The sequence below is a fragment of the Mycobacterium sp. 1164985.4 genome (assembly GCF_001668575.1).
GTDB lineage: Bacteria > Actinomycetota > Actinomycetes > Mycobacteriales > Mycobacteriaceae > Mycobacterium.
On sequence record NZ_LZMD01000046.1, the window covers coordinates 168,308 to 224,268 of the forward strand.

The 55,961-nt window shown below is 66.5% G+C and carries 60 protein-coding genes, 1 tRNA gene and 1 pseudogene (2 of these 62 running past the window's edge); 35 read left to right on the plus strand and 27 right to left on the minus strand.

All coding sequences use genetic code 11. From position 1 onward, the window contains the following. Together A5650_RS07165 and A5650_RS07170 are read left to right on the plus strand one after the other, a co-directional pair. Positions 1–392, plus strand: the 3' portion of a protein-coding gene (locus A5650_RS07165; RefSeq protein ID WP_067288161.1) for a hypothetical protein. 157 nt of this gene lie to the left of the window's left edge; the window shows 392 of its 549 coding nt (coding positions 158–549); its start codon lies beyond the left edge, outside the window; it ends in the stop codon at positions 390–392. Positions 393–508: 116 nt separating this feature from the next. After that, a complete protein-coding gene (locus tag A5650_RS07170) occupies positions 509–1,906 on the plus strand; it encodes a PepSY-associated TM helix domain-containing protein (protein WP_067288164.1) in 1,398 nt (465 codons plus the stop codon). Here the strand turns inward: A5650_RS07170 and A5650_RS07175 are convergent. Beyond that, positions 1,903–2,319 carry a DUF5313 domain-containing protein gene (locus A5650_RS07175; protein WP_067288167.1) on the minus strand — a complete coding sequence of 139 codons (417 nt, stop codon included), beginning with the start codon at positions 2,317–2,319 and terminating at the stop codon, positions 1,903–1,905. The two genes, A5650_RS07170 and A5650_RS07175, sit on opposite strands and share 4 nt — an antisense overlap. Positions 2,320–2,336: 17 nt before the next feature. Then, positions 2,337–2,837, minus strand: coding sequence for a MarR family winged helix-turn-helix transcriptional regulator (locus A5650_RS07180; protein WP_067288170.1), 501 nt, complete (start codon positions 2,835–2,837; stop codon positions 2,337–2,339). Positions 2,838–2,928: 91 nt separating this feature from the next. Here A5650_RS07180 and A5650_RS27090 point away from each other — a divergent pair, with 91 nt between their 5' ends. Further along, entirely contained in the window at positions 2,929–3,084 is a 156-nt protein-coding gene (locus A5650_RS27090; protein WP_197501806.1) for a hypothetical protein, read from the plus strand. Here A5650_RS27090 and A5650_RS07185 read toward each other — a convergent pair whose 3' ends face one another. Both A5650_RS07185 and A5650_RS07190 read right to left on the minus strand, forming a co-directional pair. Next, entirely contained in the window at positions 3,085–4,245 is a 1,161-nt protein-coding gene (locus A5650_RS07185; protein ID WP_067288488.1) for a SpoIIE family protein phosphatase, read from the minus strand. After that, the gene (locus A5650_RS07190; RefSeq protein WP_067288173.1) at positions 4,242–5,042 is read right to left on the minus strand and encodes an alpha/beta fold hydrolase; all 801 of its coding nucleotides are present in this window, start codon (positions 5,040–5,042) and stop codon (positions 4,242–4,244) included. The genes A5650_RS07185 and A5650_RS07190 overlap by 4 nt, the downstream gene beginning before the upstream one ends. A gap of 158 nt (positions 5,043–5,200) precedes the next feature. Between A5650_RS07190 and A5650_RS07195 the strand changes: the two genes are divergently transcribed. Then, entirely contained in the window at positions 5,201–5,986 is a 786-nt protein-coding gene (locus A5650_RS07195; RefSeq protein WP_156744033.1) for a SigB/SigF/SigG family RNA polymerase sigma factor, read from the plus strand. A gap of 15 nt (positions 5,987–6,001) precedes the next feature. On the opposite strand, the gene A5650_RS07200 is transcribed toward A5650_RS07195, so the two are convergent. After that, entirely contained in the window at positions 6,002–7,957 is a 1,956-nt protein-coding gene (locus A5650_RS07200; RefSeq protein WP_067288494.1) for a serine/threonine-protein kinase, read from the minus strand. A gap of 221 nt (positions 7,958–8,178) precedes the next feature. Here A5650_RS07200 and A5650_RS07205 point away from each other — a divergent pair. From A5650_RS07205 to A5650_RS07210, 3 genes and pseudogenes are all read left to right on the plus strand, one after another. Then, positions 8,179–8,251, plus strand: a tRNA-Thr gene (locus A5650_RS07205). Between the two features lie 122 nt (positions 8,252–8,373). Continuing rightward, positions 8,374–8,548: pseudogene (locus A5650_RS27295) on the plus strand (HNH endonuclease); the annotation flags it as partial. A 51-nt stretch (positions 8,549–8,599) separates the two neighbouring features. Next, entirely contained in the window at positions 8,600–8,926 is a 327-nt protein-coding gene (locus tag A5650_RS07210; protein ID WP_067288177.1) for a hypothetical protein, read from the plus strand. A 2-nt stretch (positions 8,927–8,928) separates the two neighbouring features. Here A5650_RS07210 and A5650_RS07215 read toward each other — a convergent pair whose 3' ends face one another. After that, positions 8,929–9,750, minus strand: a complete 822-nt coding sequence (locus tag A5650_RS07215; protein ID WP_067288180.1) for a hypothetical protein — start codon at positions 9,748–9,750, stop codon at positions 8,929–8,931. Between the two features lie 101 nt (positions 9,751–9,851). Between A5650_RS07215 and A5650_RS07220 the strand changes: the two genes are divergently transcribed. Both A5650_RS07220 and A5650_RS07225 read left to right on the plus strand, forming a co-directional pair. Then, positions 9,852–10,565, plus strand: a complete 714-nt coding sequence (locus tag A5650_RS07220; protein WP_197500513.1) for a response regulator transcription factor — start codon at positions 9,852–9,854, stop codon at positions 10,563–10,565. Positions 10,566–10,588: 23 nt separating this feature from the next. Continuing rightward, positions 10,589–12,007 (plus strand): sensor histidine kinase, encoded by a 1,419-nt coding sequence (locus A5650_RS07225; protein WP_067288182.1) that lies wholly within the window; start codon positions 10,589–10,591, stop codon positions 12,005–12,007. Here the strand turns inward: A5650_RS07225 and A5650_RS07230 are convergent. The 10 genes from A5650_RS07230 to A5650_RS07275 all read right to left on the minus strand — a co-directional run bounded on the left by A5650_RS07230 (position 11,995) and on the right by A5650_RS07275 (position 19,771). Next, positions 11,995–12,399, minus strand: a complete 405-nt coding sequence (locus A5650_RS07230) for an HIT family protein (RefSeq protein ID WP_067288498.1) — start codon at positions 12,397–12,399, stop codon at positions 11,995–11,997. The genes A5650_RS07225 and A5650_RS07230 overlap by 13 nt on opposite strands. Before the next feature lie 76 nt (positions 12,400–12,475). After that, positions 12,476–13,366 (minus strand): SDR family NAD(P)-dependent oxidoreductase, encoded by an 891-nt coding sequence (locus A5650_RS07235; RefSeq protein ID WP_082950641.1) that lies wholly within the window; start codon positions 13,364–13,366, stop codon positions 12,476–12,478. After that, positions 13,356–13,802 carry a nuclear transport factor 2 family protein gene (locus tag A5650_RS07240; RefSeq protein ID WP_067288185.1) on the minus strand — a complete coding sequence of 149 codons (447 nt, stop codon included), beginning with the start codon at positions 13,800–13,802 and terminating at the stop codon, positions 13,356–13,358. The genes A5650_RS07235 and A5650_RS07240 overlap by 11 nt, the downstream gene beginning before the upstream one ends. 4 nt (positions 13,803–13,806) lie before the next feature. Further along, positions 13,807–14,934, minus strand: coding sequence for an NDMA-dependent alcohol dehydrogenase (locus A5650_RS07245; protein WP_064414351.1), 1,128 nt, complete (start codon positions 14,932–14,934; stop codon positions 13,807–13,809). A 91-nt stretch (positions 14,935–15,025) separates the two neighbouring features. After that, positions 15,026–15,571, minus strand: coding sequence for a nuclear transport factor 2-like protein (locus tag A5650_RS07250; RefSeq protein WP_067288189.1), 546 nt, complete (start codon positions 15,569–15,571; stop codon positions 15,026–15,028). A gap of 2 nt (positions 15,572–15,573) precedes the next feature. Further along, positions 15,574–15,783, minus strand: coding sequence for a ferredoxin Fdx (fdx, locus tag A5650_RS07255; protein WP_067080699.1), 210 nt, complete (start codon positions 15,781–15,783; stop codon positions 15,574–15,576). An 8-nt stretch (positions 15,784–15,791) separates the two neighbouring features. Continuing rightward, on the minus strand, positions 15,792–17,144 hold the full coding sequence (cyp51, locus tag A5650_RS07260) for a lanosterol 14-alpha demethylase (protein WP_067288192.1): 1,353 nt from the start codon (positions 17,142–17,144) through the stop codon (positions 15,792–15,794). Then, a complete protein-coding gene (locus A5650_RS07265; protein ID WP_067288195.1) occupies positions 17,141–17,968 on the minus strand; it encodes an SDR family oxidoreductase in 828 nt (275 codons plus the stop codon). Before A5650_RS07265 ends, cyp51 begins: the two co-directional genes overlap by 4 nt. Next, positions 17,968–19,176, minus strand: coding sequence for a cytochrome P450 (locus A5650_RS07270; protein WP_067288198.1), 1,209 nt, complete (start codon positions 19,174–19,176; stop codon positions 17,968–17,970). The genes A5650_RS07265 and A5650_RS07270 overlap by 1 nt, the downstream gene beginning before the upstream one ends. 22 nt (positions 19,177–19,198) lie before the next feature. Continuing rightward, positions 19,199–19,771, minus strand: coding sequence for a TetR family transcriptional regulator (locus A5650_RS07275; protein WP_197501813.1), 573 nt, complete (start codon positions 19,769–19,771; stop codon positions 19,199–19,201). A gap of 175 nt (positions 19,772–19,946) precedes the next feature. Here A5650_RS07275 and A5650_RS07280 point away from each other — a divergent pair, with 175 nt between their 5' ends. From A5650_RS07280 to A5650_RS07300, 5 genes are all read left to right on the plus strand, one after another. Then, a complete protein-coding gene (locus A5650_RS07280) occupies positions 19,947–21,413 on the plus strand; it encodes an aldehyde dehydrogenase (RefSeq protein WP_067288508.1) in 1,467 nt (488 codons plus the stop codon). 84 nt (positions 21,414–21,497) lie between these two features. Further along, on the plus strand, positions 21,498–22,250 hold the full coding sequence (locus A5650_RS07285) for an SDR family oxidoreductase (protein ID WP_067288204.1): 753 nt from the start codon (positions 21,498–21,500) through the stop codon (positions 22,248–22,250). Next, positions 22,247–23,098, plus strand: coding sequence for an NAD(P)-dependent oxidoreductase (locus tag A5650_RS07290; RefSeq protein ID WP_067288207.1), 852 nt, complete (start codon positions 22,247–22,249; stop codon positions 23,096–23,098). The genes A5650_RS07285 and A5650_RS07290 overlap by 4 nt, the downstream gene beginning before the upstream one ends. Positions 23,099–23,103: 5 nt before the next feature. After that, entirely contained in the window at positions 23,104–23,556 is a 453-nt protein-coding gene (locus A5650_RS07295; protein WP_067288210.1) for a carboxymuconolactone decarboxylase family protein, read from the plus strand. Beyond that, a complete protein-coding gene (locus A5650_RS07300) occupies positions 23,546–24,772 on the plus strand; it encodes a hypothetical protein (RefSeq protein WP_067288212.1) in 1,227 nt (408 codons plus the stop codon). Before A5650_RS07295 ends, A5650_RS07300 begins: the two co-directional genes overlap by 11 nt. A gap of 11 nt (positions 24,773–24,783) precedes the next feature. Here A5650_RS07300 and A5650_RS07305 read toward each other — a convergent pair whose 3' ends face one another. The 3 genes from A5650_RS07305 to A5650_RS07315 are packed head-to-tail and all read right to left on the minus strand — an operon-like array spanning position 24,784 to position 27,239. Next, positions 24,784–25,284: an EspA/EspE family type VII secretion system effector gene (locus A5650_RS07305; RefSeq protein WP_067288214.1), complete on the minus strand. Its 501-nt coding sequence runs from the start codon at positions 25,282–25,284 to the stop codon at positions 24,784–24,786. Between the two features lie 51 nt (positions 25,285–25,335). Continuing rightward, the gene (locus A5650_RS07310) at positions 25,336–25,944 is read right to left on the minus strand and encodes a TetR/AcrR family transcriptional regulator (protein ID WP_067288215.1); all 609 of its coding nucleotides are present in this window, start codon (positions 25,942–25,944) and stop codon (positions 25,336–25,338) included. A 26-nt stretch (positions 25,945–25,970) separates the two neighbouring features. After that, entirely contained in the window at positions 25,971–27,239 is a 1,269-nt protein-coding gene (locus A5650_RS07315; RefSeq protein ID WP_067288510.1) for a cytochrome P450, read from the minus strand. Positions 27,240–27,354: 115 nt separating this feature from the next. Between A5650_RS07315 and purD the strand changes: the two genes are divergently transcribed. After that, complete coding sequence (gene purD, locus A5650_RS07320; protein WP_067288218.1) at positions 27,355–28,623, plus strand: phosphoribosylamine--glycine ligase; 1,269 nt, start codon at positions 27,355–27,357, stop codon at positions 28,621–28,623. Here purD and A5650_RS07325 read toward each other — a convergent pair. Next, positions 28,620–29,444, minus strand: a complete 825-nt coding sequence (locus A5650_RS07325) for an alpha/beta hydrolase (protein WP_197501814.1) — start codon at positions 29,442–29,444, stop codon at positions 28,620–28,622. The two genes, purD and A5650_RS07325, sit on opposite strands and share 4 nt — an antisense overlap. Positions 29,445–29,569: 125 nt before the next feature. On the opposite strand from A5650_RS07325, the gene A5650_RS07330 reads away from it, so the two are divergent. Continuing rightward, positions 29,570–30,199, plus strand: coding sequence for a TetR/AcrR family transcriptional regulator (locus A5650_RS07330; RefSeq protein WP_067288222.1), 630 nt, complete (start codon positions 29,570–29,572; stop codon positions 30,197–30,199). A 113-nt stretch (positions 30,200–30,312) separates the two neighbouring features. Beyond that, positions 30,313–31,731 (plus strand): APC family permease, encoded by a 1,419-nt coding sequence (locus A5650_RS07335; RefSeq protein ID WP_067288515.1) that lies wholly within the window; start codon positions 30,313–30,315, stop codon positions 31,729–31,731. On the opposite strand, the gene A5650_RS07340 is transcribed toward A5650_RS07335, so the two are convergent. Further along, complete coding sequence (locus tag A5650_RS07340; RefSeq protein ID WP_067288225.1) at positions 31,732–32,595, minus strand: DUF429 domain-containing protein; 864 nt, start codon at positions 32,593–32,595, stop codon at positions 31,732–31,734. A 40-nt stretch (positions 32,596–32,635) separates the two neighbouring features. On the opposite strand from A5650_RS07340, the gene purB reads away from it, so the two are divergent. Genes purB through A5650_RS07360 form a run of 4 tightly spaced genes read left to right on the plus strand, consistent with a single transcriptional unit; the run spans position 32,636 to position 36,836 of the window. Continuing rightward, the gene (purB, locus tag A5650_RS07345; RefSeq protein WP_067288227.1) at positions 32,636–34,054 is read left to right on the plus strand and encodes an adenylosuccinate lyase; all 1,419 of its coding nucleotides are present in this window, start codon (positions 32,636–32,638) and stop codon (positions 34,052–34,054) included. Beyond that, positions 34,051–35,295, plus strand: coding sequence for a cytochrome P450 (locus tag A5650_RS07350; RefSeq protein WP_067288230.1), 1,245 nt, complete (start codon positions 34,051–34,053; stop codon positions 35,293–35,295). The genes purB and A5650_RS07350 overlap by 4 nt, the downstream gene beginning before the upstream one ends. Positions 35,296–35,305: 10 nt before the next feature. Next, positions 35,306–36,271: a tellurite resistance/C4-dicarboxylate transporter family protein gene (locus A5650_RS07355; protein ID WP_231992558.1), complete on the plus strand. Its 966-nt coding sequence runs from the start codon at positions 35,306–35,308 to the stop codon at positions 36,269–36,271. Next, a complete protein-coding gene (locus A5650_RS07360) occupies positions 36,258–36,836 on the plus strand; it encodes a DUF1707 SHOCT-like domain-containing protein (protein ID WP_067288232.1) in 579 nt (192 codons plus the stop codon). The genes A5650_RS07355 and A5650_RS07360 overlap by 14 nt, the downstream gene beginning before the upstream one ends. On the opposite strand, the gene A5650_RS07365 is transcribed toward A5650_RS07360, so the two are convergent. Then, positions 36,747–37,697, minus strand: coding sequence for a type IV toxin-antitoxin system AbiEi family antitoxin domain-containing protein (locus A5650_RS07365; RefSeq protein ID WP_082950643.1), 951 nt, complete (start codon positions 37,695–37,697; stop codon positions 36,747–36,749). The two genes, A5650_RS07360 and A5650_RS07365, sit on opposite strands and share 90 nt — an antisense overlap. Before the next feature lie 101 nt (positions 37,698–37,798). Next, positions 37,799–38,416 (minus strand): hypothetical protein, encoded by a 618-nt coding sequence (locus A5650_RS07370; RefSeq protein ID WP_067288235.1) that lies wholly within the window; start codon positions 38,414–38,416, stop codon positions 37,799–37,801. Positions 38,417–38,447: 31 nt separating this feature from the next. Between A5650_RS07370 and A5650_RS07375 the strand changes: the two genes are divergently transcribed. Together A5650_RS07375 and A5650_RS07380 are read left to right on the plus strand one after the other, a co-directional pair. Continuing rightward, complete coding sequence (locus tag A5650_RS07375; RefSeq protein ID WP_067288240.1) at positions 38,448–39,347, plus strand: phosphoribosylaminoimidazolesuccinocarboxamide synthase; 900 nt, start codon at positions 38,448–38,450, stop codon at positions 39,345–39,347. Continuing rightward, positions 39,344–41,449, plus strand: a complete 2,106-nt coding sequence (locus A5650_RS07380) for a S9 family peptidase (RefSeq protein ID WP_067288242.1) — start codon at positions 39,344–39,346, stop codon at positions 41,447–41,449. Before A5650_RS07375 ends, A5650_RS07380 begins: the two co-directional genes overlap by 4 nt. On the opposite strand, the gene A5650_RS07385 is transcribed toward A5650_RS07380, so the two are convergent. Beyond that, on the minus strand, positions 41,408–41,857 hold the full coding sequence (locus tag A5650_RS07385) for a DoxX family protein (protein WP_067288245.1): 450 nt from the start codon (positions 41,855–41,857) through the stop codon (positions 41,408–41,410). The two genes, A5650_RS07380 and A5650_RS07385, sit on opposite strands and share 42 nt — an antisense overlap. Positions 41,858–41,940: 83 nt before the next feature. Here A5650_RS07385 and A5650_RS07390 point away from each other — a divergent pair, with 83 nt between their 5' ends. The 3 genes from A5650_RS07390 to A5650_RS07400 all read left to right on the plus strand — a co-directional run bounded on the left by A5650_RS07390 (position 41,941) and on the right by A5650_RS07400 (position 44,707). After that, positions 41,941–42,498: a TetR/AcrR family transcriptional regulator gene (locus tag A5650_RS07390; protein WP_067288247.1), complete on the plus strand. Its 558-nt coding sequence runs from the start codon at positions 41,941–41,943 to the stop codon at positions 42,496–42,498. A 9-nt stretch (positions 42,499–42,507) separates the two neighbouring features. After that, positions 42,508–43,005, plus strand: coding sequence for a glutathione peroxidase (locus A5650_RS07395; RefSeq protein ID WP_067288250.1), 498 nt, complete (start codon positions 42,508–42,510; stop codon positions 43,003–43,005). A 64-nt stretch (positions 43,006–43,069) separates the two neighbouring features. Next, the gene (locus A5650_RS07400; protein WP_067288520.1) at positions 43,070–44,707 is read left to right on the plus strand and encodes an FAD-binding dehydrogenase; all 1,638 of its coding nucleotides are present in this window, start codon (positions 43,070–43,072) and stop codon (positions 44,705–44,707) included. Between the two features lies 1 nt (position 44,708). On the opposite strand, the gene A5650_RS07405 is transcribed toward A5650_RS07400, so the two are convergent. Next, complete coding sequence (locus tag A5650_RS07405; RefSeq protein WP_067288252.1) at positions 44,709–45,362, minus strand: MBL fold metallo-hydrolase; 654 nt, start codon at positions 45,360–45,362, stop codon at positions 44,709–44,711. Positions 45,363–45,408: 46 nt separating this feature from the next. On the opposite strand from A5650_RS07405, the gene A5650_RS07410 reads away from it, so the two are divergent. Genes A5650_RS07410 through purQ form a run of 3 tightly spaced genes read left to right on the plus strand, consistent with a single transcriptional unit; the run spans position 45,409 to position 47,035 of the window. Then, positions 45,409–46,086, plus strand: a complete 678-nt coding sequence (locus tag A5650_RS07410) for an ATPase (protein ID WP_067288254.1) — start codon at positions 45,409–45,411, stop codon at positions 46,084–46,086. Between the two features lie 35 nt (positions 46,087–46,121). Further along, on the plus strand, positions 46,122–46,361 hold the full coding sequence (gene purS, locus A5650_RS07415; RefSeq protein WP_067288256.1) for a phosphoribosylformylglycinamidine synthase subunit PurS: 240 nt from the start codon (positions 46,122–46,124) through the stop codon (positions 46,359–46,361). Beyond that, the gene (purQ, locus tag A5650_RS07420; RefSeq protein WP_067288258.1) at positions 46,358–47,035 is read left to right on the plus strand and encodes a phosphoribosylformylglycinamidine synthase subunit PurQ; all 678 of its coding nucleotides are present in this window, start codon (positions 46,358–46,360) and stop codon (positions 47,033–47,035) included. Before purS ends, purQ begins: the two co-directional genes overlap by 4 nt. Before the next feature lie 97 nt (positions 47,036–47,132). On the opposite strand, the gene A5650_RS07425 is transcribed toward purQ, so the two are convergent. Next, on the minus strand, positions 47,133–47,930 hold the full coding sequence (locus A5650_RS07425) for a family 1 encapsulin nanocompartment shell protein (protein WP_067288261.1): 798 nt from the start codon (positions 47,928–47,930) through the stop codon (positions 47,133–47,135). Then, positions 47,930–48,964 carry a Dyp-type peroxidase gene (locus A5650_RS07430; protein WP_067288264.1) on the minus strand — a complete coding sequence of 345 codons (1,035 nt, stop codon included), beginning with the start codon at positions 48,962–48,964 and terminating at the stop codon, positions 47,930–47,932. The genes A5650_RS07425 and A5650_RS07430 overlap by 1 nt, the downstream gene beginning before the upstream one ends. 50 nt (positions 48,965–49,014) lie before the next feature. Here A5650_RS07430 and A5650_RS07435 point away from each other — a divergent pair, with 50 nt between their 5' ends. The 6 genes in view from A5650_RS07435 to A5650_RS07460 are tightly spaced (at most 54 nt apart) and all read left to right on the plus strand, a layout consistent with a single transcriptional unit that may run on beyond the window. Beyond that, positions 49,015–50,274, plus strand: coding sequence for a M18 family aminopeptidase (locus A5650_RS07435; protein WP_067288267.1), 1,260 nt, complete (start codon positions 49,015–49,017; stop codon positions 50,272–50,274). A 15-nt stretch (positions 50,275–50,289) separates the two neighbouring features. Beyond that, positions 50,290–50,646 (plus strand): VOC family protein, encoded by a 357-nt coding sequence (locus A5650_RS07440; protein ID WP_067288271.1) that lies wholly within the window; start codon positions 50,290–50,292, stop codon positions 50,644–50,646. Positions 50,647–50,700: 54 nt separating this feature from the next. Beyond that, positions 50,701–51,909 (plus strand): cation:proton antiporter domain-containing protein, encoded by a 1,209-nt coding sequence (locus A5650_RS07445; RefSeq protein ID WP_067288277.1) that lies wholly within the window; start codon positions 50,701–50,703, stop codon positions 51,907–51,909. Beyond that, on the plus strand, positions 51,906–54,203 hold the full coding sequence (purL, locus tag A5650_RS07450) for a phosphoribosylformylglycinamidine synthase subunit PurL (protein ID WP_067288286.1): 2,298 nt from the start codon (positions 51,906–51,908) through the stop codon (positions 54,201–54,203). The genes A5650_RS07445 and purL overlap by 4 nt, the downstream gene beginning before the upstream one ends. After that, on the plus strand, positions 54,200–55,924 hold the full coding sequence (locus tag A5650_RS07455) for an alpha/beta hydrolase (RefSeq protein ID WP_067288289.1): 1,725 nt from the start codon (positions 54,200–54,202) through the stop codon (positions 55,922–55,924). The genes purL and A5650_RS07455 overlap by 4 nt, the downstream gene beginning before the upstream one ends. Further along, positions 55,924–55,961: the beginning of an Rv0804 family intramembrane glutamic endopeptidase gene (locus A5650_RS07460; protein ID WP_067288292.1), read on the plus strand. The gene runs 586 nt beyond the window's last position; the window shows 38 of its 624 coding nt (coding positions 1–38); its start codon is at positions 55,924–55,926; its stop codon lies off the right edge, out of view. Before A5650_RS07455 ends, A5650_RS07460 begins: the two co-directional genes overlap by 1 nt.

Sequence of the window (55,961 nt, forward strand, 5' to 3'; positions counted from 1 at the left end):
CCGGTGCCGCAAGGCCGGTGCTCGACGGGCGTCGCGCGCGGGTGATCGGCGTCGCCGGGGCGCTGAGTGTCGCGCAGGTCCTCGGCCACTTGGCGTTCGTCGTCGCGGGGGGACACGTCCACACAGCAATTGCGCTCGGGTTCACGCCCGCCATGGTGGCGGCCCACGTCGGGGCCGCGATCGTGCTCGGAGCGGTGATCGCCGCCGTGGAGTACCTGTACGTCGTCTGCGTATCCGTAGTGCGGTGGCTGCGCATCTTCGCCACGCTCGCCGTGCCTCCCCGTGCGCGCAGGCTGGACCGAGATGTCAAAACCGTTGTCGCCGAGTCAGTTCTAGGTAATTACGGGCTCGGCATGCGCGCTCCGCCGCGCCTGTGCACGACCGCGGGTTAGCCCGCCGCCGATCGATCGGCCGCGACCGTCGTCGCGGCGTTATTGAACACTCCGTCACCTCGAATTCGATCCGTCGAGCGTGCTCGGCGGGTCATTGGCTGAAGGCTCGCACACTCATGACAACGACCCCTACCCTCGGCATGCCCGCGCGTCAGCGACCGCGGGGCCTACGTCAACTTCTCCTCCGATTGCATTTCTACGCCGGCGTTTTCGTCGGCCCGTTCCTACTGATCGCCGCGATAACCGGACTGTTGTACGCCGTCATTCCGCAGATCGACGAGGCGGTCTACCGGCACCACCTCACCGTCGACCAGGTCGGTGAGCAACGGCTCCCACTGGCCGAGCAGATTCGTGCCGCGCGTGCCGCGCACCCCGAAGGGGTGGTGCAGCGCATCGGACCACCCGCTTCGCCCGACGAGACGACGCGTGTCGTTCTCGCCGTCGACGATGTGCCGCCCGACTATGCGCGGACGGTGTTCGTCGACCCGTACAGCGGTGAGGTCCGGGGCGCGCTGACCACCTACGGTCAGTGGCTGCCCGTTCGCGCCTGGTTCGACGAATTGCATCGCAACCTGCACCTCGGTGCACTGGGCCGCAACTACAGTGAGCTCGCGGCCAGCTGGTTGACAGTGATCGCGCTGGCAGGTCTGGCGCTGTGGTACATCCACCGTCGCGACACCGGAAAGCTGCGTCGCATCGCGCTACCCGACCGCGACAAGAAGGGCCGCCGGCGCACCCTGTCCTGGCATGGCGCCGTTGGCGTTTGGATCATCGTGGCGCTGCTCGGGCTGTCGGTCACCGGCATAACCTGGTCCCGGTACGGCGGTGAGACGGTCAATCTGTTGCAGGAGAGGCTGAACACCGCAGCGCCGTCGGTCGACACCGCGCTGACACGACCCCACACCGGGGCCCCGGCCGGGCATCAGCACGACCTGTCGCCCACGGCGGGCGGCGACGCAATGTTGCGCGGTGCGGACACCGCACTGCACGCCGCCGTCGGTGCGGGCTTGCGTGCGCCGATGTGGATGTATCCGCCCGCGCACGAGGGCCAGGGCTGGCAGGTCGCCGAGAACAAGCGTGACTGGCCCACCCGCCACGACGCGGTCTCGGTCGACCCTGCCACGGGCGTCGTGACCGATCGTGTCGACTTCTCCGACTGGCCCTTTCTGGCCCAGCTCACCGACTGGGCGATCGACGCCCACATGGGTGTGCTGTTCGGAGTGGTGAACCAGATCCTGTTGGCGCTCACGGCAATTGGGTTGATCGCGATCATCGTCCGCGGCTACCTCATGTGGTGGCAACGCAGGCCGACGAGGGGATCGTCCTGGGCGGCCGGACCCCCGCCCGTCCGTGGCGCGCTGCGCGGCCTGCACCCGGCCGCAGTCACCGCGCTTGTCGCCGGCGTGGCCGCGCTGGGCTGGGCGCTACCGCTGTTCGGCCTCAGCCTGCTGGTGTTCGTGCTCACCGATGTCGTCGTCGCAAAGGTCAAGAGACGCGGCGCGCCCGTGCGCTAGAACGGACTGCTGTTCTGCTGCCAGCGTGCTTCTTCGGGGCGCGGGCCGAAGCGGCGGACGTAGTCCTCGTGCATCCGCGCGTCCTTCTTGCGCCTGATCTCGTCGACCAGGTTCTGGTCGAGCCCGTGTTGGGCGAGGCGATGGCGGCGCCAGATCTTGTTGAGTGCCAGCGCCATCAGGATCGCCCAGATGTAGATCGGCGCCGTCATCTCCAGGTGTACGTAGAACGACGCCGGCAGCAGCCAGAAGGGAGCCAGAACCAGGAAGGGCGGTATCGCCATCCGGATCATGTGACGGCGGAGCGCGCCCGGTCCGGCCAGGTCGCGTGCGACCCACTCGCGCATGGAATCCGGCAGTCGGCGCCCGTACGAATAGGCGATGTACTGAATGATATTGGGGCGGGCCGCAGCCACGGATCCTCCTCGGGTAGTCAGGTGTCGAGTGCGCCCGCCGCGAGCGCAGCGGTGTTCACGCGGTTCAACACATTGCGGAGATTTTCGAGTTCGGAAAGGTCGACACCCAGGCGTTCGACGACGGCAAGCGGAATGTCGAGCGCACGTTTGCGTAAGTGCTCGCCCTCCTCGGTGAGGCGCACATCGGTGGCGCGCTCGTCGACGGCGCTGCGGGCCCGGGTGATCAAGCCGAGCGACTCGAGGCGTTTGAGCATCGGCGACAGCGTCGCCGAGTCGAGTTGCAAGGTGCGTGCGATGTCTTTGACCGAAAGCGGCTTCGTGGGCGGCTCGCCCGTGCCCGCGGTCTTGTAGTGGTCCCACAACGTCAGCATGACCAGATACTGCGGGTGGGTGAGGCCGAGTGGTTCGAGCAGCGGGCGGTAGATCGCCAGCACGGCCCTGTGGGTAACCGCGAGCGCGAAGCACACCTGCTGTTCGAGCGCCAGCGGGTCGACGCGGGACGGCGTGGAAGTGGTCACCTTTCCATCGTGGGCTAATAGTTAGCCCCCTAGCAATGTACTTCCCATCACACCGGGTTTCGTCGTGCGGCAAGTGGTCGATCCTGCTCGAATGTCAACGCAGAACGATCCGCCGGCCACGCCGAAGGACGCCACCAGGGTGACCGAGGAACAGCGCGCACTGCAGGACGATCTGGACCACCGGGACGACGATCCCGAGGCCCCGGGCGGCCATCAGGATCGCCACGACGTCGCCGACGAGACCTGATCAGGCGTTCGCGGGAACCCCAAAGGCGAGCACCGCTGCATCGTCTTTGACTCCGGGCCCGAAGCTGGTGAGTAATTCCTTCAAAGCGTTGACGATGGTGTCGGCCGTGGCGGGGGCGCGCTCGTCGACGAACGCAAGCAGGGCCCCTTCGTCGTCATAGCGCTCGTGCCCGATTCCCGTGTTCGCCTCGGTCAAGCCGTCGGTGTAGAGCACCATGGTGTCGCCCGGCGACAGATGGAATTTGTGGGCGACGAATCGCGCCTTGTCGGTGATCCCGGTGGCGTGGCCGCCGACGGTGTCGGCGTAGTACGCCGAACCGTCCGCGTTGAGGAGCAGTGGCGGCGGGTGGCCGCCGCTGGCGAGTTCCACGTCGAAACCGTTGCCGCACATGGTGAGGTTGCCGTCGATCACGGTGCACAGGCGGTTACCGCCGACCTCGACGTCCTGCATGAGCACCGAGTTGAGCACGCGCAGCGCCTTCACCGGGTCATGGTCGGCCACCGCGGCCGACCGCAGCACGTACCGCGCCAGGCCCGCGACGACAGCGGCGTCTACCCCCTTGCCGGCGACATCGCCGAGGAAGAATCCCCACGTCGTTCGCGAGAGCGGGAACAGGTCGTAGAAGTCGCCGCCGACGTCGTCCTCCGAGGCGGTGTGGTAGTAGGCGGCGGCATCCAATCCCGGCGGCGGCGCCAGGAGCGGCGGAAGCAGTGAGCGGCGCAGGGTTTCGGCGAATGCCTGCACGCGGCTGCGTTCGGTCTCGGCGCGCTCGCGTTGCGCGAGTAGTTCGCGTTCGTACGATCGCCGGTCCTTGGCGTCGACCGCCGTGAGGCGCAGCAGCTCCGGCTTGCCGTCGGCGTCGTACTTCACGTTGGCAGTCAGGAAGATGGGGATCCGGGTGCCGTCGGCGGTCAGGAAGTCCAGCGTGACTCCGTCGAGTTTGCCGCTCATCCGCAGGATCGCCCGGAAGTGGGTGTCGTAGTGCAGGCGTCCACCCACGGTCAGTAGGTCGGTGATCAGCTTGCCCTGCAGACCGTTTCGCTCGTAACCGAGCCAGTCGGCCAACGTTGCGTTGGCGCGGATGATGCGTCCGTTCGGATGTGCGATCGCGTTTCCGGACGGCGCGTTCTCCCAATGATCGCCGAGGTCCGACTCGGTCATGTCGAACATGCGAATTCGGCGATCGCTTCGGCCGTTTCGTCTGGGGCGCTGACGTGAGGACAGTGCCCGGTCGCATCGAGTGTGATCAGCCGACTGCCGGAAATGTGTTGATGCACATAGGCTCCGACGGTCGCCGGGGCGATCGCGTCTTCGGCACACTCCAGTATCAGGGTGGGCACCGAAACCTTCGGGAGGTCGGTGCGGTTGTCGGATAGAAACGTCGCACGCGCGAACACGCGTGCGCAGTCGGGGTTGGTTCGGCAGAACGACGCCTCCAGTTCCGCGGCCAGCTCCGGTCGGTCCGCGTTGCCCATGATCACCGGGGCCATGGCTTCCGACCAGCCGAGGTAGTTGAGTTCCAGTGACTCCAGCAGTTCGTCGATGTCCGCCCTCGAGAATCCGCCCCGGTATCCGTCGTCGTCGATGTAGCGAGGCGATGGTGTGATCATGACAAGTTTGGCGATCCGTTCGGGCTCGCTGATCACTGCGAGAACACCGATCATCGCCGCCACCGAGTGCCCGACGAACACCACATCGCGCAGGTCGAGGTCGCGCAGTATCTCGGCGATGTCGTCGGCGTAGCCGTCCAACGATGCGTACTTGGTCTCGTCCCACGCCTTCGGGTCCGATGCGCCGGAACCGACGTGGTCCATCAACACGATCCGGAAGTCGGCCTGCAACCGGCCGACGATGAGGCGCCACAAGTTCTGGTCGCAGCCGAACCCGTGGACTAGGAACAGAGTCGGACCGCTCTGGCGACCAACGATCTTGATGTTGTTCCGGGTCCAGACGTTCATGTCCAGCAGCTTAGAAGTCGCCGACCAGGCTCTGTGCGGCACCGCTGCAACCTCGGGCGAGGTGGAGGGTCGTTTCGGCTGGTCAACATGTGGGTATACGTGCTCGATCAGGTTCAGATCCGAGCCCGCCATTCCACTTCCTAGGGACGGATGTACCCGTGGCTGGACCCAATTCCGACTACTCAGACGTGACGGAGATGTTCCGTCACCTCAAGACCCTCGATGAGGGGTCGAACGCCTACCGACGGCAGCGCGACCTGATCTGTCAGCGCTGCCTTCCGCTGGCCGATCACATCGCGCGGCGCTATCGCAACCGTGGCGAGGCACATGAAGACCTGGTGCAGGCCGCTCGCGTCGGCCTGGTCAATGCGCTCAACCGGTTCGACATCGACAACGGGACGGAATTCCTGTCCTTTGCCGTGCCGACGATGATGGGCGAGGTCCGCAGGCACTTCCGGGACCACGCGTGGGCGGTGAAGGTGCCGCGCACCGTCAAGGACCTCCAGATGAGGGTCAATAAGGCGACTGCCACGCTGGCGCAGGGTCTGAACCGCGCGCCGACCGCGACGGAGATCGCCGAGCATCTCGGTGTCGACCGCGAGCAGGTGGTGCAGGCGGCGATTGCCGGCTCCAACTATTCGACGTTGTCGACCGATATCCCGGCGATGCGTGACGACGAATCGGCATCCATCGGCGACGGATTCGGCAGCGACGACGCCGGTTACGAGAAGGTGCTCGACGTCGAGACCGTGCGGCCATTGATCGCCGCCCTGCCCGACAAACAACGTGAGGTGCTGACGTTGCGCTTCTTCGATGACATGACGCAGAGCCAGATCGCCGCGCAGATCGGCTGTTCGCAGATGCATGTCTCGCGGCTGCTCGCGAAAGCACTGGAGGCCTTGCGAAGTGAGGTCAAGGAATCTGTCCTCGCTGCTGCGAGCTGAGCCTAGAGGCGCAGGCTAATGTGGTGCTCGTCTGCGTATCACTCTCTCGAGTGCTCGGATGTCCGATTCGATCTGCCGTGACAGCCAATATGCGAGCACGAAACCGGCGATTCCTCCGACGCACAGAACGCGGATCGCCACGATGACCTTCGCGATCTCGGCAGGAGTCAGGAAGGTCACGGCGACGACGCCGAACAACGGTACAGAGGCCGCAACCGCCAGATAGCGGGGTAGTCGGCGGTTGAGTGCTCTTAGCTCTTCGGCTTCTCCCGGGTTCGTCTGTCCGTGTGCGACCAGCTCCGGATAGACGCTGCGCACTATGTAAAAGGTGAACAGAAAGAACGGGTAGGCGATCGCGATAGCGCCACACATCGTGAGGGACCCGAAGAAGTGAATCGCAGACCTACCAGGTATCCCGCCCGCGGCGAACTGCATGGTCAACGGGAATGTCAAACCTGACAGCAACCACAAACCGAACACGATGAACACTGCCCGATCGCCTGCGACAAGACAGTCGTGGCGTGCGCGGGCCAAGGTTTCTGCGGGCGGCGCCAGCCCGTGTCGCAGGCGGCGCGGGACCAGGATGATGTAGCGATACCAATAGAGCAGCACCGCAGCGCCGAGCGGGAAGAACACCGCGTTGACAACCGTGGTGACCAACATGAACCGGCCCTGCGCCTGCTCGGAAAGCTGACTGACGATGAGCAGCTGATTGTGCTGGATGTTGTACGCGCTGGCCAACAGGTTGGGAATCATGATGGCCAGGAAGGCGATTGGCACAAAGAACGGTCGTAGTCGCAGCCGCCAGCTTCGGGCAAGCGGATCCACCAGGTCACGAGCTTGCGGATCAAGACAGAGTTGGAGCTGCTCGGCGAGTTCGGCGCCCGACGCCCAACGCTGATCACGATTGGCGCTCAACGCCTTCATCAGAACTCTCTGCAAAGCGGAAGGACAGTTCGCAGGCAGAGCTGCGAGTGCTGGTGGAGACACCCCCTGTGAGCGGGCTTTCAGCATGAGATCGAGGGCGGTGGTGTCGCCGATCGCTCCGTCCGCGCCTGCCCGCGCGGCTTGTGCTTCAGAATCGTCGAACGGCTTCTGACCGGTGAGTAACTCCCACAGCACGACAGCGAGGGAGTAAATGTCGCTGCGGGCGTCGAGGGCCGCCATTTCGGGGGTGTGTCCGGGCTGGCAAGCCAGGAGTTGCTCCGGGGACATGTACGACAGTGAGCCGCCGAAGTATTCGAAGGGGCTTGCGCCCGTTACGTTCCGAGCGAAGCTGATGTTGAAGTCCGCGAGTTTTGGCGTGCCGTCGGATGCGAGGAGGACGTTCGCCAGCTTGATATCGCGGTGAAGCACGCCTCGTGAATTCGCATAGTCCAACGCCTGAGCGAGCCGTTTCCCGATCCACGCGACGGTGTCGGGCCAGGGGAGCGAGGCGAGCTCGGCGCGGGTGGATGACTCCGTGGGACGGATTCCCCCTCGCGCCTCCAGTGCGTTGTCGACCGCGTCGAGCAGCGTCTGACCGGTTTCCGGGGGCTCAGTTCTCCGATGAATCGTCTCGACGACGTCGAGCAGTGTCCCGCCGGGCAGATACTGCATGTACAGCAGCCGCCAGTTCTGGTCGCGCAGGATGCGCTGGTCGAAAACTCGGACGATGTAGTCGTGATCCAGTTGCGCCAGCGCCTGCGGCTCATGGCCTTCATTCGCCGAGATCTTCACCGCCACCAGCCGTTGCATGGACCGTTGACGGGCGAGAAAGACTCGCGCGAATGCGCCGCTGCCCAGTTCGAGCAGCAGATCGAAGTCGTCGAGCTGCTGCCCAACCTCAATCTGTGTGATTCGGTTCGACGGGCTGACCGCGGCGAACGATGGCTCATATGTCCCGGTGCGAGTCACGTTTCCGCTCGCGCCGTCCGTCGGCGCCTGGGTTTGTGTGAATTCGAGCGGATAGTCGGCGGTCGAATCGGTCATGACAACCTCGTTCCAGGTTGTCTCATCGTATCGGCGGCGCGCCAGGCCTGGGACTTCTTGGGTGAATACCTGCTGGGGTGTGCGGCGATACCGCGGGCAGCGAGGGCGGGGCTCATTGAGATGCTCGACCGCCCCGCTCAGCAGCATGAACGCCATGGCAGCCGTACCGTGCATTTCCGGACAACATCACGCCGTAGAATGACCAGGGTTCTAGCGAGCCGGCCGCGTTAGCTCAGATGGTAGAGCATCGCTCTTGTAAAGCGAATGTCGAGAGTTCGAGTCTCTCACGCGGCTCTTCACTTGTCGGCCCTCCTGTTCAGGGTCGCGTCATGGCGACGTCCTGTCCGCGCTGCGAGTGCGACAGGGTGTAGCCAGAAAGTGTTCTGCTCCAATTCATGTCAGCACGCTGTTCAAGCCTCGCGCTAAACATCGACCACATCGATGTCGATGCGACGAAAATCATCGTGAGAATCTGCGGCTGGTGTGTCCGAAGCCGAACTGCGACAGTCAACTCCCGCCTATGAAGCGAAGAACCGAGGTAACGGTCGGTATTACCAGGGAGAGCGCTACGCCGACGGGTCGTCTTACTGAACGAGGCCATCTGAGTTTATCGGGTCGCCGGTTCGGGGAACTCCGCTGCCCGTGACTGTCAAGGACGATCTGCTCAGCGACTTCTCCGATGTGTATCCGGGCTTGCCCCGCCCGCGCGTGGAACGGCTGCTGGCGCTGCTCGACGAGAGCGCGAGCACTGAGGGGGGCCTCGGCCTCAGCATCGCCACCGCCATCAAGCCGCTGGTACCCGACATTGCCTCGCGCATCGAGTCCTACAAGAAGAGCGAAGTCGACGACTACGTCCGGATGCTGCGCGGCGCGACGGTGCTTTTGCTGCAGCGGTGGCAGCCCGAGGACCAACCGCCGACCCCGGAGAGCGTGTCAGAAGCGATTCAGACCATCGAAGCCGACGCTTGAGCTCACTCCTCGACGTCGATGATGCGCCGAGACGTCACCGTCCGTGACGACGACCGCGCGCGCGGCCTGCGTCCGGGCAGGGGAATCCGGTCGGCGATATTGCTCAGCGGGTTGACGACCTGGCTCAACGTCACGACCGCGTCGTGCAGCGCGTCGATCGTCGGGGCGAGCGCTTCGAGCCCCGGTGCCAACCGGTTCAGCGTGTCCGCGACGTCGGCCAGCTTCAGGAGCGGCCCGTCCGGATCGGTCAGGGTGTCAAGCAGCCCGCCTTCAGCAAGCAGTCGGTCCGCCACGCCGTCCTCGCGCAGCACCCGTTCCACCAGACCATCGTTGGCCAGCAGCTGGTCGGCGAGCCCGCCCGGCGCGATCACGCGCGACAACGCGCCGTCGTCGGTGGTCATCCGATCCGCGAGGCCGCCCTCCGCCAACAGCTGGTCCACCAGCCCACCCGGTGCCACGGCCCGGGCGACGGCGCCGTTCTCGGCGGTCATCCGGTCCAGCAGCCCGCCCTCGGTGGTCAGCTGATCGACCAGGCCACCCGGGCGCAGGAGCCTGTCCAGCGGGCCGTTGGGTGCCAGTGCCCGGCCCAACGGGGCGTCGTCGTCCATCAGCCGGGCCAACCGGTTCGCCCGCTCAACGGCGTCGTTGAGCCCGAGCATGGTCGCGAATGACGCCGGTCCGGCGCCGCCATCCCTGGGCTCGCCAAGCGTGCGCTGCGCCATGCTCACCGCGCCTGTCGCCATGGCGAGCCCCGCGTCGGCGACCGCCAGGGCGGCTTTCGCCGGTGCGGTCGCGATATCGGTCAGCGCTTTGCCGAAGTTCATCACCTCAGTCTATGGACGGCGCAAGATCAAAACTCACAGGAACTACACAGCTCGCTCGCAGGAACCCAACCAGTGAAGAGGCGGACAGTGATGGAGTGGCCATGCCTGCATTACCCGAGAACACACCGGAGGCCAAGGTCCTCGTCGTGGACGACGAGGCCAACATCGTCGAACTCCTGTCTGTCAGCCTGAAGTTCCAGGGGTTCGAGGTCTACACCGCCTCCAATGGACCCGCTGCGCTGGACAAGGCGCGCGAAGTACGCCCGGACGCCGTCATCCTTGACGTGATGATGCCCGGCATGGACGGCTTCGGCCTGCTGCGCCGGTTGCGCGCCGACGGTATCGACGCACCGGCGTTATTCCTGACCGCGCGCGACTCTCTCCAAGACAAGATCGCCGGGCTGACGCTCGGCGGCGACGACTACGTGACCAAACCGTTCAGCCTCGAGGAAGTGGTAGCCCGCCTGCGGGTGATCCTGCGCCGCTCGGGGCGCGGCGTCGAGGAGCCCCGCAATTCCCGGCTGACCTTCGCCGACATCGAACTGGACGAAGACACGCACGAAGTGTGGAAGGCCGGAGAGCCGGTGTCGTTGTCGCCGACGGAGTTCACGCTGCTGCGGTATTTCATCATCAATGCGGGGACGGTGCTCTCGAAGCCCAAGATCCTGGACCACGTCTGGCGCTACGACTTCGGCGGCGACGTCAACGTCGTCGAGTCTTACGTCTCCTACCTGCGACGCAAAATCGACACCGGCGAGAAGCGCTTGCTGCACACGCTGCGCGGCGTGGGGTACGTGCTTCGCGAGCCTCGGTGACGAAGAACGCCGACAATGGATAGATGATCGGGCGCGTGCCGCTGAGGGTAGGCCTGGTGGCGGCCACCCTCTTGCTGGTGGCGTGCGGCTTGCTCGCGTCCGGGGTGGCGGTCACCACGATCCTGCGCCACACCTTGAGCAATCGCGTCGACCAGGAGTTGCTCGACGCATCGCGCGGGTGGGCCCAGGCGCCACGCCGGGGCTCCACCGACGCGCTGGAGAGCCCGAACCCGGCCCGGCCGCCGACCAACTTCTACGTCCGCGGCGTCGGGGCCGACGGTCACATCTGGATCGCGGTCAACGACCGTGACGCGGAGCCGGCGCTGCCGCCGGACAACGACGTCGGCCCGGAACCGGTAACAGTCGGCTCACTCGACGGGTCGGGGGTGCAGTGGCGCGCGATGACGGTGCGCAGTCCCGAGGGTGTCGTCACGGTAGCAATCGACTTCTCCGACGTGCAGACCACGGTGCGTGAGCTGATGTACGCGCAGGTGGGTATCGGGCTGGCGGTGCTCCTGGTGCTCGGCGTGGCCGGTTATGCGGTGGTGCATCGCAGCCTGCGACCGCTGGTCGAGGTCGAGCAGACGGCGGCGGCGATCGCGGCGGGGGATTTCGATCGCCGTGTGCCGCAGCGTGATCCGCGAACGGAGGTGGGCCGCCTGTCCTTGGCGCTCAACGGCATGCTCTCCCAGATTCAGACGGCGATGGCGGCGTCGGAGGCGTCGGCCGAGCAGGCCCGCAGTTCCGAGGAGCGGATGCGGCGGTTCATCACCGACGCCAGCCACGAATTGCGGACGCCGCTGACCACCATCCGCGGCTTCGCCGAGCTGTACCGGCAGGGCGCCGCCCGCGATATCGAGATGCTGATGAGCCGCATCGAAAGCGAGTCCAGTCGGATGGGGTTGCTCGTCGAGGATCTGCTGCTACTCGCGCGCCTCGACGCCCAGCGCCCCCTCGAACGCCGGCGCGTCGACCTGCTGACGCTGGCCACCGACGCCGTCCACGACGCCCAGTCCATCGCGCCCAAGCGGACCATCACGATGGAGGTGCTCGAGGGGCCGGGCACCCCGGAGGTGCTCGGCGACGAAGCCCGGTTGCGCCAGGTGCTGGGCAACCTCATGGCGAACGCCCTGCAGCACACCCCCGAAGACGCCGGTGTCACGGTGCGGGTGGGGACGTCGGGCGACCGTGCCGTGTTGGAGGTCTGCGATGAAGGGCCGGGGATGACGTCCGACGATGCGCTACGGGTCTTCGAGCGCTTCTATCGCGCGGATTCGTCGCGGACCCGGGCCAGTGGCGGCACCGGCTTGGGGTTGTCGATCGTCGACTCGCTGGTTCTTGCCCACGGCGGAACGGTCGACGTAGCGACCGCTCCTGGACGCGGCTGCACGTTCACGGTCAGCCTGCCGCGGATCGCCGAGGTGACGGCTCAGGTCAGCTGAGCCAGCGCCGCCTTGATCTTGGCTTGGGCCTCGTCGAGCGATTCCGGCGACGGGTTGTGATCGGCGTTGGCGAACCCGAAGTCGGCGAGGTCGCTGGTCGGGAAGACGTGCACATGCAGGTGCGGCACTTCCAGGCCGGCGATGATCACGCCGGCGCGATCGGCGGGGAATGCCTTGACCACGGCCTTACCGATCAGCTGAGCGACCTCCATGACCCTGGCGAACACTGCAGGTTCGACGTCCTGCCAGTTGTCGATCTCGGCGCGGGGCACAACGAGCGTGTGGCCGTGTGTGATTGGCGCGATCGTCAGGAAGGCGACGATGTCGTCGTCTTCGTAGACGAAACGGCCGGGAAGCTCCCCGTTGATGATCTTGGTGAAGACGCTCGCCATGACCTCAAGCATGGCAGGAGCCCGTCGGCTTGTGTCGACCGGGGCGTGGGACCACCGAACCGCGGTATAGCGCGCGTCAGCGAATGCGCTCGTGGATCTCGGTGATCGACCACGGCGGACTGTCGTTGTGGTCACGGTAGGCGAGGATCGTCGGCGTCGGCCTGTCGAAGCGCCCGACGAACCCGCCGGCGGCGATGAAGATCTGGCCGGTCACGTCGGTGGCCAAATCGCTTGCCAGGTAGGCGTACGTCGGCGCGACGTATTCCGGCGGCGGAGCATCTAGGGCGCCGCGCATGCTGGTCTCGTCAAGCAATCCACGACGGTGTAGATCTGCGATCTGCGCTTCGTAGTCCGGTCCGGTTGAGATTCTCGTTCTGGCGCCGGGGCACACGACGTTCGCGCGTACCGCGTGCTCCTTCAGTTCGGCGGCGATCGCGAGTGTCAGGCCGTTCACGCCACCCTTGCCCGCCGGATAGCCGGTACCGCCGTAGTCACCCAGGAATGCGAACGAACTCGTGTTCACGATCGCACCGCCGCCTTGAGCGACCATCTTCGGTGCCGCCGCCCGACACGTTTCGAACGTCGTGGTGAGATGTGCATCGAGCAACTCGCGGAACTCACTCGAACTGATCGTGAGGATCGACGATCCGGCGGGTTCCGCGACGCCCGCACAGTTGATCAGGATGTCGATCCGCCCGAACTCCTGGACGCATGTGTCGATGAGTGAGTCCGCTACATCGGGATCGGCGGGCGAGCCGGCCACCCCGCGAGCATTTGGAACACGTTGCGCCGCTTGTGCTACGACCTCGGGATCACGGCCGTTGACGACGACCCCCGCCCCATGGGCGGCAAGCAGTTCCGCAACCGCCAGCCCGACACCTCGCGAACCGCCGACGACGACCGCGCCCCGCCCCCGCTGGGGGTACCGCCCGCCCGAAGGGTAGGGGGAGGACGGGCTACTTGCCATCCGTCGGATGGCCGCCCGCCTGGCCGAACTCCATCATGTCCATGTTCCAGTAGCCGCGCAGGTTGGTGAGCAGCCCGGCATCGTTGACCTTGTAGGTGAACACTCCGCGCACCGTGCTGGTCATCCCGTTGTCGAACCTGCTGCGCAGCACCAGGATATGAGCCACCTCGTGCGGAGAACTGGACGGGAACGTCTCCTCGCAGGTGATCCGCAGGTCATTGGAAGCGATGTTGGCGTCGTAGAAGCCGGACACCGCCTCCTTCCCGCGGATTCCCGTGCCGTCGGGGTTGGTGAAGGACTGCCCGATCGGATCCTCGATGACGACATCGTCGGCCATCAGACCCAGCCAGCCCTCCTTGTCGTGGGAGTGCACGCATTTCCACGAATTGTGGGACGCCGCCAAAGCCGGTGTCTTCTCCACAGTTTCGGCAGACACGCGCTTACCGGTCGTCGTCGGTGTAGCGAATGACGCCGCGGATGTTGCGGCCCTCGAGCATGTCGGAGTAACCGTCGTTGATCTGCTCCAGCTTGTACTGCCGGGTGACCATGTCATCGAGGTTCAGCTTGCCGGCCTTGTACATCGACAGCAGCTGCGGGATGTCGTAGTGGGGGTTGCCGCCACCGAAGATGGTGCCCTGCAGGTTCTTCTGCAGCAGGGTCAGCATCGCCAGGTTGAGGTTCACCTCGGTGTCGAGCAGGCTGCCGATGGCGGTGACCACGCAGGTGCCGCCCTTGGCGGTCAGGCTGAGGTAGTTCTCGATGTCCTTGCCGTGTAACTCGCCGACGGTGATGATCACCTTGTGGGCCATCAGTCCCCAGGTGACCTCGCCGATACCGGCCATCGCCGATTCCCAGTCCGGATAGGCATGTGTGGCACCGAATTTCAGGGCCTGGTCACGCTTCCACTCGACCGGGTCGATCGCGAAGATGCGACGCGCGCCCGCGGTGACGGCGCCCTGCAGAGCACCCATGCCGACGCCGCCGACGCCGACGATCGCGACGTCCTCACCGGGCCGGATGTCACCGCTGCGGACGGCCGAACCGTAGCCGGTGGTGATGCCGCAACCGACCAGGCAGGCAACCTCGAACGGGATCGACTCGTCGATCTTCACCACCGAACTCTTGTGCACGACCATGTAGGGCGAGAACGTGCCCAGCAGGGTCATCGGGAAGACGGGTTGCCCCTTGGCGTGAATGCGGTGGGTGCCGTCGGAGACCGCGGTGCCCCCGAGCAGACCGGCGCCGAGGTCGCAGAGGTTGCGCATGCCGGCCTGACACGACGGACAGTTGCCGCAGGACGGGATGAACGACATCACGACGTGATCGCCGGGCTTGAGGTCCTCGACGCCCGGACCGACCTCGGTCACGATGCCCGCGCCCTCGTGGCCACCGAGGACCGGGAAACCGGCCATCGGGATGCCGCCGGTCACCAGGTGGTGGTCGGAGTGGCACATCCCCGACGCTTCCATCTGCACCTTGACCTCGTCCTTGACGGGGTCCCCGATCTCGATCTCCTCGATCGACCACGGCTGGTTGAACTCCCAGATGAGAGCGCCTTTTGTCTTCATTCGAACGTGCCTTCCGCTAGTACCGGTGACCTCAGACTAGAGGCAGTAGTTAGGTAGGTCACACCCACCCCCAATCAACTGCTTGGCCGGGTCACCAGATCGGTACCGGGGCCTGGCCGAGGGGGTAGTAACCGGGCAACTTCTCCCCGGCCAGGGAGCGCTCGATGCGCTTCTGCATACCGGGCGACAGGTCGCCGGACTCGATCAGCTTCGCGTACCCCTTGGCGACGTGGCCGAAGTCGAAGAAGTCGCGCTGCCACTCGATTTTCAGGTCTTCATCCAACCGGAACCAGCTGCCCCCGATCCCGTAGATCTCGTCATTGGTGCCGTCGGACTTGTTCGCGATCTGCTTCCAGAAGCCGACAATCTCGCCCTGCTTGTCGTCGACGAGCACCTTCTGGTACTCGTACACCCAGTTCTCGAGGCCCTCCATCTCCAAGCCCAGGGCGACCTCGCGGATCTCGTCCTTGCCGACGCACATCACGTCTTCTTTGGGCCCGATGTTCCAACCGTAGGTCGCATCATCGGTGTAGAACTCCGCCAACGGCTTCCAGTCGCCGTTGCGCTCGGCTTCCCGGTTGGCCTCCAGCCATTGCTCGACCCATTTCTCGAGCGCTTCGCGGGGTAGTGACGGCATTGTCAATCTCCTATTTCTCGGATGGCCAGTGCCTGGGTTGGGCACATGTCGACGGCGTTCTGAATCTCGTCGCGGGCGTCGTCGGGCGGTTCGGCGTCAAGAATCTCGACCTTGCCGCGTTTGGGCACCCTGAAGTAGTCGGGCGCCTCGAGCTCACACATCGCGTGACCTTGACACAAGTCAAGGTCTACTTCGACTCTGTAGCATCCCATTTCGATCTCTACCTAGTCCGCCTGCGGTACCGCGCCTTTGCCGGCCGCTGCAGCTGCACCACCATCTTGGAATGATCGTTACGATAGCTTTCGGCGGGCTGGGCCATCTCGAACTCGTACTCGCGCAACAGCACCGAGAAGATCGCCTTGATCTGCATCTGGGCGAACGCCGCGCCGACGCAGCGATGTCTGCCCGCGCCGAACGGGATCCACGTCCACCGGTTGGCGATGTCGGCTTGTTCCGGCTTGTTGTAGCGGTCCGGGTTGAACGCATCGGGTTTCGGGAAGTCCTCGGGGATCCGGTTGCTGATCGCCGGCGAGGCGGCCACGAAATCGCCCTTGTGAATGGGGAACCCGGCCACCTCGAACTCAGCCTGCGCCACCCGCATCAGGATGATCAGCGGGGGGTGCAGCCTCAGCGTCTCCTTGACCACGTTGTCCAGCAAGGGGATCTGGCGCAGGGCATGGAAGCTCACCTCCTGGCCGTCGGCATAGAGCTCGTCGAGTTCGGCCTGCACCTTCGCGTAGATCTCGCGGTGGCGGATCAACTCGATCAGCGTCCACGCCGACGTCCCCGAACTGGTGTGGTGCCCGGCGAACATCAGCGAGATGAACATGCCGGTGACCTCGTCGGCCGAGAATCGCGGGTTGCCCTCTTCGTCCTTGATCGACACCAGCACGTCGAGCATGTCGCGGTCGGACTTGTCCTTCGGCGGATTGGCCAACCGCTGATTCATGATCTCCTGCACCAGGCCAACGAGTTTCACCCTCGCTTCGTCACGGCGACGGAAACTTTCGATCGGCAGGTACGGGTCGACGTAGCACAGCGGGTCGGTCCCGCGCTCGAGGTCGTGATAGTACTCGGCGAACCGGTGGTCGAGCTGGTTACGGAACTTCAACCCGATCAGGCACGCCGTCGACGTGTAGATCGTCAGCTCGGCGAAGAAGTCGAGCAGCTCGATCTCGCCCTCGTCGCCCCAGTCGGCGATCATCTTCTTGACTTCACCCTCGATGGTGGTCGCGTGGCCCTTCATGTGCTCACCGCGCAGCGCCGAGTTGTGCAGCATCTCCTTGCGCCGCTCGGGGCTGGCGTCGAAGACCACGCCCTTACCGAAGATCGGCGTCATGAAGGGATAGGCCTCGGCCTGGTCGAGATCCTCGTCGGCCGAACGGAAGAAGAACTCGTTGGCCTCCGCGCCGGAGAGCAGGATGACGTGCTTGTCCACCAACTGGAACCAGCCGACGTCGCCACATTCCTCCCGGACCCGCTTCATCAACCCGATCGGATCGGTGCGGAATTCCTCGAGGTGGCCGTGCTCTTCCTCGCCGCCGGACACCCGGGGCACGATCGCCGTCGTCATGACTTCATGTTCTCCTCGTTCAGCTTCAGCTGCTGGCGTTCTGCGGGCGCACTGGTCAACGGGGCTTCCGGCTGAAGCTCCATGTTCGCGATGAATCCGCCACGCGGGGTCTCCGCCACGAATGCGATGGCGCGGGCAAGGTCGGAGGCCCGCAGGAAGTAGTCGTGCCGGGCCTGACCCCACTTGGCCCAATCCTCGAGGGCCGGGCCGATCTTTTCGGCGGGCAGGCTCCAACCCATGCTGGTCTTGGTCGGGCCCGGGTGCACGATCGAGGCGCGAACGCCGGTGCCCTCCAATTCCATCTGGAAGTTGTGGACCATGGCCAGCAGCGCCGCCTTCGCCGCGCCGTAGGCGCCCATGTGCGGCCGCTGGCGCAGCGCCACATCGGATCCCACGAATATCAGGTCACCGCGCTGGCGTTCCAGCATGCCGGGTAGTACCGCCGCCGCCAGACGATTGGCGCCGACAAGGTGAATCTGCAGCTGGGACTCGAACTCGTCGGTGGTGATTTCGGCGAGCTTGCCGAAGTAGGTGTCACCGGCGCCGGCCACCAGCACTTCGATGTCCCCGAGCGCCTCGACCGACTGCGCGACGAAGGTTTTCACCGAGTTGGGGTCGGTGACGTCGAGGTGGAACCCGACGGCCTCGCCGCCGTCGGCGTTGATCTTGCCGACGATGTCTTCGAGCTTCTCGACGCGGCGAGCGCCGAGTGCAACGGGAAAGCCGCGCGCGGCCATCTCGATTGCCGTCGCCTCGCCGATTCCGGAGGAGGCGCCCGCAACGATGACGGGGCGCCGTTCGGGCAGGGGGTCGAACCGGGGCATCAGACAGTCTCCACAGTGATCGGAAGGTGAGCGAATCCGCGGACATTGCTCGAATGGACGCGGACGGCGCTGGCCTCGTCCACCTCGTATCCGCGGATTCGCTTGAACAACTCGGTCAGCGCGACCCTCGCCTCCATACGCGCCAGGTGCGCGCCGAGGCAGAAGTGGGCACCGCTACCGAAACTCATGAGCTTGGAACCGATTTCGCGACCGATCACGAATCGGTCGGGATCATCGAACACCCGTTCGTCGCGGTGCGCCGATCCGGGCAGCAACAGCAGGACATCACCGTCGGGGATGGTGGTGTCGTACAACGTCAGCTCACCCGCGACGGTCCGCGCGAGGATCTGGCTGGAGGTGTCGTATCGCAGCGTCTCCTCGACCCAGAGCGGCACCCGATCCAGGTCGGCGTAGACGGGCGTCACCTGGTCCGGGTTCTTGTGACCCCAGAACGCCGCGTTCGCAAGCAGTTTCGTGGTGGTCTCGTTACCGGCTATCACCATCAGGAACATGAAGCCCAGGATCTCGTCGTCGGTGAGCCGATCGCCGTCGATCTCGGCCTCGAGCAGCGCGGTGGTCAAGTCGTCGGTGGGCTTCTTACGGCGCTCGGCCACCATGCCCTGGTAATAGACGATCAAGTTGATCGACGCCTCGACCGCCGAGGGCGGCACATCGGTGACGCCTTCGTCCCGGTGCATCACGCCGTCGGCCCAGGCGCGTACCTGCGTGCGATCCGCTTCGGGCACACCCATCAGTTCCGAGATGACGTCCATCGGAAGCTTGCCGGCGAACTCGTCGACGTAGTCGACTGTTTCGTCCGAGCGCGCCTTGTCCAACATGGTGTCGAGGTGCTGCACAGCGATCTCGGTGACCCGTGGTTCCAGCTCCCGAATTCGTCGCGGCGTGAAGCCCTTCGACACCAGGGTGCGCAGCCGCAGATGGTCCGGGTCGTCCATCGCGAGGAAGGACATGGTCTTCGACGCATGCGGTCCGCGCGACGCCGGATCCAGCGACACCCCGAACTTGTTCGACAACGTCGTGCTGTTGCGAAAGCCCTGTAGGACATCCTGGTGCCGCGACAGCGCCCAGAAGCCGAGCTCGTCGTTGCGGTACAGCGGCGCCTCGTCGCGCAACCGCTTGTAATACGGATACGGATCCTCGTGGAAGTCGTAGTCGTAAGGATCAAGCACGATTTCGCTGACGGTCACTGCTCGTCTCCGGCGCTTCTGTTCATTGATCCTCTCCGAGGATGAGGCCGACGACATAGCTGAGCCGGTCGGCGATCTGGTGATAGGTGAAGACCCCGCTGCCCGCGTTGACCAGTGCTCCGAAGAACGTCATCTCGAGCGCGGCCAACGCTCGCGGGTCGGCCTCGGGACCCATGGCCGACCGGATACGGCGGTGGATCTCGGTGCCGATGCGGTCGCGCACCGCACGCACCGCCGCATCGCTGCCACTCAGAAGCGCCGTCGTGCACGCCGCGGCGACCTCCGGTTCGTCGGCGACCATCAGCGCCATGGCCCGCAATGTCTTCTCGACGCGGGCGACCCTGCTCTCGTTCACGTCGGTGAAATACGGGACCTGGCGCATCAGGTCCAGGTACACCTCGGCGATCAGATGGTTCTTCGACGAGAAGTAGGTGTACGCGGTGGCGGGCGCGACCTTGGCTCGGGCGGCCACGGCACGCACGGTCAGATCGGCATACGAGGATTCGCGCAGCATCTCGACGCCGGCGCCGAGCACCTTGCGGAACGTCTCCTCCTGGCGGCGATTCCGCGGTGTCTCGCCGGTACTCGCAGACATCGAGGTTGTGACCGCAACCACGGGTTCGCTGGACACCTGTCCAAGTTATCGGACCATCCTTACGGTCCGCAAGTACGCAGCTAGAGAACCATATGCTTGCCAGTCGCCAGGCCGGGCGACTATCGTTCGGTCCATCTATTCGGACAGTTGTCCAGCAATGGTGAACGGAGACGGCATGGCGGTGCTGGCGAATCGGGAAAGTCTGCTGCTCATCGACGGCAAGCTCGTCGCGGGCGGCGGCGGGTCGTTCGAGACCGTCAACCCGGCGACGGAGGATGTGCTCGGAGTCGCGGCCGACGCCACAGCCGACGACATGGGCCGCGCGATCGACGCGGCCCGCCGGGCGTTCGACGAAACCGACTGGTCGACCAACACCGAGCTGCGGGTGCGTTGCCTGCGTCAACTGCAAGCGGTGCTCAAGGAGCACATCGAGGAGCTGCGCGAGATCACGATCGCCGAGGTGGGCGCGCCTCGGATGTTGACGTCGGCGGCGCAACTCGAGGGGCCGGTCGAGGACCTGAGTTTCTGCGCCGACACCGCCGAGTCCTACCAGTGGGTCACCGATCTGGGGGAAGCGTCGCCGATGGGCATCAAGACCCGTCGCCGTATCGCCCGTGAGGCAGTCGGTGTCGTCGGCGCCATCACACCGTGGAACTTCCCGCACCAGATCAACCTGGCCAAGCTCGGCCCGGCGTTGGCCGCGGGCAACACCATCGTGCTCAAGCCGGCGCCGGACACCCCGTGGTGCGCCGCCGCGGTCGGGGAGTTGATCGCCGAGCACACCGATATCCCGCCGGGTGTCGTCAACATCGTCACCTCCAGCGACCACGGGGTCGGTGCGCTGTTGTCGAGAGACCCTCGGGTGGACATGGTTTCGTTCACCGGGTCGACGGCTACCGGGCGCAGTGTGATGGCCGACGGTGCCGCCACGATCAAGAAGGTGTTCCTCGAGCTCGGCGGCAAGTCGGCGTTTCTCGTGCTCGACGACGCCGATCTCGCCGGTGCCTGTTCGATGTCGGCGTTCACCGCGTCGATGCACGCGGGGCAGGGCTGCGCCATCACCACCCGACTGGTGGTGCCGCGGGCCCGCTACGACGAGGCGGTCGAGGCCGCTGCGGCGACGATGGGTGGGCTGAGACCGGGCGACCCCCAGGACGCCGGAACCATCTGTGGCCCACTCATTTCCGCCCGCCAGCGCGATCGCGTCCAGGGTTACCTCGACTCGGCGATCGATGAGGGCGGCAAGTTCGCCGTCGGCGGCGGCAGGCCGGCCGACCGTGACACCGGATTCTTCATCGAACCCACGGTTATCGCGGGACTTGACAACAGCGCCAAGGTCTCGCGTGAGGAGATCTTCGGGCCGGTGCTGACGGTGATCGCCCATGACGGTGACGACGACGCGGTCCGCATCGCCAACGATTCGGCCTACGGCCTTTCCGGCACTGTGTTCTCGGCCGACGAAGAACGCGCGAACCGGGTCGCGGCGCGGATGCGTGTCGGCACCGTCAACATCAACGGCGGCGTCTGGTACTCGGCGGACATGCCCTTCGGCGGATACAAGCAGTCCGGAATCGGTCGGGAGATGGGGCTGGCCGGATTCGAGGAATACCTGGAGATCAAGGCGATCGCCACGGCGGTTTGACCCCGCCGAACGTGGTTCACCAGCACGCGGAAGTCCGCAAAAACGTGCATCAACGCCACGCTCGGCAGAGGAGAGGATAGGTACATGGGGCAGTTCAACGACAAGGTCGCGATCGTCACCGGCGCAGGCGGCGGCATCGGACAGGCGTACGCCGAGGCGTTGGCCCGCGAGGGCGCCGCCGTGGTGGTCGCCGACATCAACACCGAGGGTGCGCAGAAGGTTGCCGACGGAATCAAGGGTGAGGGCGGTAACGCGCTGGCCGTGCGGGTCGACGTATCCGACCCTGAATCGGCCAAGGAGATGGCGGCGCAGACGCTTTCGGAGTTCGGGGGCATCGACTACCTGGTGAACAACGCCGCGATCTTCGGCGGCATGAAGCTCGACTTCCTGATCACCGTTGACTGGGACTACTACAAGAAGTTCATGAGCGTGAACATGGACGGCGCCCTGGTCTGCACCCGAGCGGTGTACAAGAAGATGGCCAAGCGCGGCGGCGGGGCCATCGTCAATCAGTCCTCGACCGCGGCGTGGCTCTACTCGAATTTCTATGGACTGGCCAAGGTCGGCGTCAACGGGTTGACCCAGCAACTTGCCACCGAGCTGGGCGGGCAGAACATCAGGGTCAACGCCATCGCGCCGGGACCGATCGACACCGAGGCCAACCGGACCACCACGCCTCAGGAGATCGTCGCCGACATCGTCAAGGGAATTCCGTTGTCTCGCATGGGACAGCCGGAGGACCTGGTCGGCATGTGCCTGTTCCTGTTGTCCGATCAGGCGAAGTGGATAACCGGACAGATCTTCAACGTCGACGGCGGACAGATCATTCGGTCATGAGTGAACAAACCAAGCTCGGCTACATCGGCCTCGGCAACCAAGGCGCTCCGATGGCGAAGCGTCTGGTCGACTGGCCCGGTGGTCTGGTCGTGTTCGACGTGCGCACCGAGGCGATGACGCCGTTGGTGGAGTTGGGGGCCAGCCCGGCGGGGGATGTCGCCGAAGTTTGTGAGGCAGACGTCATCAGCGTCACCGTGCTCAACGACGAGCAGGTGCGCGACGTCGTCGGTCGGCTCGCCGAACACGCGAAACCAGGTACCGTCATCGCGATCCACTCGACCATCGAGCCCAGCACGGCACCGGAATTGGCAGAACAATTGCGCCCGAGGGGTATTCATATCGTCGACGCGCCGGTCAGCGGGGGCGCGGGAGCCGCCGACAAGGGTGAGCTGGCAGTGATGGTCGGCGCCGACGACGAGGCCTACGCCGCGGTCAAGCCAGTCTTCAAACAGTGGGCCTCGCTGGTGGTCCGCGCGGGCGAGCCCGGCGCGGGCACCCGGATGAAGCTGGCCCGCAACATGCTGACGTTCATCGGATTCGCCGCGGCCTGCGAGGCGCAGGTGCTCGCCGAGGCCGCGGGCATCGACCTGCAGAAGCTGGGACGCGTGGTGCGGCACAGTGATGCGCAGAGCGGTGGACCCGGTGCCATCATGTACCGCGACGACACCAAACCGCTAGCCGCGGACCACTTCCTGCACGACATGTTCGTTCACACCCGCGGTCTCGGCGAGAAGGATTTGCGCTTGGCGCTCGCATTGGGCAAGGCCACCGATGTCGAACTTCCACTGGCCGAAGTCGCGCTGCGGAATCTCGCCGCCGGACTCGGCGTGCCACACACGAAGGAGTGAGTCTGATGGACGAATTGCGCCGCAAGGGCCTCGAGAAGATGAACGAGGTCTACGGCTGGGAGATGCCGAACATCGAGGGTGACCCGTACTTCGACCTCACCGTCGACCACCTCTTCGGCACCATCTGGACACGTCCGGGCCTGTCCATGCGGGACAAGCGAATCATGACGCTGACCGCAGTGACCGCCGTGGGGAACTCCGACCTCGCCGAGATCCAGGCCAACGCCGCGCTGGCCAACGGTGAGATGACCGAGCAGGAGCTCAAGGAGATGGCGGTCTTCTTGACCCACTACCTCGGGTTCCCTTTGGGCTCGAAGCTGGACGGTGCGGTCAGCAAGGTCATCAAGAACCGCCAAAAGGGCAAAGGCGGGGACACGGCCGCAGAAAGACGAGCGAACGTCAACGCCGCGGTGAAGATGCATTCCGGCGGGACGGTGCACGACGAGCATGACAAGTAGGTACTCATCGCTGTCGCGTGAGCAGCTCGCGGTCCTGGTGCGCGAGCTGCTGCTGATCGGTCAGCTGATCGACCGCTCCGGAATGGCCTGGATCATCAGCCATTTCGGTCGCGAGGAGATGCTGCAGGTCGCGATCGAGGAGTGGATGGGCGCCAGCCCGATCTACACCAAGCGGATGCAGAAGGCCTTGAACTACGAGGGCACCGATGTCATCACGATATTCAAGGGTCTGCAGCTCGACATCGGGGCGCCACCGCAGTTCATGGATTTCCGCTACACCGTCCACGACCGCTGGCACGGTGAATTTCATCTCGACCACTGCGGCGCGCTGTTGGACGTCGAACCGATGGGCGAAGAGTACGTGCGCGGCATGTGCCACGACATCGAGGACCCGACGTTCGACGCGACGGCCGTGGCGACCAACCGCCGAGCCCAGATCCGCCCGATCCACCGCCCGCCGCGCACACCCGCCGACCGGCACCCGCATTGTGCGTGGACCGTGATCATCGACGAGTCCTACCCCGCGGTGGAGGACCACCCGGTACTCGAGGTCGTCGCCCGGACACGTGCCGCCCGAACCGAACTCGACCCCATCGACACCGGTGACCAAGGTCAGTCGGACTACTCCGGACCGTTGGTCTCGGACTTCGACTTCGGCGCGTTCTCGCATTCGGCGCTGGTGCGCATCGCCGACGAGGTGTGTCTGCAGATGCACCTGCTCAACCTGTCGTATGTCATCGCCGTCGGGAAGCGGGCCGGTACGAACACCGAACTGGCGACCGAGATCTGCACCAAACAACTGATCGGGCTGGCCGGTATCGCGGCCGAACGCATCCACCGCGCGCTGAAGTTGCCCGGCGGAATCGAGGGCGCGGTGCGCACGCTCGAGTTGCATCCGATGCTCAACCCCGTGTCCTACGTCGACGCCGAATTCGGGCCGGACACCGTGCATCTGCGGCGTTCACCCGCTCACGAAGACGGAGCCTGGATCTCGCTGGTGTCGCCACGGGAGCGGCGCCCGCTGCAGGCGATCGTCGCCGCGGTGGACAAGCGCCTCGATGTCGAGGTGAACGGATCGGCGCAGGAGTTGACCGCGCGCGTCATCGAAACCGACACCGAGGCCAAGGAGTTCTCCGAGGTGTCGGTTGTCAGGGTCAGCGGCGGATCGACGTGGGAGTTCGAAGACCGCAAATCGCTGCCGCTGACGGTGCTCTGATCCGAGCACTCTCACAGCCCCAGTCGGCCCAGCTCCTCGTACTCTGCGCCGAGTGCGCGCATCCGGGCCGCGATGGCCGCCAGATCGCGGTGGCAGCGTTCGATGACCTCGGCGACCTCGCCGGCGCCCTTGCTGACCACCGGCCACAGCATCCGGTCGCCTTCCTGGGTCGCGGGGACCGTCGCCGCGGCATCGACGACCCACTGCCGCACGGCGTCCAGCTCACGGCGACCGGCGCGCACCACGTCCGCCGACCGGTTTACTTCCGCCGCGAGTCGGCGGTCCAACTCGGCCATCGCGCCGAGAGTCCTTGCCTGGCGCGCGTTTTGGTCGCGATAACCCTCGGCGCCCGAACCCGTCCAATCTGATCCCGGCCCTGCCGCCTCCACCTCGGCGCGTAGGGACTCGAAGAGGGCGCTGTTGTCCAGCCCGGCGCCGTCCTGCGGGGTGCCCTCACCGAACGTGGCGCGGGCCCGCGACCACGTCGAAAGGAAGGCGTCGACGACACTCACGACGGTGAGTTTACGGGCCGGCCGACGGCCGACTGAGCACTAATTCTGTCCTCAGCGCGCCGTCGTGGGGGCCGCCACGGAGGCGCCGACCCAGCGCCGCAGATAGTCCCGCAGTTCCGCGCCGCGACGCGACGGACGTCCCGGGTCGATGATGAACGACTGAATGATCCGCAACAGGTGCTCGGCCAACTCGTCGAGGTCGTCGTCGGCGAAGCCCAGCGCGGCCCACTCCACGTCGAAGCGCCGCAGCATCGAGTTGGCGAACTCCAGAGCGACGTCCGAGGTGACCGTCTGGCTGAAGGCGCTGGCCCGCGCGGGCATCAGCAGCAGGCCCATGTGCTTGTCCCGGGGCAGCCATTCGAGCGCGGTGGCAATACCCTCGGCGACCGCCTCCTGTGGGTCGGTCAGCCCCTGCAGATGATCGGCCAACCGGTCCAGAAAGCCGGTGGCCGCGCGCTGCGCCGACGCCTGCAGCAGCGCATCGGTGCTGGGAAAGTACCGGTAGACGGTCTGCCGGGTGACTCCGAGCGTGCGTGCGACGTCGGTGATGGAGAACTCCGCACCGCGGGCGTCGATCGCCTTGCCCGCGGCGTCGAGGATGCGGGCGACCGCCTCCTCATCCGTCGACGGCGCCGAGCCCGACCAGCCGTGGGTGCGCACGGCGAAATCCTACTCAGCCGGCCTGGTCAACCCGTGTAGGAGACCTGCAGGTCCTTGACGCCGTTGATCCAGCCCGACCGAAGACGTTGTGGTTCACCAAGTTTGGTGATGTCGGGAATCTGGTCGGCGATCTCGTCGAAGATCAATTTGATCTCCATGCGGGCCAGGTTCGCGCCGATGCAGTAGTGGGCGCCGTTGCCGCCGAACCCGAGATGGGGGTTGGGGTCACGCAGGATGTCGAACCGGAAGGGCTGGTCGAACACCTCTTCGTCATAATTGGCCGAGCTGTAGAACAGCCCCACCCGCTGCCCTTCCCGGATGGTGACGCCGCCGAGTTCGGTGTCGGCGAGCGCTGTCCGCTGGAAGCAGTGCACCGGGGTGGCCCAGCGCACGATCTCGTCGGCGGCGGTTGCCGGCCTGTCGCGCTTGAACAGCTCCCACTGATCCGGATTCTCGAAGAAGGCGTTCATGCCGTGGGTCATCGCATTGCGGGTCGTCTCATTCCCGGCGACCGCCAACAGGATGACGAAGAACGCGAACTCCACATCGTCGAGCGACTCCCCGTCGATATCGGCCTCGATGAGGCGGGTCACGATGTCGTCAGCCGGACAACGACGGCGCTCCTCGGCCATCGTGTAGGCGTACCCCATCAGCTCCGCGTTGGCGGCGGTCGGATCGCTGTCGAAGTCGGGGTCGTCGGTGTTCATGATGGCGTTGGTCCAGTGGAACAACTTCTCGCGATCGGCCTCGGGGACTCCGATGAGATCGGCGATCGCCAAAAGCGGCAGGCGCATCGCGACGTCGTCGACGAAGTTGCCGCTGCCCTTTTCCCTTGCCGCGGCGACGATCTCACGCGCGGCTGTCGCCAGCCGTTCCTCGAGCGTCGCGATCGCCCGCGGGGTGAACAAGCGCGACACCAGCTTCCGCAACCGGGTGTGCTCCGGCGCATCGTGGTTGATCAGCAGCGCCTTGGTGAGCTCGAGCTGTTCGGAGGTGACTCCTTCGGGCAGTCGCATCACCGCACCCTTGCGGTTGGTCGACCACAGCTCGCCGTTGCGCGAGATCACCTTGATGTCCTCGTGCCGGCTGATCACCCAGTAACCGCCGTCGTCGAAGATCGACTCTGGCTGCTCGTTCCACCACACCGGCGCGGTCTTGCGCAGCTGGGCGAACTCCGCGACGGGGATCCCGCGCAGCAGCACCTCGGGGTCGGTGAAGTCGTATCCCCGGGGCAGGCGCATCGCGTCTTGGGGACCGGCACCGTCGGGTCCGAACGGGCATGTGGCCTGGCTCATACACTCGACCATACAATGTCGTGTCAAGTGTATGGCCTAACTATCGCCGCGGTCAGCGGGCGGGCGATGCGTCGTCGTCGAACCGAGATCGGCTGTGCAGTTAGGGTGAGCAGTTGTGCGAGTCCTGGTAATCGGATCCGGTGCCCGTGAACATGCGTTGCTGCTGGCGCTGCGGCGTGACCCCGAGGTCGAGAGTCTGGCGATCGCGCCGGGCAATGCGGGTACCGCCGGGATCGCCGACCAGTACGACGTCGACATCACCTCCGGGGAGGCGGTCGCCGACCTGGCGCGCAAGCTCGAGTCCGACCTCGTTGTCGTCGGACCGGAGGTGCCGTTGGTGCTCGGTGTCGCCGACGCGGTGCGCAGCGCCGAGATCGCCTGTTTCGGGCCGACGAAGGATGCGGCCCGCATCGAGGGTTCGAAGTCGTTCGCCAAGGACGTGATGACGGCCGCCGGTGTGCGCACCGCTAGAAGCGAGGTCGTCGACAACCCCGCACGCCTGGATGCCGCGCTCGACCGGTTCGGCCCGCCCGGCGGTGAATCCGCGTGGGTAGTCAAGGACGACGGTCTGGCCGCGGGCAAGGGTGTGGTGGTGACCACCGACCGTGACGCCGCGCGTTCGCATGCCGCGGGCCTGCTCGACGCGGGACATCCCGTGCTGCTCGAGTCGTTCCTCGACGGACCCGAGGTGTCGCTGTTCTGCGTCGTCGACGGCGAGACCGTGGTGCCTCTGTTACCGGCTCAGGACTTCAAGCGGGTCGGTGACAACGACACGGGCCCCAACACCGGAGGGATGGGCGCCTACGCGCCACTGCCGTGGCTGCCCGACGGCGTCGTAACCCAGATCGTCGACGATGTGGTGAAACCCGTTGCCGCCGAACTCGTTGCGCGCGGCAGCTCGTTCTCGGGACTGCTGTACGTCGGGCTGGCGATCACATCGCAGGGGCCGGCGGTGGTCGAATTCAACTGCCGCTTCGGCGATCCGGAGACGCAGTCGGTGCTGGCTCTGCTGGAGACCCCGTTGGGACGGCTGCTGTATGCGGCCGCAACCGGCCGCCTCGCCGACGAGCCCGCGCTGCAGTGGCGCGACGGCGCCGCGGTGACCGTCGTACTGGCGGCGGAGAACTATCCGGGTCGTCCACGGGTCGGCGACGTGATCACCGGGTCCGAGGCCGACGGCGTCTTGCACGCAGGGACCAGTCGTCGCGACGACGGTGCCGTGGTCTCATCGGGCGGACGTGTGCTGTCCATCGTGGGCGCCGGCGCCGACCTGTCGGCGGCGCGCGACGCCGCGTATGCGTTGATCAAGTCGATTCGGCTGCCGGGCAGTCACTTTCGCAGTGACATCGCCCTGGCCGCGGCGGAAGGTCGCATCGCCCTCTAAGCGGTCAGCAGCGGTGCCAGCCAGGCCAGCTCGCCGGGCAGCTGCGAGCTCCAGAAGCCGGCGTCGTGCCCACCGGGCGAAAACCCGCCTGCGGGCGGATTCGGCAGCTGCGCGATGAACTCTTTCGTCGCCGAATAGAACGGATCGCCGGTCCCGCAATCGATCCGGATCGGAATCGATCCCAGCGCGGGGAGCCCCCAGACACTGTTGGCCGCATAGTCTTCCGCGCTGTCGAATGCACCGGGCGCGGCGGCGCCGGAGGACGTCCACAGCGCCGGGCTGACCGCGCAGATCGCGGCTGTGCGGGCGGGCCCGAGCCGCGCGCCGAGCAGCAGCGCCCCGTAGCCGCCCATCGACCAGCCGAGGAAACCGACGCGCGAGGTGTCCAGGCCCTGCGAACCCAGCAACGGGATCAGCTCGTCGAGCACCATCGCGCCGGAGTCCTCGCCGTCGGCCCGCTTGTGCCAGTAACTTCCGCCGCCGTCGACCGCGACGACAGCGAAGGGCGGCAGGCCCGCGGACACGGCCTCGGCCAGCCCCTGTTCCACACCGCCGGCCATCACACCCGCGGCGTCCTGCCCCTTGCCGTGCAGGGCGATGACCGGACGCAGCGGCGTGCTCTGCCCCGGCGGCCGCGCGATCGCCCAGTTGGTCGTCTGCCCTCCGCGTGCCGCGGAGACGAACGACCCGTCGACGTAAGTGGGTGCCGCGGGCGCGGCGGGAACCGCGGGTGCCATCCGCAGCGCTGCCGCACCGGCCGCCGCGCCGACACCGAGGCGCAGAAGCGATCGGCGACTCAGCTCGGGCATGGCGGCCATGATGCCATCGGCGCTTCATCACCGCCGAGCGGCGGTCGCCCGTCGCACCAGAAACGCCAGCCCCGACTTCGTGAGTAAAGCCTGACGATTAGCCGAAAGCGCGATGGGAGGGCCGCCCGACTGGCAGCATGCTAAAGGTGACGGCAGCGGTCACTCCCAAGGGAGAGCGTCGACGATTTGCGCTGGTCAGCGCTGCCGCCGATCTGCTGTGCGAGGGCGGCTTCGACGCGGTCCGGCATCGCGCCGTGGCGCGCCGCGCCGGCCTCCCGCTGGCGTCGACGACGTACTACTTCTCCTCGCTGGACGATCTGATCGCCAAGGCCGTCGAATACGTCGGTGAGCGCGAGGCCGAGCAATTGCGCGCCAGGGTTGCGATGCTCTCGCGGCGCCGGCGGGGCGCGGAATCGACCGCCGACATCTTGGTCGATCTGTTGGTCGACGATGTGGCGGGGCAGCGGGTCAGCGAGCAGTTGATCTCGCGCTACGAGAGGTACATCGCGTGCGCGCGCCACCCGGGACTGCGCGAGATCCAACGGCGGATCATGCGACAGCGCACCGACGCGGTGATCGAGGTCATCGAACGTTCGGGTCGCTCGGTGCGGGCCGAGTACCTCACCGCGTTGGTCAACGCCGTCGACGGTGCGGTGGTGGCTGCGCTCGTCGCCGAGGGCGACGGCCCTCGCGCAACAGCACGCGCGACCTTGATCGACGTGATAGACGTGTTGGCACCAATCGATGAGCGAGTGGCGCAGGTGTAAGTGCCACCAGGAGGGCACCGATGAGCGCTTGCGCGAAGAGCAAAGGGCACCGATGAGCGCTTGCGCGAAGAGCAAAGGGCACCGATGAGCGCTTGCGCGAAGAGCAGACGATGATGAGTACGCCGACGGACAAGCAGCCAGAGCTTCGGCGGGTCATGGGTCCGGGGTTGTTGCTGCTGTTCATCGTCGGCGACATCCTCGGCACCGGTGTCTACGCGCTGACGGGCCAGGTCGCCGGCGAGGTGGGCGGCGCGGCATGGTTGCCGTTCCTTCTCGCATTCGCCATCGCCACCATCACGGCGTTCTCGTATCTGGAACTCGTCACCAAATACCCGCAGGCGGCCGGGGCTGCGCTGTACGCGCACAAGGCTTTCGGGATCCAGTTCTTCACCTTCCTCGTCGCCTTCGTGGTGATGTGCTCCGGCATCACGTCGGCGTCGACCGCGTCGCAAGCGTTCGCCGCCAACATGATCAAGGGTCTCGGCCTGGACTGGGGCAAGGCGGGTGTCGCCGTCATCGCGCTGCTGTTCATGGCCGTCTTGGCCGCGATCAACCTGCGCGGTGTGAGCGAGAGCGTCAAGCTCAACGTCGGCCTGACCATCATCGAGATCACCGGCCTGCTGCTGGTGATCTTCGTCGGTTTATGGGCATTGACCCAGGGCGGTGACCACGACTTCTCCCGCATCGTGATGTTCGAAAGTGGTGAGGAGCGAAGCACATTCGTCGCGATCACCGCGGCGACGTCGCTCGCCTTCTTCGCCATGGTCGGCTTCGAGGACTCGGTCAACATGGCCGAGGAGACCAAGGACCCGGTCCGGATCTTCCCGAAGGTGTTGTTGACCGGGCTGAGCATCGCCGGACTCGTCTACATCCTGGTGTCGATCATCGCGGTGGCCCTGGTGCCGATCGGCGAGCTCAAGGCCAGCAGCACCCCGTTGGTGAGCGTGGTGGAGGCCGCGGCACCGGGGCTGCCGATCGATGAGCTATTCCCGTTCATCACGATGTTCGCGGTATCCAACACCGCGCTGATCAACATGCTGATGGCCAGCCGGCTGATCTACGGCATGGCTCGGCAACGGGTGCTGCCGCCGGTTCTCGGCTCGGTGCACCGAACCCGCCACACCCCCTGGGTGGCAATCATTTTCACGACCGTGATCGCGTTCGGTCTGATCTTCTACGTGTCGGCCTTCGCGAGCAGCAAGGCGGTGTCGGTTCTCGGCGGCACCACGTCGCTTCTGCTGTTGGCGGTGTTCGCGATGGTCAACGTGGCGGTGCTGGTGCTGCGTCGCGACGTTCAGAAGGACGGTGCGCATTTCCGGACGCCCACGTTGCTACCCATTCTCGGTTTCATCACATCGCTGTATCTGGTGACACCGCTGTCGGGCCGCCCGGGAACGCAGTATCTGCTCGCCGGAATCCTGATCGTGATCGGCATCGTGCTGTTCCTCGTCACCATGGTGATCAACAAGCGACTCGGCATCACCGACGCCGGGATCACCGATCCGACTCAGCTGGCTCAGACGCCGGACTGACTAGCCGCCCAACTGTCGGCGTATCTCGGTGAGTTCGCGTTGCGCCCGCTCGATCAGAAGCTGAACCTGCTCCAGGCGCGGCAGCACGTCGCCGGGCCCGGGGGCCGACACCGGGCGACCGCGAGGGGCGGGCGTCAGCCCGGGTGGCAACGCGGGTGTGACGATGTAGCCGTCGTCGCGGTCGCCGTAGATCATGACGTCCTCGCGTCGCCGTTCGAAGTACAGCGCGACGTACGCGCAGAGCACGGCGTCGACGGGATCCTCGCAGGCGTTGAGCTGGAAGGCCCGGGCACCGGCTTCGATCCGCTTGCGGAGTTCGAGCCACGCCGGACTGCTCCGGACGCGAAGTCGCGGGTTGGCGTCGTTCAACCCCTCGATCAGCTCCACCATCTTGAGCAGTTCGTCCTTGCGTTTGACGACATCCTTTGCCCGCCGCTTGTACTTGAGCGTCTTGCCGAGTTTGAACAGCGCAATCGTCGCGGCATGCGGGTAGACCTCGATCGCGCGGCGGTCGGCGCGTGACTGCGGGTCGGTGTCCAGGTACAGCCGCTCGCAGAGGACCTCGGCGCGGGGCGGGTCGAAGAGCGGGTTACCGGTGTTCGCGGGCTGCGCGGTCGCCTCGAACGGCGCGAAATCCCGGTTGTACAGCGTCTCCCCGAGCCGGTAACCGGTCGGATTCCTGACGATGAGCGGTGCGTCGATGGCGACGACGCAGGGGCCGTCGACATACGGCGCGACGGCCGCCGCGATATCGTCGTCGCTGACCGCCGTGCCGACCTGCACGAGCCGTCCGTCGCCGTCCAGAACGGCCACACCGGTTTGGTTTCCTTCCGCCCAGGCGAGATCGAGCCCAACGAAGTACATGGGACCAGCCTGCACTACCCGAGTCGTAAGCTGAGTGTTTGTGACGATCCCCAACGTGCTGGCCACTCGGTACGCCAGCGAGGAAATGGTGGCGATCTGGTCACCGGAAGCCAAGGTCATCGCGGAGCGCAGGCTCTGGCTGGCGGTACTGCGCGCCCAGGCGGAACTAGGGGTCGACGTGCCCGCCGGAGTGGTCGACGACTACGAGCGGGTGCTCGAACAGGTCGACCTCGAGTCGATCGCGGCACGGGAACGCGTGCTGCGCCACGACGTCAAGGCGCGCATCGAGGAGTTCAACGCCCTGGCGGGCCACGAACACGTCCACAAGGGTATGACCAGTCGCGACCTGACCGAGAACGTCGAACAGCTGCAGATCCGGCGCTCGCTCGAACTCGTGCACTCCCATGCGGTGGCGGTGGTGGCCCGGCTCGCCGAACGCGCGGTGCTGTATCGCGACCTGGTGATGGCCGGCCGCAGCCACAACGTCGCGGCGCAGGCCACCACGCTGGGTAAGCGGTTCGCCTCGGCGGCCGAAGAGCTGTTGATCGCGCTGCAGCGGCTGCGCTCGTTGATCGACCGTTACCCGCTGCGCGGTGTCAAGGGCCCGATGGGCACCGCTCAGGACATGCTGGACCTGTTCGGCGGCGACGCGTCGCGGCTGGCCGAGCTCGAGCGTCGGGTCGCCGAATTCCTGGGTTTCACCGAGATTTTCACCAGCGTGGGGCAGGTGTATCCGCGCTCGCTGGACCACGACGTCGTCTCCGCGCTGGTGCAGGTCGGCGCGGGTCCGTCGTCGCTGGCACACACCATCCGGCTGATGGCCGGCCACGAACTGGTCACCGAGGGCTTCGCACCCGGACAGGTGGGCTCGTCCGCGATGCCGCACAAGATGAACACCCGCTCGTGTGAGCGGGTGAACGGGCTGCAGGTGGTGCTGCGCGGCTACGGCTCGATGGCCGCCGAACTCGCTGGCGCGCAATGGAACGAGGGCGACGTGTTCTGTTCGGTGGTGCGCCGCGTCGCGCTGCCGGACGCGTTCTTCGCCGTCGACGGGCAGATCGAGACGTTCCTGACCGTGCTCGACGAGTTCGGCGCCTACCCCGCGGTGATCCAGCGCGAGCTCGACCGCTACCTGCCCTTCCTGGCGACGACGCGAATCCTGATCGCCGCGGTCCGAGCCGGGGTGGGCCGAGAGACCGCGCACGAGTTGATCAAGGAACACGCCGTCGCGGTGGCGTTGGCGATGCGCGAAAAGGGCCAGGAGCCCGACCTTCTGGACAGGTTGGCGGGCGATTCCCGGCTGCCGCTGGACCGGCCCGCGCTCGATGCGGCGCTCGCCGACAAGCAGGCTTTCACCGGCGCGGCAGGCGACCAGGTGGACCGCGTGGTCGAAGCGGTCGACGAGTTGGTGAGCCGCTATCCCGAAGCGGCCAAATACACTTCGGGTGCCATCTTGTGACGCTGGCCGGGATCGACTTCACCGATCTGGACAACTTCGCGAACGGGTTTCCGCACGAACTGTTCGCGCTGCATCGGCGCGAGGCTCCGGTGTACTGGCATGAGCCGACCGAGCACACGCCCGACGGTGAGGGGTTCTGGTCCGTGGCCACCTACGCCGAAACGCTTGCGGTGTTTCGTGATCCGGAGATCTTCTCATCTGTGACGGGTGGACCCCGGCCCTACGGTGGCACGCTGCTGCAGGACCTGGCGATCGCGGGTCAGGTGCTGAACATGATGGACGACCCACGACATTCGCAGATCCGCCGCTTGGTCAGTTCGGGCCTCACACCGCGGATGATTCGCCGGGTGGAGGATGATCTGCGCGCGCGTGCGCGGCGGTTGTTGGATGCCGTCGAACCCGGGGTGCCCTTCGATTTCCTGGTCGACGTGGCGGCCGAGCTACCGATGCAGATGATCTGCATCCTGTTGGGAGTTCCGGAGTCCGAACGGCATTGGCTGTTTCAGGCGATCGAGCCGCAGTTCGACTTCGGCGGTTCGCGGAAGGCCTCGGTTGGCCAGCTCACCGAGGAAGAGGCCGGTTCGCGAATGTATGCCTATGGTCAGGAGTTGATCGCGGCGAAACGCGCGTCGCCGACCGACGACATGTTGTCGGTGGTCGCGAACGCGTGCATGGATGACACCGTGGACGACGGTGCGCTCGCTCCGCCCGTCCTTTCGGAAATGGAGCTCTACCTGTTCTTCAGTTTGTTGTTCAGCGCGGGCGCGGAGACGACGCGCAACGCGGTCGCCGGCGGGCTGCTCGCATTGATCGAGAACCCGGATTCGCTGAGGGCTCTGCGCGACGATCTGACGTCGCTACCATCGGCGGTCGAGGAGATGGTGCGCTGGTCGTCGCCGTCACCGTCCAAGCGGCGCACCGCAACTCGGGACGTGACGCTGGGGGGATGTCAGATCGAGACCGGTCAGAAAGTGCAGATCTGGGAGGGTTCGGCCAACCGCGACGAGGCCGTGTTCGCCGACGCCGACGTGTTCGACATCGCCCGCAAACCGAATCCGCACCTCGGCTTCGGCCAGGGTGTGCACTACTGCCTCGGGGCCAACCTGGCGCGGCTCGAACTGCGTGTGCTGTTCGAGGAGCTGCTGACGCGGTTCTCCGATGCCCGGCTCGTCAAGCCCGTCGAATGGACGCGCAGTAACCGGCACACCGGCATCCGGCATCTCGTCGTCGAGCTGCGGTGAGCGGCGGGCGGTGAGGCCCGACGCGTTCGCGTTCGTAATGGCGACCGGCATCGTGTCGATCGCCGCGGCCGACCACTGCTACAACTACATCAGCGGTGCGCTGGCCGTGTTGGCCGTTCTCGGGCTGCTGGTTCTCATTGTCGTAGGAGCGATCTCGTGGTCCCGACAGCGCCTGGATCTGTCGGATCCGGACGTCACGATCGGGCTGTTCACGTTCGTTGCGGCCTGCGCGGTGCTCGACAGCCGGCTGATGTCGATCTCGGCGGTGTTGTGGACATTGGCCGCGCCGGCGGCGATGGTGTGGCTGGCGTTGGTGGTGCTGACGGCGCGCAACTTCGCCCGTCGGACGTGGACGGCGTTACAGCGACGGGCGCGAGGAGCATGGGAACTGTGCAGCGTCGGCACCTCGGGTCTGGCGATCGTCGCGGTGGCGCTCGCCCACGACACGGGGTGGCATGTGCTGTTGATGGCCGGTGTGGCGATCTGGGTGTCGGCCCTTGCGTTATATGCCGTCATGACCACGCTGATTCTGGCGCGAGCCTTTTCGGCGCGGCTGGATCCCAGCGGGTTCGAGCCCGACGCGTGGATCTTGATGGGCGGGCTCGCGATCGCCACGCTGGCCGGTGATCACATCCATCGGGCCGGCATCGACGGCGTTCGTACGGTAACGATCACGACGTGGTGCCTGGCATCGCTGTGGATTCCGCCGCTGGTGTACTTCGGTGTCCGTCACATCGAACGCGCGGAGGCGCGGCGTTTCGCCGGGGTGTGGTGGGCGATGGTCTTCCCGTTGGGCATGTATTCGGCGGCTACCCACGCCATGGCGATCGAGACCGGATGGTCTGCGCTGCCCACGATTTCGCAGGTCTTCTTTTGGATCGCATTTGCTGCCTGGATCGTTGTGTCGATCGGAGCGGTGTTGCGGTTGAGGACCGTCGGCGTGCGCGACCTACTCTCGGGGCATGGACACCGATGACGCGAACATGCGGGTTTCGGACGTAGACCGCGAGCACGTGAGGCAGCAGCTCGAACGTGCGGTCGGCCAAGGCATGCTCACGCTCGACGAGTTCAGCGAGCGGTTCGACGTCGTACTGGCCGCGCGCACCCGCGGAGAATTGCGCCAGGTGTTGGCCGACTTGCCCTCGACGGATGCGCTGCGACCGGTGGCGCCTGGTGGCAGCGAACCGATACGCGGCCGGATGTCGTCGATCTCGCGGCGGGGACCGTGGGCGGTGCCGTCGCGCATCGATCTGAACACCAGGATGTGTGACACGACGCTCGACTTCACATCGGCGAAGCTGCAGGGGTCCACCGTCATGCTGGACATCGACGACTACTTCAGCTCGACGGAACTGATCCTGCCCGACGGCGCGACCGTCGACCTCACCGGCGTCGAGACGTTCGCGGGCAGCACCACGCTGAAGGTGCCGCACGGTCCCGCGTCGGATCGGCTACACCTCGTGGTGCGCGGCCGGGTGCGGTTCGGGTCGGTGACGGCGCGGTATCCGTTCGGCCACACCTTGCGGCGCATGCTCGGATGACGGACTCTGGCCCGTCGCGGCGGAGATCTCGGCGATCACCCGCTGCGGATACGCCGTGAGGTCAAGCCAGGTGAAGCGCAACACCTTCCAGCCGTGCAGGGCGATGATGTTCTGACGGTTACGGTCGATCTGGAACACGTCGCTGTCGGTGTGAAACGCCCAGCCGTCGACCTCGATCGCGACCTTCGCCGCCAGGAAGGCGACGTCGACCCTGTAGCCGGCGACGGGGTGGTTCGTCTTCCAGCCGGTGAACCCGGCGTCGCGTAGGAGCTTGACGAGAAGCCGCTCGGCCTGGGAACGCGCACCGTTCTGGGCGCCACGCAGGAGTCGCCGGGCGGCGGGTGAACCGTGTCGACCCTTGTTACGCAGATGCGCACGCCACAGTTGGGCGAGCTCGACGTGACGCTGCAGGGCGGTGTCCATCAGTTTCGGCCCGCCACCGCGGCGGACCGCGGCTTCGACGACCGTCAGCGGCAACGCCGTGACTTGCAGCCCGTCGCGCTCGACGACGTCGCGGGGCGACAGGTCGCGCCTTCGCGCATTCATGCCCGGCCTCGGCCGGAAGTTGCTCACCCTCGGGACGGTGACTTCGACGACCTCGGGAGCGAACTTCGTGATCCCGTGCCACCACGCCGCCGCCAGTCCGCTGGCCGCTGCTCGCGGACCGAACGACCAAACCGAAGCCCTGATACGCGCGGCGTCGCTGAACGGACGATCGTTTACGAAGAAGACGCCAGGCGAGCATCGCCGCCAGTGGCCCGAGCGCACGCGGCGGTTCACCGCATGCCTACTGAGGCCGCACTGTCGCGCTTGCGCCAGCGTGATCACACCGTCGTGACGCCGGAGATGGTCGTCGAGCATGCTCTTTTTCGACGCATCGGCGCCTGCGAATGGTTCCCTCCATGCGATTTGTGCACATTCGCGAGCGGTGAGCGCTCCCGGATGTGCACAAATCGCGGAGATTAGAGGCGGCGGGCGACGCCCGAGGAGCGCAACTCGAGCGCGGCGAGTCCGCGGATCGCGTCGTGGTCGTGCATCCGCCACGCCCCGACAGGGTCGGCGTGGACCGCGACCAGCTTCGCCAGCGGCCGATTGGCCAGTGCCCGCAGCGCCAACAGTTGCTCGCCCGCGGGTGTGCGGGCCAGTGTGAGCGCCGTCCACTTGCGGCGGAAGAACCGCAGCCGCAGGTACAGCCACGGCATCGCGACGAACAGGATCGGCGGCGCGGCCACCGCCAACGCCAGCACCCAGGCCAGCCACGACGCCGTGGTATCGAGGCTGTGGCCGGCGCCGGCGATGTCGAGCGCGGCCTCGCTGGCTGCCCGCAGCGGCTTGCTCAGCGCGTCGCCGATCAGCGGGAAGGAGTCGGTGCGCTCACCCGCGGAGTCGAGGTTGTCGGCCACGCCGTTGGCGCCGGTCTCCACCTGGCGGCCCACGGTGGCGATGGTCGAGACCGCCGAGTGCACCGCCATGCCGACCAGCACCCACACCGTGGTCCAGACGACCACGACGGCGTCGCTGACGAGCTGGGCCATGATGCGCGACGGTGTCGTGGCATAGGGGATAAACCGCGAAGTCATGGCAGTAGATGCTGCCCGATAGGCTGGCCCGATGCGCCCCGCTCTGTCCGACTACGAATATCTGGCCAGCGGCAAGGTTCGCGAACTGTATCGCGTGGACGACGAGACGCTACTCTTCGTGGCCAGCGACCGTATCTCCGCCTACGACTACATCCTCGACTCGCAGATCCCCGATAAGGGCCGCATCCTCACCGCGATGAGCGTGTTCTTCTTCGACCTGCTGAGTCGGACCGCGGGCACACCCAACCATCTCGCCGGTCCTCCCGACGACGAGCGCATTCCCGCCGAGGTGCTGGGCCGCTCGCTGGTGGTACAGGAACTCGAGATGTTGCCGGTGGAGGCGGTGGCCCGCGGCTACCTCACCGGTTCGGGGCTCATCGACTACCAGAAGACCGGAGCGGTGTGCGGTATCGCGCTTCCCGCCGGGCTGGTCGAGGCGAGCAAGTTCGACGAGCCGCTGTTCACCCCGGCGACGAAAGCCGAACTGGGAGAACACGATGAGAACATCTCGTTCGACGCCGTGGTCGAGCTGATCGGTTCGCAGCGCGCCGAGCAGCTGCGGGACCGGACGCTGGAGACCTATCGCCGCGGGGCCGAACACGCGCTGACCAAAGGGATCATCGTCGCCGACACCAAATTCGAGTTCGGTGTCGACAAGGACGGCGAACTGCGACTCGCCGACGAGGTGTTCACCCCCGACTCCAGCAGGTACTGGCGCGCCGACGACTGGAAAGAAGGCGTCGTGCAACAGAGCTTCGACAAGCAATTCGTCCGCAATTGGCTCACGGGTCCGGAGTCGGGATGGGACCGCGCCGGCGGCGCAGCTCCGCCACCGCTGCCCCCAGACGTCGTGCAGGCCACCCGTTCCCGTTACATCGAGGCGTACGAACGTATTTCCGGGCTGAGTTTCGACGATTGGATCGGGGCATGAATCCGCCGGTGGCCAAGCGCGTCGACACCAAACGTGAACACCACGGCGACGTCTTCTGTGACCCCTACGAGTGGCTGCGCGACAAGAACGATCCCGATGTGATCGCGTATCTCGAGGCGGAGAACGCCTACACCGAGCACGTCACCGACCACCTCGCACCACTACGACAGGCCATCTTCGACGAGATCAAGGCCCGCACCAAGGAAACCGACCTGTCGGTGCCGACCAGGCGCGACGCGTGGTGGTACTACGGCCGCAGCTTTGAGGGCAAGCAGTACAGCGTGCACTGCCGTTGCCCGGTCGCCGATCCGGACGACTGGACACCTCCGGTGCTCGACGAGAACACCGAGATCCCGGGCGAGCAGGTGCTGCTCGACGAGAACGTCGAGGCCGAGGGCCACGAATTCTTCTCGCTGGGCGCCGCTTCGGTCAGCCTCGACGGCAACATCCTGGCCTACTCGGTGGACGTCAAGGGCGACGAGCGGTACACCCTGCGGTTCAAGGACTTACGCACCGGTGAGCTATACGAGGACACCATCGTCGGTATCGGCCCCGGTGCGACCTGGGCGGCCGACAACCGCACCGTCTACTACTCGACAGTCGACGAGGCCTGGCGTCCTGACACCATCTGGCGCCATCGACTTGGCTCGGGCCTGCCCGCGCAGAGGGTCTATCACGAACCCGACGAACGGTATTGGCTCGGCGTCGGCCGGACGCGCAGCGATAAATACGTCATGATCGCTGCTGGAAGCGCCGTGACCTCCGAGGTGCGCTACGCCGATGCGACCGACCCGGAGGCCGAGTTCGCCGTTGTGTGGCCGCGCCGCGACTTCGTCGAGTACTCCGTCGAGCACGCCGTCGTGGGTGGTGAGGACCGGTTCCTCATCCTGCACAACGACGGTGCGGTGAACTTCACCCTGGTGGAGGCGCCGGTCAGCGATCCGACCGCGATCCGCACGCTGATCGCGCACCGCGACGACGTCCGCCTCGATTCGGTCGACGCGTTCGAAAAGCACCTCGTCGTCAGCTATCGCAGTGAGGCGCTGCCGAGAATCCAGCTGTGGCCCCTGTATCCGAGCGGCGAGTACGGCCACCCCGAGGACTTCACGTTCGAGTCTGAGTTGACGTCGGCGGGCCTGAGCGCCAACCCCAATTGGAGCGCTCCCAAACTGCGCATCGGCGCCACCTCGTACACAACACCCGTACGCATCTACGACGTCGATCTCGCCACCGGCGATCGGACGCTGCTGCGCGAGCAGCCCGTCCTCGGCGACTACCGGCCCGAAGACTATGTCGAGCGTCGCGATTGGGCGATCGCGCGCGACGGTGTGCGGGTACCGATCTCGATCGTTCACAAGATCGGGCTGCAGTATCCGGCGCCCACGCTGCTGTACGGATACGGCGCCTACGAGGCTTGCGAAGACCCGCGGTTCTCGATCGCGCGGCTCTCGCTGCTCGACCGCGGGATGGTGTTCGCGGTGGCCCACGTGCGGGGCGGCGGCGAGCTCGGCCGGCCGTGGTACGAGCACGGCAAGATGCTCGAGAAGAAGAACAGCTTCACCGACTTCGTAGACGTCGCAGCGCATCTCGTGCAGACCGACATCACCCGTCCTGAGAACCTGGTGGCGTACGGCGGCAGCGCAGGCGGTCTGCTGGTCGGCGCGGTGGCCAACATGGCGCCGGAGCTGTTCGCCGGCATCCTCGCTGTGGTGCCGTTCGTCGATCCCCTCACCACGATCCTCGACCCCTCGCTGCCGTTGACTGTCACCGAATGGGACGAGTGGGGAAACCCGTTGGAGAACAAGGACGTCTACGAGTACATGAGGTCCTACTCGCCGTACGAGAACGTCGAAGCCAAGGACTACCCGCGAATTCTCGCGATGACGTCGTTGAACGACACCCGCGTGTACTACGTCGAGCCGGCGAAATGGATTGCCGCCCTGCGCCACACCAAGACCGACAACCATCCCGTGCTGTTGAAGACCGAGATGAATGCCGGCCATGGCGGTATCAGCGGACGCTATGAACGCTGGAAGGAAACCGCATTCCAGTACGCCTGGCTACTGGACGCTGCCCACGCCGATCACGAGCGCCGCCCCTAGAAAGACGATCTGCTCGGCGGTACGCAGATCCAGCCGGGTCGTCATCGACTTCGGCGGGTTCGGCATCCGTGACGCGTAGATGTTGGCCGGGAACATCGCGATCATCAACACGAAGAGGCAGAGGGCCGCGGTTACCCGGGTGGGCGGATAGAGCAGGCCGACCGCGCCGGCGATCTCGAGCACCCCGGTGAGGGTCACCAGCGACGCCGGGGCGGGCAATCGCGGCGGCACGATCGCGATCATGTCGCGGCGCAGCGGATTGACGAAGTGGGCGAACCCGGTGACCACGAACATCGCGGCCAGCCCGACGGCGACGGCGGACGGCCAGCTGTCCACGTATTCCACGCCCAGCCAGCCGACCAGCCGTGCGCCGAGCGTCCCCAGTATCAGCGTGACGATGACGGCCATGATTCACTCCAATCTTGACAGTGACAAGTTCCAACGGTAGGCAAGAAACTAGGCACTGTCAAGATTTCCGGTACGATGCCCGAATGAGCAGGACGTCCTATCACCACGGCGACCTGAAGGCCGTCATCCTCGCCGAAGCGGCAAGCCTGGTGGCCGAACGGGGTGCCGACGGAATCTCGCTGCGCGAACTCGCGCGGGTAGCGGGGGTGTCGCACGCCGCGCCCGCGCACCACTTCACCGATCGCCGTGGGTTGTTCACCGCGCTGGCCGCCGAGGGCTGGCGCATGCTCGCCGCGGCGCTGTCCGAGGCCGGCCCGGAATTCATCGACGCCGCACTGGCATACGTGCGCTTCGCGCTCGACCACCCCGGCCACTACGCGGTCATGTTCGACCGGGCGCTCGTCGACCCGGACAACGCGGAGCTGAAAGCCGCCCAGGATGCGGCGGGGGCGGAACTGCGGCAGGGTGTCGGCACCCTCGACGATCCGCGCGCCGCGCAGGACCCTCAGGCCGCCGCGTTGGCGGCCTGGTCTCTGGTACACGGATTTTCGCTGCTGTGGCTGAACAAGGCGATCGACGCCGACGGCGATGCGCTGGCGACCGTGCACCGGGTCGCGGGCATGCTGTTCGAGACCGGGTAACGTGCGGGCATGACCGACACTCCGCTGACCGATATCGCTGTGACCACGCTCGACGGCCGCCAGACCACGCTCGGCGAGCTGGCCGACGGCGCCGCACTGGTGGTCAACGTCGCCTCGAAATGCGGTCTCACACCGCAGTACACAGCGCTCGAACAGTTGGCCAAGGATTACCGAGACCGCGGGCTCACGGTCGTCGGCGTGCCGTGCAACCAGTTCATGGGTCAAGAGCCCGGCACGGCCGAGGAAATTCAGGAGTTCTGTTCGACGACGTACGGCGTGACGTTCCCGTTGCTCGCCAAGACCGATGTCAACGGCGCCGACCGGCATCCGCTGTATGCCGAGCTGACGAAGACACCCGACGACGGCGGCGAGGCCGGCGACATCCAGTGGAACTTCGAGAAGTTCCTGCTCGCGCCGGGCGGCAAGGTCGTCAAGCGGTTCCGGCCCCGCACCGAGCCCGACGCACCCGAGGTGATCGCGGCCATCGAAGACGTCCTGCCGCGCTAGCCCGTCGGCTGCCTGACGTCGTAATGGCATCCGCCGCTTGGCCCGTCCCGCTAACGTGGCGGCCATGGCAGATGCTGACGTCATCGTCGTGGGAGCCGGGCTGGCGGGTCTGGTGGCGGCCTGCGAACTCGTCGAACGCGGCCGACGCGTACTGATCGTCGACCAGGAGAACGCCAACAACATCGGCGGTCAGGCGTTCTGGTCGTTCGGCGGGCTCTTCTTCGTAGACAGCCCGGAGCAACGGCGGATGGGCATCCGCGACAGCCATGAGTTGGCGTTGCAGGACTGGCTGGGCTCAGCGGGATTCGACCGCCCGGAGGATCACTGGCCGCGGCAGTGGGCTCATGCCTACGTCGATTTCGCCGCGGGGGAGAAGCGCGGTTGGCTGCGCGAGCGCGGCCTGCAGACGTTCCCGCTCGTCGGGTGGGCCGAACGCGGTGGATACGACGCGCGCGGACACGGCAACTCGGTGCCGCGGTTCCACATCACCTGGGGCACCGGCCCGGCGATCGTCGACATCTTCGCGCGCCGCCTCACCGGGCGAGCCCGGTATGCGCACCGGCACAGGGTCGACGAGCTCATCGTCGAGAACGGCGCCGTCGTCGGCGTGCGCGGAACGGTGCTCGAGCCGTCTGGCGTGGCCCGAGGTGTCGCCACGTCGCGAGAGCCCGTCGGAGAGTTCGAGTTTCGCGCACAAGCGGTGATCGTCGCCAGTGGCGGCATCGGCGGCAACCACGACCTGGTGCGGCAGAACTGGCCCAAGCGGATGGGCCGGGTACCCGAACAGTTGCTGTCCGGTGTGCCCGCACATGTCGACGGTCGAATGATCGGCATCACCGAGGCTGCGGGGGCACGCGTGATCAACAGCGACCGCATGTGGCACTACACCGAGGGCATCACCAACTACGATCCCATCTGGCCGCTGCACGGCATCCGCATCCTGCCCGGGCCGTCGTCATTGTGGTTGGACGCCAACGGCAATCGCCTGCCGTCCCCGTTGTACCCGGGTTTCGACACGCTCGGCACGCTGGAGCACATCGCGCAGACGGGCCAGGACTACACATGGTTCATCCTCAACGCCCGGATCATCGCCAAGGAGTTCGCGCTCTCGGGTCAGGAGCAGAACCCGGACCTGACCGGTCGCAGCATCCGCGACGTGTTGTCGCGGGTCCGCCCCGGGGCGCCGGCACCGGTGCAGGCGTTCGTCGACCGCGGCGTCGACTTCGTCAGCGCGGATTCGTTGCGTGATCTGGTCTCGTCAATGAATGCCGTCCCGGACGTGCTGCCGCTGGACTACGCGACGGTCGAGGCCGAGGTCACCGCGCGTGACCGGGAGGTCGCCAACAAGTTCACCAAGGACATGCAGATCGCCTCGATCCGCGTCGCACGCAACTATCTCGGTGACCGGGTGAGCCGTGTCGTCGCGCCGCACCGGCTGACCGACCCCAAGGCCGGACCGCTGATCGCGGTGAAGCTGCACATCCTGACGCGAAAGTCGTTGGGCGGATTGGAAACCGACCTCGACGCCCGCGTGCTCAAATCCGACGGAAGCGCGTTCGACGGGCTATACGCCGCAGGCGAGGCGGCGGGATTCGGCGGCGGCGGCGTGCACGGCTACCGATCGCTGGAGGGCACCTTCCTCGGCGGCTGCGTGTTCTCCGGACGGGCCGCGGGCCGCGCCGCCGCGCGCGATACGGCCTGATTCAGAATTCCGTGCCGTTCTCCGGTTCGAGCACCTGGAAGTCGGTGTCGGTCATCTCCGTCAGGCGACCGTAGAAGATCCCGCGAGCACTCGGGTCGATGATGCCCTGGTGGATGGGCACCGCATGCGTCGGCGCCACCGCGCGCAGGTAGTCCACCGCCTCGGAGATCTTCATCCAGGGCGCCGCGGCGGGCGTGGCGAGCACGTCGACGGGTTCGCCGGGCGCGAACAGTGCGTCGCCGGGATGCATGAGCCGGGCTCGATGGGTGCCGTCGTCCACGAGGTAGGAGATGTTGTCGATGACCGGAATCTCAGGGTGGATGACCGCGTGCTTGCCGCCGACCCCGCGTACGGTGAGGTGATCGATGGTGAGGACGTCGCCGACGCTGACCGCGCGCCACGGCTCGCCCAGCTGTGCGGCGGTCTGCGGGTCGGCGTACAGGGCGGCCTGCGGGTTGGCCTCGAGCAGCGCGGGCAGCCGGTCGGTGTCGGCGTGGTCGGGGTGCTGATGGGTGATCAGGATCGCCGACAGGCCGGTGATGCCTTCGAATCCGTGCGAAAAAACACCCGGGTCGAACAGGATCGTCGCTTCACCACCGGATTCGCCCTTGAAATTGGCCAGTAAGCATGAATGTCCGAAATGGGTCAATTGCATGCCTATATTGTGGCGGCGCAGGCCGTCTTCAGGGGGTACTTGAGTCGTGCGATTGGTGCTTGCGGTGGCCCTCGCGACGTTCGGCCTGGCGTTGACCGCCGGCCCCGTACCCGCCCCGTCATCGCGGGCGGTGCCGGGCGTGTGCCCGCCGATCTGCGACGCGATACCCGACGTCGCGTGGCCGCAATCCGACGCGCTTCCCCTGTTTCCGGTGTACCGCTGGCCGGGGCTGGCGGGTCTGGCCGTCAACGCGCCGGCGCCGCGGTTCATGTTCGAGGAGCTCTGCGCCAGCCCGCCGCTGCCGGGCGACCCGCGCGACTACGTTGTGGCGTCCCGTGCGCAGGTCAACAATCCCGCTGGTCAGTGGCAGTTGCGGGCGCAGGTGCTGCACTGGCGCGGCGATGTCGCGTACAACGGCCCGCTCACAACGTCGGTGCTCGATTCGGCGCAGAGTCGTCTGCGAACGTGTCAGCTGACCGCCCCGTTGGTGTCGCCGTCGATCACGACGGCCGAACCCGACCGGATGGCGGCGGTTATCAGCGTCGCCGGCCAGAGAGTGGTGCGCCAGTACCTGCTGGCCCACCCGACCAGCGGCAGCATCGTCGAGCTCGCGCTGTGGTCGACGCTACCTCTGCAGGTGCCTTGGCCCGCAGTGTCGGACGCGCAGGTTCTCGACGCGCTGGCGAGCCCGTTGTGCGAGGCCTACCTCGGTTCGTGCCGGTGAGTCGCGCGCGCTCCAACCGCCGGTACAGTTGACGCGTGGCAAGGGTGGTGGTGCACGTGATGCCCAAGGCGGAGATCCTCGATCCGCAGGGGCAGGCGATCGTCGGCGCGTTGGGTCGTCTGGGCTTCAACGGCGTCTCAGATGTACGGCAGGGCAAGCGTTTTGAGCTCGAGGTCGATGACAGCATCGACGACGCCACCCTGGCCGAGATCGCGGAGTCGCTGCTGGCGAACACCGTGATCGAGGACTGGTCGGTGAGTAGGGAGCAACCATGACCGCTCGTGTGGGCGTCATCACATTTCCGGGCACGCTCGACGACGTCGATGCGGCGCGCGCGGTCCGACTGGCGGGCGCCGAGGCCGTTCCGCTGTGGCACGCCGACGCCGACCTGAAGAACGTCGACGCCGTCGTGGTGCCCGGCGGCTTTTCCTACGGCGACTATCTGCGCGCGGGCGCGATCGCCAAATTCGCGCCGGTGATGGGTGAGGTTGTCCGCGGTGCCGAGCGTGGTATGCCAGTGTTGGGCATTTGCAACGGTTTTCAGGTGCTGTGCGAGGCCGGTCTGCTGCCGGGCGCGTTGACCCGCAACGTCGGGCTGCATTTCGTGTGCCGCGACATCTGGCTGGAGGTGGCGTCGAACACCTCGGCGTGGACGACGCGATTCGAGAAGGGCGCCGATCTACTGATCCCGCTGAAGTCCGGCGAGGGCCGTTATGTCGCTAGCGACCAGGTGCTCGACGAACTCGAGGGTGAAGGCCGGGTGGTGTTCCGCTATCGCGACAACCCCAACGGCTCCCAGCGCAACATCGCGGGCATCAGCTCGGCCAACGGCCGCGTCGTCGGCCTGATGCCGCACCCCGAGCACGCCACGGAGGCGCTCACCGGACCATCCGACGACGGCCTCGGCCTGTTCTACTCCGCGCTGGACGCGGTGCTGACACCCGCCTGACGTCATCACATGCGCGCTCGGCGGCCAGCGAGCGTGCGCAAAGCGTCGAAATTCCGCGGCGTGTCGTGTGCAAACACGCACGCTCGCGTCATAAGGGCTAGGGCGTCAGGGCGACCGAGGCTTCGGCGGTGTAGCACAGGAACGTCAGCGTCTCCTCCAGATACAGCTGGACGGAGCCCGCATCGTGCGACAAGTAGCCGATCGACACGTCCGTGCCCAGCTGCAGGTCGAAATCGCCGCCACGCGTTGACAATACGAACGCGCCGTCGATCGCCGGCGCCCAGATGATCTCGCCGTCGACCAGCCGGTTGAGGTGCTCGCGGATCGGATAGCCGTGCTGTGTCGTCTCGCTGACCTTGGTGTACACATCGGCCGACAGGAGCACCGAGTACGGTCCGTCGACACCGCTGAGCCGCAACTCCGACAACGCCTGGGAGATGACGTCGGGGATGTCGCGCTCGTCGTCGGGCAGTGCGAGCGCGGTGTTCGAACTGCAGGCCCGGATGCCTTCGATCGCCGCCGCCTCGTACCCCTCGAAGATCGCGCGGTCCTCGGCGAACGCCAGTTTCATTGCGGCGTCCTTGACCGGGTCCCAATCCGAATCCTGCGAACCACGTTCCACATCGTCGATTGCTGTGCGAGACACCGTGAACGGCACGCGCAACCGGACCAACGGCTTGGCCTCCCGCAGATGCGCCACCACACCGTCGCCGGGCGGTGTCACGTCGCGCAGATGGCCCGTGCTGACCGCGGCGGTGGTCGGTCCGCCGGGCTCGCTGACATCGACCACGCGCCGACCAGCGATGTGGCGCTTGAACGTTCGTGCCGCTTCGAGTTCGATCTCGGCCCACGCCTCCTGAGTGATCGGTGCCAGATCGCGGTACAGGTTGTTCATCAGCGGGTTCCTTTCAGGCTGCCGATGCCGAGCGAGCCCTCGTACTCGGCGGGAGTTGTCACGGTCGCCGTCGGTGCGCCGTCATCGTCTGCGACCGAACCGGGCAGTGGGGGAGGATCGTCGAGGAAGTCGACGGTCGGAGTGAAGAACATGCTGCCGGTCAACGCGGTCGAGAAGTCCAGGATGCGATCGGTGTTCCCCGGCGGGTCGCCGATGAACATGTTGTCGAGCATCCGTTCGGTGACCGACGGCGTGCGCGAATAGCCGATGTAATAGGTGCCGAACTCGCCCTTGCCGATCTCGCCGAAGGGCATGTTGTGTCGGATGATCTTCAGTTCGTTGCCGTCGTCGTCCTCGATCACGTTGAGCGCGACATGCGAATTGGCCGGTTTGACGGCGTCGTCGAGCTCGATGTCGTCGAGCTTGGTGCGGCCGATGACCCGCTCCTGCTCTTCCACCGACAGCGAGTTCCACGCCGCCATGTTGTGCACGTACTTCTGCACGTGCACGTAGCAACCGCCCGCGAAAACGGGATCCTCGTCGGCAATCTGGGTGGCCGCGCGGGCGAGCGGACCGTCCGGGTTCTCGGTACCGTCGACGAAACCCATCAGGTCACGGTTGTCGAAGAACTTGAAACCGTGAGTCTCGTCGACGATGGTGATCGCGCCTTCCATGGCCTCGACCAGTTTGGTGGCCAGTTCGAAACACACGTCCATCGATTCGGCGCGGATGTGGAACAGCAGGTCGCCCTCGGTGGCCGGCGCGTGGTGACGGTCGCCGCGAATCTCGACGAACGGATGCAGTTCGGCCGGCCGCGGACCGCTGAACAGCCGGTCCCAGACGTCCGAACCGATCGACGTCACCGCCGACAGCCGCTTGGCCGGATCGCGGAATCCGATGGCCCGCACCAGCCCCGAGATGTCCGGAAGCGCATCGTGCACGGTCGCCTCCCCGCCGTCGACGATGGTCGCCACCAGGAAGACCGCCGCAGGCGTCAACGGTTCGAGCACCGGTTGCGGTTGAATCTCGGGCACAACAGGACCCTATCGCCAAACGATCTTGAATCACCCGCAAAGATGAAGAGATGGCAGCTAGCCCCCAGAGCCTGTGCGAGTTCATCGACGCGTCCCCGTCGCCATACCACGCCTGCGAAACGGCGGCGGCCCGCCTGCGCGACGCGGGTTTTCGCGAGCTCGCCGAAGCCGACACATGGCCCACCCACGGCGACTTCTTCGTCCTGCGAGCCGGATCGCTGATCGCCTGGCGGACGAAACCGGCCAGACGAAACGCGTCGTTCCGCATCGTCGGCGCCCACACCGACAGCCCGAACCTGCGCGTCAAACAGTACCCCGACCGGTTCGTCTCGGGATGGCGCGTCGTCGCGCTCGCGCCGTACGGCGGTGCGTGGCTGAACTCGTGGCTGGACCGCGACCTCGGCATCAGCGGGCGGCTGTCGGTGCTCACCGGCAGCGGGTTGGAGCATCGGCTCATCCGCATCGACGAACCGATCCTGCGGGTGCCGCAGCTGGCCATCCACCTCGCCGAGGACCGCAAGGCCGTCGAGCTCAATCCGCAGCGCCACGTCAACGCGGTGTGGGGTGCGGGCAGCGGACCCCGCTCCTTCTCCGCCTTCGTCGCCGAGCGTGCCGGGGTGGCCACCGACGACGTGCTGGGCGCCGATCTGATGACACACGATCTGACACCGTCGCGGCTCGTCGGCGCTGACGGCGACCTGGTCAGCGCGCCACGGTTGGACAACCAGGCGACCTGCTACGCCGGGCTGGAAGCGTTCCTGGCGGCCGACCCCGGCGCGCACACACCGGTGCTGGTCCTGTTCGACCACGAAGAGGTCGGCTCACAGTCCGATCATGGCGCCCAGTCCGATCTGCTGTTGACCGTCCTCGAGCGCATCACGCTCAGCGAGGGCGGCGGCCGCGAGGACTTCCTGCGTCGGCTGCCCGGCTCCATGGTGGCGTCCGGCGACATGGCCCATGCCACGCATCCGAACTACCCGGACCGTCACGAGCCGGGGCACCTCATCGAGGTCAACGCCGGTCCGGTGCTCAAGGTGCAGCCGAACCTGCGGTACGCCACCGACGGACGCACCGCAGCCGCGTTCGCGTTGGCGTGCGCGCAGGCCGGGGTCCCGTTGCAGCGCTACGAACACCGCGCCGATCTGCCGTGCGGGTCGACGGTCGGACCGATGACGGCGGCCCGCACCGGAATCCCGACCGTCGACGTGGGCGCACCGCAGCTGGCCATGCATTCGGCGCGCGAGGTGATGGGCGCCGAGGACGTCGTCGCTTACGCCGCGGCGTTGGCGGCGTTCCTGTCGCCGCGCTGATCTAGGGTCGGCGCCATGACCCTCGCCATGGTGAACGTCACCTTCGACAGCACCGACCCCGACCGGCTCGCCGAGTGGTGGGCCCGCGCCCTTGGTGGGCAGGTAAACCCGTTGGCACCAGGATTTTTCGTCACCGTCTCCCGTCCCGACGGCGGTCCCGGTCTCGGCTTCCAGAAGGTCGACGACCCAACGCCGGGCAAGAACCGCGTCCACCTCGACTTCGGCTCCACCGACGCCGAGGCCGAGGTCAAGCGGCTGGTCGAACTCGGCGCCACCGAAACGGGACGGCACAGCATGGGCGAGTTCGGCTGGGTGGTGCTCGCCGACCCGGACGGCAACGCATTCTGCATCGGTTCCGCCGACCATCCCTGACCGATCCGGTCCGTCGCCGGGTAGCGATACCGAACCGCTGGAAAGATCGCCCGCGTGCTGCTCTCACTGATCGCCGTCTCGGCGGTGCTGGCCGCGTGGGCGCTGGGTGCCAAGCGCCTCGAGCAATGGCGGCTGACTGCGCCGATGGTCCTGGTGCTCGCGGGCATCGCGGTCGGCTTCACCACCAGCGACGGGCTCGCCGATTCGCTGAACACCGAGGTGGCTCAGCACACCGCCGAAATCATCTTGGCGATCCTGCTTTTCGTCGACGCGACCGACATCCGCGGCGGCCTGTTCGGCAGGGACCCGCGCGCCGCGATGCGGCTGCTGTTCATCGCGCTGCCGCTGAGTTTGGCCGCTGCGCTCGTCCTGGGCCTGTGGTTGCTGCCCGAACTGCCTTGGGCGGTGCTGCTGGTCCTCGCGTGTGTGGTGGTGCCGACGGACTTCGCGCCCGCGGCGTCGATTCTGCGCGACGAGCGGGTGCCCGAACGGGTGCGCGATGTGCTCAACGTCGAAGCCGGCTACAACGACGGCATCATCTCGCCGCTGTTCATCTTCGCCCTCGCCGTGGTGGGGGACCGGTCGCACGCCTCGACGCCCATGGAGGCGTTGGCGTCGGCCCTGCCCCAGGCGATCAAGGCCATCCTCGTGGGCGTTGCCGTCGGCGCCGCGCTGGCCCTACTCACCAACCTCGCCGAACGCCACGGCGCGATGACCGACCGCAGCAAGCGGCTGATTCTGGTCGCCGCACCGATGCTCGCCTTCGGGCTGAGCCTGGCCGTGGACGGCAACGGATTCGTCGCCGCGTTCGTCTGCGGTATCGCGTTCCACTACTTGCGGCGGTCGCCGGCACTGCAGGCCGAACTGGCCTTGGTCGACGACATCGGATACCTGCTCACCATCGTGATGTGGTTCGTCGTCGGCGCCACCGCGGTGCTGGCGCTCACGCTGGGCATCAGCTGGTCGTTGGTGCTGTACTGCTTGCTGGCGTTGACGGTCGTGCGGCTGGTGCCGGTCGTGATCGCGCTGTTCGGCTCGCCGTTCACCTGGCCGGAGCGGCTGCTGGTGGGCTGGCTCGGCCCGCGCGGCACCACTTCGATCGTGTTCGGTCTGCTGGCGTTCAACGTGCTGCTCGGCGAGGCGGAACGGGAAGTGCTGATGGCCGTCGTCGTCGTCGTCCTCGGCAGCGTCGTGCTGCACGGCGCCACCGCACCCGCCGCCGCCCACGCGTTTCGCAGGTCACAACCTAGAATGGCCTCGTGACGTCGGAGCTAACCCACACCCTCGACACCGTCGACAGAGCCGCCGCCACTCCCGACCACCCCCAGCCGTTCCGCGAACTCGGCCTCAAGGACGACGAGTACCAGCGGATCCGCGAGATCCTGGGTCGCAGGCCCACCGACGCCGAACTGGCGATGTACTCGGTGATGTGGAGTGAGCACTGCTCGTACAAGTCGTCGAAGGTGCACTTGCGGTACTTCGGCGAGACCACCACCGAGGCGATGCGCAAGACGATGCTGGCCGGCATCGGAGAGAACGCCGGCGTGGTCGACATCGGTGACGGTTGGGCCGCCACCTTCAAGGTCGAGTCGCACAACCACCCGTCCTACATCGAGCCCTACCAGGGGGCCGCGACCGGCGTCGGCGGCATCGTGCGCGACATCATGGCCATGGGGGCGCGCCCGGTGGCGGTGATGGACCAGTTGCGGTTCGGTGCGGCCGACGCGCCCGACACCCGCCGAGTCGTCGACGGGGTGGTGCGCGGAATCGGCGGCTACGGCAATTCCCTGGGGCTGCCGAACATCGGCGGCGAGACCGTGTTCGACGCGTCCTACGGCGGCAACCCGTTGGTCAACGCGCTCTGCGTCGGGGTGCTACGCAAGGAGGATCTGCACCTGGCGTTCGCCTCCGGCACCGGTAACAAGATCATCCTGTTCGGCGCGCGCACCGGTCTGGATGGCATCGGCGGCGTGAGCGTGCTGGCCAGCGAGACGTTCGGCGGCGACGAGGGCGGCTCGGCCGGCCGCAAGAAGCTGCCCAGCGTCCAGGTGGGTGACCCGTTCATGGAGAAGGTGCTCATCGAGTGCTGCCTGGAGCTGTACGCCGCCGACCTGGTCGTCGGCATCCAAGACCTCGGTGGAGCCGGACTCTCCTGTGCCACATCGGAACTCGCGTCCGCTGGCGACGGCGGCATGCGCATCGAGCTGAACGCCGTCCCGTTGCGGGCGGCGAACATGACACCCGCCGAGATCCTATCGAGCGAGTCGCAGGAGCGCATGTGCGCGGTCGTCACGCCCGAAAACGTCGAGAAGTTCATGGCCGTCTGCCGCAAGTGGGAGGTGCTGGCCACGGTCATCGGCGAGGTGACCGACGGCGACCGGCTCCAGATCACCTGGCACGGCGAGACGGTCGTCGACGTGCCGCCGCGCACCGTCGCCCATGAGGGTCCGGTCTACGAGCGTCCGGTGCAGCGGCCCGAGACGCAGGATGCGCTCAACGCCGACACCTCCGCCAAGTTGCCGCGGCCGTCGACGGGCGACGAGCTCAAATCCACTTTGCTTGCGCTGCTTGGCAGTCCGCACCTGTGCAGTCGCGCGTTCATCACCGAGCAGTATGACCGCTATGTGCGCGGCAACACCGTGCTGGCCGAGGACGCCGACGGCGGCCTGCTGCGGGTGGACGAGGCCACCGGCCGCGGTATCGCGATCTCGACCGACGCGTCGGGTCGCTACACCGCGCTCGACCCGTACACCGGGGCACAGTTGGCTCTGGCCGAGGCGTATCGCAACGTCGCGGTCACCGGAGCCACACCGGTCGCGGTGACGAACTGCCTGAACTTCGGCTCACCGGAGGACCCCGGCGTGATGTGGCAGTTCAGCCAGGCCGTGCGTGGGCTGGCCGACGGCGCTGCGGCACTGGGCATTCCGGTCACCGGCGGCAACGTGAGCTTCTACAACCAGACCGGCACCACCGCGATCCTGCCGACCCCGGTCGTCGGCGTGCTCGGTGTGATCGACGACGTCAGACGGCGCATTCCGACCGGATTCGGCGACGAGCCCGGTGAGACGTTGATGCTGCTGGGCGAGACCGGCGACGAACTGGACGGATCGATCTGGGCCCAGGTCACCGCCGACCACCTGGGCGGGGTACCGCCGAGGGTGGACCTGGCGCGCGAGAAGTTGCTCGCCGAGGTGCTGACCGCCGCATCGCGCGACGGCCTGGTCTCCGCCGCGCACGACCTGTCCGAGGGCGGGCTGATCCAGGCCGTGGTCGAGGCCGCGCTGCGCGGCGAAACCGGTTGCCGCATCGTGCTTCCCGAGGGTCTAGATCCTTTCGTCGCGCTGTTCTCCGAGTCGGCGGGCCGGGTGCTCGTCGCGGTGCCGCGCACCGAGGAGAGCCGCTTCCGCGCGATGTGCGAGGCCCGCGGCCTGCCCGCTACCCGCATCGGCGTGGTGGACCAGGCCAGCAACGCAGTCGAGGTCCAGGGCCTGTTCACCGTCACTTTGGAGGACCTGCGCAGCATGTCGGAAAGCGTGCTGCCCGGGTTGTTCGGGTGAGTGAGCCGACCCGACAACGACACCCCCTCTACGTCTGGGCGTGGAGCCTGGTCCGCCTCGACTTCGTCGGAATCGCGTTCAGTGCGCTGCTCTTCTGCCTGTCACTGACCCCGTCCCTGCTGCCGCGCGACTGGCTGTTCGCCGGGCTCATCGGCGGCATCAACGCCGCCATCGGCTACGGCATCGGCGTTTTCGTCGCAAAGATGTTGCGCCGCTTCGTGTTGCGGCGCCGTGCCTGGTGGCCGCCGTCGAGGCGCGTGCTGTGGACGGCCGAGGCCGTGACGGTGCTGCTCGCGCTCACGGCGTGCGTTCTGATGGTGATCCCCGCCGCGGCGTGGCAGCGCCAGGTATCGGCGGTGATGGGGCTGGAGGGCCCCACCACGCTCGGGTATCTGCGCACGCTGGTGCTCGCGGCGTTCGTCGGCGCTGTCTGTGTGGCCACCGCGCGAGTGCTGCTCGACATCATCAAGACGATGGCCCGGTACTTCATCCGGCGGTGGCACCTGCACGACGAGGTGGCGTTGTTCATCGGCACTGCGATCGTCGTGGTGCTCGCCATCACGCTGATCAACGGTGTCCTGGTCCGCGGTTTCCTCGCCGGTGCCAACCGGGTGTTCCAGCCGCAGAACACCACGACCAGGGCCGGTATCGTTCAACCGCTTGAGCCCGAAAGGTCAGGTAGCCCAGAGTCGTTCGCGGCGTGGGACACCCTTGGCTATCAAGGCCGCAATTTCGTCGCGACCGGTCCGCACGCCGACGAGCTCACCGAAATCAACGGCGCGCCCGCCAGGGAACCGATCCGGGTGTACGTCGGACTGCAGACCGCCGATACCGACGAGCAGCGAATGGCGGTGCTGCTCAGCGAACTCGAGCGCACCGGCGCCTTCGAACGCAAACTGCTGGTGATCATCCCCACCACCGGCACCGGCTGGGTCAACCCCGTGGCGGCCCGGTCGCTGGAGATGATGTACAACGGCGACACCGCGCTGGTCGCTTCGCAGTACTCGTTTTTGCCGAGCTGGATCTCGTTCCTGGGCGACCAGCAGAAGTCGATGGAATCCGGGCGGATGATGATCGACGCGGTTCACCAACGCTGGGAACGACTTCCGGAGGACCGACGGCCCAAACTCGTGTTGTACGGGGAGAGCCTGGGCTCGATGGCCGGCCAGGGCGCCTTCGAGTGGCTGCCCGACATCTCCCGGATGGGCTTCTCGTCGGTGCTGTGGGTGGGCCCGCCGAACGCCAGCCCGCTGTGGAGGGCCATCACCGAACGCCGCGATCCTGGAACCCCGGAAGTCGAACCGCGCTACGACAACGGTCGCACCGTGCGCTTCTCCCAAGGCACCGATCCGCGCGAGATCGCGAAGGTGACCGCGAAGCCATGGGAGGGCACGCGCGTGCTGTTCATGCAGCACCCGTCCGATCCGATCGTGTGGTGGTCGCCCGACCTCCTGTTCACCCGGCCGGACTGGCTACGCGAACCGCCCGGGCGCGACCGCACCGCGTCGATGAGGTGGTACCCGATCGTCACGTTCGGACAAGTGGCCGCCGATATGACGAACGCGAGCTCGGTGCCGGACGGGCACGGCCACAACTACGGCGATCTGGTCCTCGACGGGTGGGCCGCCGTCGCACCTCCACAGGGCTGGACGCACGAGGACACCGAGCGGATCCGCACTGCACTGACCAAGACTCAGTCCGAGGACGGGCCCGAATACTGATGGCCTGGCCGAGGTTTCGCGCCGTCGCCATCGCGGC

Coding starts and splice junctions, on each gene's coding strand:
- A5650_RS07170 (WP_067288164.1), top strand. CDS start 509: ATGACAACGACCCCTACCCTCGGCATGCCCGCGCGTCAGCGACCGCGG.
- A5650_RS27090 (WP_197501806.1), top strand. CDS start 2,929: ATGTCAACGCAGAACGATCCGCCGGCCACGCCGAAGGACGCCACCAGG.
- A5650_RS07185 (WP_067288488.1), bottom strand. CDS start 4,245: ATGACCGAGTCGGACCTCGGCGATCATTGGGAGAACGCGCCGTCCGGA.
- A5650_RS07190 (WP_067288173.1), bottom strand. CDS start 5,042: ATGAACGTCTGGACCCGGAACAACATCAAGATCGTTGGTCGCCAGAGC.
- A5650_RS07200 (WP_067288494.1), bottom strand. CDS start 7,957: ATGACCGATTCGACCGCCGACTATCCGCTCGAATTCACACAAACCCAG.
- A5650_RS07215 (WP_067288180.1), bottom strand. CDS start 9,750: ATGAACTTCGGCAAAGCGCTGACCGATATCGCGACCGCACCGGCGAAA.
- A5650_RS07220 (WP_197500513.1), top strand. CDS start 9,852: ATGCCTGCATTACCCGAGAACACACCGGAGGCCAAGGTCCTCGTCGTG.
- A5650_RS07225 (WP_067288182.1), top strand. CDS start 10,589: ATGATCGGGCGCGTGCCGCTGAGGGTAGGCCTGGTGGCGGCCACCCTC.
- A5650_RS07230 (WP_067288498.1), bottom strand. CDS start 12,399: ATGGCGAGCGTCTTCACCAAGATCATCAACGGGGAGCTTCCCGGCCGT.
- A5650_RS07235 (WP_082950641.1), bottom strand. CDS start 13,366: ATGGCAAGTAGCCCGTCCTCCCCCTACCCTTCGGGCGGGCGGTACCCC.
- A5650_RS07245 (WP_064414351.1), bottom strand. CDS start 14,934: ATGAAGACAAAAGGCGCTCTCATCTGGGAGTTCAACCAGCCGTGGTCG.
- A5650_RS07250 (WP_067288189.1), bottom strand. CDS start 15,571: ATGCCGTCACTACCCCGCGAAGCGCTCGAGAAATGGGTCGAGCAATGG.
- fdx (WP_067080699.1), bottom strand. CDS start 15,783: ATGGGATGCTACAGAGTCGAAGTAGACCTTGACTTGTGTCAAGGTCAC.
- cyp51 (WP_067288192.1), bottom strand. CDS start 17,144: ATGACGACGGCGATCGTGCCCCGGGTGTCCGGCGGCGAGGAAGAGCAC.
- A5650_RS07265 (WP_067288195.1), bottom strand. CDS start 17,968: ATGCCCCGGTTCGACCCCCTGCCCGAACGGCGCCCCGTCATCGTTGCG.
- A5650_RS07275 (WP_197501813.1), bottom strand. CDS start 19,771: ATGTCTGCGAGTACCGGCGAGACACCGCGGAATCGCCGCCAGGAGGAG.
- A5650_RS07280 (WP_067288508.1), top strand. CDS start 19,947: ATGGCGGTGCTGGCGAATCGGGAAAGTCTGCTGCTCATCGACGGCAAG.
- A5650_RS07285 (WP_067288204.1), top strand. CDS start 21,498: ATGGGGCAGTTCAACGACAAGGTCGCGATCGTCACCGGCGCAGGCGGC.
- A5650_RS07290 (WP_067288207.1), top strand. CDS start 22,247: ATGAGTGAACAAACCAAGCTCGGCTACATCGGCCTCGGCAACCAAGGC.
- A5650_RS07295 (WP_067288210.1), top strand. CDS start 23,104: ATGGACGAATTGCGCCGCAAGGGCCTCGAGAAGATGAACGAGGTCTAC.
- A5650_RS07300 (WP_067288212.1), top strand. CDS start 23,546: ATGACAAGTAGGTACTCATCGCTGTCGCGTGAGCAGCTCGCGGTCCTG.
- A5650_RS07315 (WP_067288510.1), bottom strand. CDS start 27,239: ATGAGCCAGGCCACATGCCCGTTCGGACCCGACGGTGCCGGTCCCCAA.
- A5650_RS07330 (WP_067288222.1), top strand. CDS start 29,570: ATGCTAAAGGTGACGGCAGCGGTCACTCCCAAGGGAGAGCGTCGACGA.
- A5650_RS07335 (WP_067288515.1), top strand. CDS start 30,313: ATGAGTACGCCGACGGACAAGCAGCCAGAGCTTCGGCGGGTCATGGGT.
- A5650_RS07340 (WP_067288225.1), bottom strand. CDS start 32,595: ATGTACTTCGTTGGGCTCGATCTCGCCTGGGCGGAAGGAAACCAAACC.
- A5650_RS07360 (WP_067288232.1), top strand. CDS start 36,258: ATGGACACCGATGACGCGAACATGCGGGTTTCGGACGTAGACCGCGAG.
- A5650_RS07365 (WP_082950643.1), bottom strand. CDS start 37,697: ATGCTCGACGACCATCTCCGGCGTCACGACGGTGTGATCACGCTGGCG.
- A5650_RS07370 (WP_067288235.1), bottom strand. CDS start 38,416: ATGACTTCGCGGTTTATCCCCTATGCCACGACACCGTCGCGCATCATG.
- A5650_RS07375 (WP_067288240.1), top strand. CDS start 38,448: ATGCGCCCCGCTCTGTCCGACTACGAATATCTGGCCAGCGGCAAGGTT.
- A5650_RS07380 (WP_067288242.1), top strand. CDS start 39,344: ATGAATCCGCCGGTGGCCAAGCGCGTCGACACCAAACGTGAACACCAC.
- A5650_RS07385 (WP_067288245.1), bottom strand. CDS start 41,857: ATGGCCGTCATCGTCACGCTGATACTGGGGACGCTCGGCGCACGGCTG.
- A5650_RS07390 (WP_067288247.1), top strand. CDS start 41,941: ATGAGCAGGACGTCCTATCACCACGGCGACCTGAAGGCCGTCATCCTC.
- A5650_RS07395 (WP_067288250.1), top strand. CDS start 42,508: ATGACCGACACTCCGCTGACCGATATCGCTGTGACCACGCTCGACGGC.
- A5650_RS07400 (WP_067288520.1), top strand. CDS start 43,070: ATGGCAGATGCTGACGTCATCGTCGTGGGAGCCGGGCTGGCGGGTCTG.
- A5650_RS07405 (WP_067288252.1), bottom strand. CDS start 45,362: ATGCAATTGACCCATTTCGGACATTCATGCTTACTGGCCAATTTCAAG.
- purQ (WP_067288258.1), top strand. CDS start 46,358: ATGACCGCTCGTGTGGGCGTCATCACATTTCCGGGCACGCTCGACGAC.
- A5650_RS07425 (WP_067288261.1), bottom strand. CDS start 47,930: ATGAACAACCTGTACCGCGATCTGGCACCGATCACTCAGGAGGCGTGG.
- A5650_RS07435 (WP_067288267.1), top strand. CDS start 49,015: ATGGCAGCTAGCCCCCAGAGCCTGTGCGAGTTCATCGACGCGTCCCCG.
- A5650_RS07440 (WP_067288271.1), top strand. CDS start 50,290: ATGACCCTCGCCATGGTGAACGTCACCTTCGACAGCACCGACCCCGAC.